Origin of the sequence: Enterococcus ureasiticus, assembly GCF_001730285.1 — a bacterium.
Classification (GTDB): domain Bacteria; phylum Bacillota; class Bacilli; order Lactobacillales; family Enterococcaceae; genus Enterococcus_L; species Enterococcus_L ureasiticus.
Window position 1 is genome coordinate 1 of record NZ_MIJZ01000013.1, and the last position, 57671, is coordinate 57671.

General features: G+C 36.1%; 44 protein-coding genes, 1 other RNA gene and 1 other annotated feature (1 of these 46 running past the window's edge). Of the genes, 7 read left to right on the forward strand and 38 right to left on the reverse strand.

Features of this window, described 5'->3' with window-relative positions:
• The 3 genes from BCR21_RS08470 to BCR21_RS08480 form a co-directional block, all read right to left on the reverse strand.
• A partial coding sequence (locus tag BCR21_RS08470) for a restriction endonuclease subunit S (protein ID WP_139125637.1) occupies window positions 1-683 on the reverse strand: 683 nt, incomplete at its 3' end.
• Complete coding sequence (locus BCR21_RS08475; protein WP_069646042.1) at window positions 680-2269, reverse strand: type I restriction-modification system subunit M; 1590 nt, start codon at window positions 2267-2269, stop codon at window positions 680-682. The genes BCR21_RS08475 and BCR21_RS08470, both read right to left, overlap by 4 nt.
• A gap of 49 nt (window positions 2270-2318) precedes the next feature.
• Window positions 2319-5303 carry a type I restriction endonuclease subunit R gene (locus BCR21_RS08480; RefSeq protein WP_069646043.1) on the reverse strand — a complete coding sequence of 995 codons (2985 nt, stop codon included), beginning with the start codon at window positions 5301-5303 and terminating at the stop codon, window positions 2319-2321.
• 581 nt (window positions 5304-5884) lie between these two features.
• On the opposite strand from BCR21_RS08480, the gene galE reads away from it, so the two are divergent.
• Window positions 5885-6880: a UDP-glucose 4-epimerase GalE gene (gene galE / locus BCR21_RS08485; protein WP_069646044.1), complete on the forward strand. Its 996-nt coding sequence runs from the start codon at window positions 5885-5887 to the stop codon at window positions 6878-6880.
• 83 nt (window positions 6881-6963) lie between these two features.
• Here the strand turns inward: galE and BCR21_RS08490 are convergent, their stop codons facing one another.
• The 13 genes from BCR21_RS08490 to BCR21_RS08550 all read right to left on the reverse strand — a co-directional run bounded on the left by BCR21_RS08490 (window position 6964) and on the right by BCR21_RS08550 (window position 25099).
• On the reverse strand, window positions 6964-7209 hold the full coding sequence (locus BCR21_RS08490; protein WP_069646045.1) for a helix-turn-helix transcriptional regulator: 246 nt from the start codon (window positions 7207-7209) through the stop codon (window positions 6964-6966).
• A 416-nt stretch (window positions 7210-7625) separates the two neighbouring features.
• Window positions 7626-7982, reverse strand: coding sequence for a DUF2200 domain-containing protein (locus BCR21_RS08495; protein WP_069646046.1), 357 nt, complete (start codon window positions 7980-7982; stop codon window positions 7626-7628).
• Window positions 7983-8138: 156 nt separating this feature from the next.
• Window positions 8139-9308, reverse strand: a complete 1170-nt coding sequence (locus BCR21_RS08500) for a M20 metallopeptidase family protein (RefSeq protein ID WP_069646047.1) — start codon at window positions 9306-9308, stop codon at window positions 8139-8141.
• A gap of 15 nt (window positions 9309-9323) precedes the next feature.
• The gene (locus BCR21_RS08505; RefSeq protein ID WP_069646048.1) at window positions 9324-10523 is read right to left on the reverse strand and encodes an MFS transporter; all 1200 of its coding nucleotides are present in this window, start codon (window positions 10521-10523) and stop codon (window positions 9324-9326) included.
• Between the two features lie 727 nt (window positions 10524-11250).
• Window positions 11251-12111, reverse strand: a complete 861-nt coding sequence (locus BCR21_RS08510; RefSeq protein ID WP_069646049.1) for a class C sortase — start codon at window positions 12109-12111, stop codon at window positions 11251-11253.
• 22 nt (window positions 12112-12133) lie between these two features.
• A complete protein-coding gene (locus tag BCR21_RS08515; protein ID WP_069646050.1) occupies window positions 12134-13999 on the reverse strand; it encodes a SpaH/EbpB family LPXTG-anchored major pilin in 1866 nt (621 codons plus the stop codon).
• On the reverse strand, window positions 13996-15534 hold the full coding sequence (locus BCR21_RS08520; RefSeq protein ID WP_069646051.1) for a SpaH/EbpB family LPXTG-anchored major pilin: 1539 nt from the start codon (window positions 15532-15534) through the stop codon (window positions 13996-13998). The genes BCR21_RS08515 and BCR21_RS08520 overlap by 4 nt, the downstream gene beginning before the upstream one ends.
• Window positions 15524-19291: a SpaA isopeptide-forming pilin-related protein gene (locus BCR21_RS08525; protein ID WP_069646052.1), complete on the reverse strand. Its 3768-nt coding sequence runs from the start codon at window positions 19289-19291 to the stop codon at window positions 15524-15526. Before BCR21_RS08525 ends, BCR21_RS08520 begins: the two co-directional genes overlap by 11 nt.
• A 574-nt stretch (window positions 19292-19865) precedes the next feature.
• On the reverse strand, window positions 19866-20912 hold the full coding sequence (locus tag BCR21_RS08530) for a hypothetical protein (protein ID WP_069646053.1): 1047 nt from the start codon (window positions 20910-20912) through the stop codon (window positions 19866-19868).
• A gap of 24 nt (window positions 20913-20936) precedes the next feature.
• Window positions 20937-21638, reverse strand: a complete 702-nt coding sequence (locus BCR21_RS08535) for a response regulator transcription factor (protein ID WP_069646054.1) — start codon at window positions 21636-21638, stop codon at window positions 20937-20939.
• 13 nt (window positions 21639-21651) lie between these two features.
• Window positions 21652-23112, reverse strand: coding sequence for a sensor histidine kinase (locus tag BCR21_RS08540; RefSeq protein WP_069646055.1), 1461 nt, complete (start codon window positions 23110-23112; stop codon window positions 21652-21654).
• Between the two features lie 81 nt (window positions 23113-23193).
• Window positions 23194-24150, reverse strand: a complete 957-nt coding sequence (locus BCR21_RS08545; protein ID WP_069646056.1) for a DUF4822 domain-containing protein — start codon at window positions 24148-24150, stop codon at window positions 23194-23196.
• A gap of 241 nt (window positions 24151-24391) precedes the next feature.
• Window positions 24392-25099 carry a DUF975 family protein gene (locus BCR21_RS08550; protein ID WP_069646057.1) on the reverse strand — a complete coding sequence of 236 codons (708 nt, stop codon included), beginning with the start codon at window positions 25097-25099 and terminating at the stop codon, window positions 24392-24394.
• 325 nt (window positions 25100-25424) lie between these two features.
• Here BCR21_RS08550 and BCR21_RS08555 point away from each other — a divergent pair, with 325 nt between their 5' ends.
• Window positions 25425-25904 (forward strand): DUF3955 domain-containing protein, encoded by a 480-nt coding sequence (locus tag BCR21_RS08555; protein WP_069646058.1) that lies wholly within the window; start codon window positions 25425-25427, stop codon window positions 25902-25904.
• Window positions 25905-26033: 129 nt separating this feature from the next.
• Here the strand turns inward: BCR21_RS08555 and BCR21_RS08560 are convergent, their stop codons facing one another.
• The 11 genes from BCR21_RS08560 to hisS form a co-directional block, all read right to left on the reverse strand.
• Entirely contained in the window at window positions 26034-27419 is a 1386-nt protein-coding gene (locus tag BCR21_RS08560) for an aldehyde dehydrogenase family protein (RefSeq protein ID WP_069646059.1), read from the reverse strand.
• Window positions 27420-27600: 181 nt separating this feature from the next.
• On the reverse strand, window positions 27601-30273 hold the full coding sequence (locus tag BCR21_RS08565) for an HAD-IC family P-type ATPase (protein ID WP_069646060.1): 2673 nt from the start codon (window positions 30271-30273) through the stop codon (window positions 27601-27603).
• Window positions 30274-30800: 527 nt separating this feature from the next.
• Complete coding sequence (gene eno / locus BCR21_RS08570; protein ID WP_010763068.1) at window positions 30801-32099, reverse strand: phosphopyruvate hydratase; 1299 nt, start codon at window positions 32097-32099, stop codon at window positions 30801-30803.
• Window positions 32100-32257: 158 nt separating this feature from the next.
• Entirely contained in the window at window positions 32258-33013 is a 756-nt protein-coding gene (gene tpiA / locus BCR21_RS08575) for a triose-phosphate isomerase (RefSeq protein WP_069646061.1), read from the reverse strand.
• A gap of 157 nt (window positions 33014-33170) precedes the next feature.
• On the reverse strand, window positions 33171-34361 hold the full coding sequence (locus tag BCR21_RS08580; RefSeq protein ID WP_069646062.1) for a phosphoglycerate kinase: 1191 nt from the start codon (window positions 34359-34361) through the stop codon (window positions 33171-33173).
• Window positions 34362-34490: 129 nt separating this feature from the next.
• Window positions 34491-35492, reverse strand: a complete 1002-nt coding sequence (gene gap / locus BCR21_RS08585) for a type I glyceraldehyde-3-phosphate dehydrogenase (RefSeq protein ID WP_069646063.1) — start codon at window positions 35490-35492, stop codon at window positions 34491-34493.
• Window positions 35493-35531: 39 nt separating this feature from the next.
• The gene (locus BCR21_RS08590; RefSeq protein ID WP_069646064.1) at window positions 35532-36569 is read right to left on the reverse strand and encodes a sugar-binding transcriptional regulator; all 1038 of its coding nucleotides are present in this window, start codon (window positions 36567-36569) and stop codon (window positions 35532-35534) included.
• A gap of 307 nt (window positions 36570-36876) precedes the next feature.
• Window positions 36877-37752 (reverse strand): YitT family protein, encoded by an 876-nt coding sequence (locus tag BCR21_RS08595; protein ID WP_069646065.1) that lies wholly within the window; start codon window positions 37750-37752, stop codon window positions 36877-36879.
• 512 nt (window positions 37753-38264) lie between these two features.
• A complete protein-coding gene (locus tag BCR21_RS08600; RefSeq protein WP_069646066.1) occupies window positions 38265-39056 on the reverse strand; it encodes an ankyrin repeat domain-containing protein in 792 nt (263 codons plus the stop codon).
• A 328-nt stretch (window positions 39057-39384) separates the two neighbouring features.
• Window positions 39385-41154, reverse strand: coding sequence for an aspartate--tRNA ligase (aspS, locus tag BCR21_RS08605; RefSeq protein ID WP_069646067.1), 1770 nt, complete (start codon window positions 41152-41154; stop codon window positions 39385-39387).
• Between the two features lie 33 nt (window positions 41155-41187).
• A complete protein-coding gene (gene hisS / locus BCR21_RS08610) occupies window positions 41188-42486 on the reverse strand; it encodes a histidine--tRNA ligase (RefSeq protein ID WP_069646068.1) in 1299 nt (432 codons plus the stop codon).
• Window positions 42487-42746: 260 nt separating this feature from the next.
• Window positions 42747-42954, reverse strand: a binding site (T-box leader).
• A 178-nt stretch (window positions 42955-43132) separates the two neighbouring features.
• Between hisS and BCR21_RS08615 the strand changes: the two genes are divergently transcribed.
• The gene (locus BCR21_RS08615) at window positions 43133-44065 is read left to right on the forward strand and encodes an aldo/keto reductase (RefSeq protein WP_069646069.1); all 933 of its coding nucleotides are present in this window, start codon (window positions 43133-43135) and stop codon (window positions 44063-44065) included.
• 202 nt (window positions 44066-44267) lie between these two features.
• Here BCR21_RS08615 and BCR21_RS08620 read toward each other — a convergent pair whose 3' ends face one another.
• The 9 genes from BCR21_RS08620 to BCR21_RS08660 all read right to left on the reverse strand — a co-directional run bounded on the left by BCR21_RS08620 (window position 44268) and on the right by BCR21_RS08660 (window position 52979).
• Complete coding sequence (locus BCR21_RS08620; protein ID WP_276204490.1) at window positions 44268-44576, reverse strand: ZinT/AdcA family metal-binding protein; 309 nt, start codon at window positions 44574-44576, stop codon at window positions 44268-44270.
• A gap of 132 nt (window positions 44577-44708) precedes the next feature.
• The gene (locus BCR21_RS08625) at window positions 44709-46469 is read right to left on the reverse strand and encodes a choline/carnitine O-acyltransferase (protein WP_069646071.1); all 1761 of its coding nucleotides are present in this window, start codon (window positions 46467-46469) and stop codon (window positions 44709-44711) included.
• Window positions 46470-46593: 124 nt separating this feature from the next.
• Entirely contained in the window at window positions 46594-47040 is a 447-nt protein-coding gene (gene dtd, locus BCR21_RS08630) for a D-aminoacyl-tRNA deacylase (protein ID WP_069646072.1), read from the reverse strand.
• A 12-nt stretch (window positions 47041-47052) separates the two neighbouring features.
• Window positions 47053-49266, reverse strand: a complete 2214-nt coding sequence (locus tag BCR21_RS08635) for a RelA/SpoT family protein (RefSeq protein ID WP_069646073.1) — start codon at window positions 49264-49266, stop codon at window positions 47053-47055.
• A 213-nt stretch (window positions 49267-49479) separates the two neighbouring features.
• Window positions 49480-50127, reverse strand: a complete 648-nt coding sequence (locus BCR21_RS08640) for a beta/alpha barrel domain-containing protein (RefSeq protein ID WP_069646074.1) — start codon at window positions 50125-50127, stop codon at window positions 49480-49482.
• A gap of 17 nt (window positions 50128-50144) precedes the next feature.
• Complete coding sequence (locus BCR21_RS08645; RefSeq protein WP_069646075.1) at window positions 50145-50894, reverse strand: 16S rRNA (uracil(1498)-N(3))-methyltransferase; 750 nt, start codon at window positions 50892-50894, stop codon at window positions 50145-50147.
• A 1-nt stretch (window position 50895) separates the two neighbouring features.
• On the reverse strand, window positions 50896-51843 hold the full coding sequence (prmA, locus tag BCR21_RS08650) for a 50S ribosomal protein L11 methyltransferase (RefSeq protein ID WP_069646076.1): 948 nt from the start codon (window positions 51841-51843) through the stop codon (window positions 50896-50898).
• Window positions 51844-51858: 15 nt separating this feature from the next.
• On the reverse strand, window positions 51859-52344 hold the full coding sequence (locus BCR21_RS08655; RefSeq protein WP_069646077.1) for a DUF3013 family protein: 486 nt from the start codon (window positions 52342-52344) through the stop codon (window positions 51859-51861).
• Window positions 52341-52979, reverse strand: a complete 639-nt coding sequence (locus BCR21_RS08660) for a DNA-3-methyladenine glycosylase (RefSeq protein ID WP_139125638.1) — start codon at window positions 52977-52979, stop codon at window positions 52341-52343. Before BCR21_RS08660 ends, BCR21_RS08655 begins: the two co-directional genes overlap by 4 nt.
• A gap of 358 nt (window positions 52980-53337) precedes the next feature.
• Here BCR21_RS08660 and BCR21_RS08665 point away from each other — a divergent pair, with 358 nt between their 5' ends.
• The 4 genes from BCR21_RS08665 (at window position 53338) to BCR21_RS08680 (ending at window position 55806) form a co-directional block, all read left to right on the forward strand.
• Window positions 53338-54624 carry a replication-associated recombination protein A gene (locus tag BCR21_RS08665; RefSeq protein ID WP_069646078.1) on the forward strand — a complete coding sequence of 429 codons (1287 nt, stop codon included), beginning with the start codon at window positions 53338-53340 and terminating at the stop codon, window positions 54622-54624.
• Between the two features lie 65 nt (window positions 54625-54689).
• Window positions 54690-54883: non-coding RNA, 6S RNA (gene ssrS, locus BCR21_RS08670), on the forward strand.
• A 69-nt stretch (window positions 54884-54952) separates the two neighbouring features.
• Complete coding sequence (locus BCR21_RS08675) at window positions 54953-55231, forward strand: hypothetical protein (protein WP_069646465.1); 279 nt, start codon at window positions 54953-54955, stop codon at window positions 55229-55231.
• A 98-nt stretch (window positions 55232-55329) separates the two neighbouring features.
• Window positions 55330-55806, forward strand: a complete 477-nt coding sequence (locus BCR21_RS08680) for a universal stress protein (protein ID WP_069646079.1) — start codon at window positions 55330-55332, stop codon at window positions 55804-55806.
• 54 nt (window positions 55807-55860) lie between these two features.
• Here the strand turns inward: BCR21_RS08680 and BCR21_RS08685 are convergent, their stop codons facing one another.
• Window positions 55861-57048: an acetate kinase gene (locus tag BCR21_RS08685; RefSeq protein ID WP_069646080.1), complete on the reverse strand. Its 1188-nt coding sequence runs from the start codon at window positions 57046-57048 to the stop codon at window positions 55861-55863.
• A 25-nt stretch (window positions 57049-57073) separates the two neighbouring features.
• Window positions 57074-57671: the 3' portion of a class I SAM-dependent methyltransferase gene (locus BCR21_RS08690; protein WP_069646466.1), read on the reverse strand. It continues 410 nt past the right edge of the window; the window shows 598 of its 1008 coding nt (coding positions 411-1008); its start codon lies off the right edge, out of view; its stop codon occupies window positions 57074-57076.

Consider the following 57671-nt stretch of genomic DNA (forward strand, 5'->3'; position numbering starts at 1 on the left):
ACAGGCACTTTATCACCATTTTTAGGAAATATCTGCTGTAAAAATCCTTTTTTCATCTGTTTTAGAGTATCTAACTTACGTTGATGAAGAGCGATAGCATCATCGATAGACTTAAAGAAGGCGCCAATTTTTTTCTGTTCTTCAATGCTTTTAGGAAAAGTTACAGTTGTTTTTTGCAGATTTCCTTTACTAATTGATGATACTTTTGTTCCTTGAATTAATCGTAAAAGCTGTCTATGATAAATATTAGAATTAATATAATATCCTAGAAAATATTTTGCTTTTTTTTCTTTTGGTCTAGCTACAATGGTATGTAGACCAGCAACAAGTTTATCACTACCAATACCATTGACTTCCACAGCTTTACCAACTGTTTCATCTTCAGCAGCATCAGCAAAAATCAAATCACCATTTTCAAGTAAGTTAGATCTATATTTATCTAATAATCCATTTGTGATATATGGAATCTTATCATGTTCGACTTCAAGAATAGAAGTATATCTAACTAAAATATCACCATAGTGAACACTCTTGATATCTCCTTCATCATAATTCAAATGTGCTCTAGATAAAGAATTCGTCGATACAGGAAAATCAAAAGATTCTCCCAACTTACGCTGTTCCCAAGCGTCAGAAAAGCCGTCAAATCGAACTACAGGAACGTTTCTTCCCACATATTTCATCGAAATACCGCCTTTGTAGCTTCGATTATGTCTTTTGTATCAGGAGTAATAGCTAATTCGTCCAATAATGATAGGAACTCACTTTCGGCCCTTTCAATTTCAGAATTCAATGTAACCATTTCTTTTCCTAATGCTATCATATCAATAGGTTCTTCTTCTTCAAAAGTATCCACATACCGAGGAATGTTTAAGTTATAGTCATTCTCTTTGATTTCATCTAAAGTTGCGATATGAGAGTATTTTTCTATTTCTTTACGATTCATCACAGTATCAACAATCTTCTCAACATCTTCTATACGTAATTGATTTTGTTTTTTCAATTTTTCAAATTCTTTACTTGCATCAACAAATAAAATATCTGATTCAACACGGTTTTTTCTTAAAATTAATACACAAACTGGAATAGATGTATTTAAGAATAGTTTGTCTGGGAAACCAATTACAGTTTCAATCTGATGTTTATCAATTAGTGCTTTACGAATACGACCTTCAGCAGCACCGCGGAATAATACACCATGCGGTAAAATAATCGCCATACGTCCACTATCCTCTAAGTGATACAAACAATGCAACAAGAACGCATAATCAGCTTTTGTTTTGGGTGCAACACCATACTCACGCCAACGCAAATCATCTTCACGATCTTTGCTATCCCAATGAGACGAATATGGTGGATTTGCCATTACAGCATCAAACATTCTTGGATTATCTTTCCCGTCTACAACACCATCTGGCCAGTCGCTTTCAAGCGTGTCTGCATGATTAATGTTAATGTCGTTATATTCGACACCATGCATCATCAAATTCATTCTTGCTAAACGATAAGGCGTTGCATCTTTTTCTTGACCAAAGTATTTAATCATTCCACGTTTATGCGAATTTTCCATATAACTTGCTGTTGTAAGTAACAGTGAACCCGATCCAACAGTCGGATCATAGAGCGTGAAAGTTTCTCTATCTTCTCGACTGAATGTTAAAATTCGAGCCATTACATCAGAAATTTCTTTTGGTGTATAGTATTGTCCCATATCAGATGCTAATACAGTGGCAAATTGTGCCACTAAATACTCATAAATATCTGAAACAGTGTCCTCGCTACCAGATAAATCAAATTCAGGAGCTGATAACAGCTCAATCATAGAAATCATCACACTGGCACGAGCTTGAGCATTAGCACCTAAATCAGCACTATCAAAACGCATGCCATCAAATATACCTTCAAAATCATTTTTCGCAGCTAATGCGATTTGTTGATTGAAATGACCGAATGTATCTGTCATCATCCCAATACTAAAACGATCTTCATCAATTGCTTTTTTCCAATTTGAAAAGAAATCATTTGGTTGAATTGCATAACCAAGATGCTTTTTCATATACTCCAAAGCCTTAGCAGAATCTTGAGAATAAACACTTCTCCATGTTTCGCCGCGTAATACACCTTCTAACCAATGTGTGGCCTTTTCAGATAAGTATTTATAAAATAATATTCCAAAGATGTAATCCTTATATGCAGTTAGCCCGATCTGTCCACGTGTTTGATTAAGCATCGCCCACATTTTTGTTTTTTGTTCTTTTGAGAGTGCCATTAAGATGATTCCTACTTTCTCTTATATTTTAAATAATCGTCTAATTTTTTTACAACGAGTTAAAAAATGACATTAATGCTTCCTCGAAGTCTGATGCCCCAAAGAACCCAATATTTTCTTCTTCTTCAATTTCATGCACAATACCTGCAAGTTTAGGATTATCAATAAGCGTGTGTCCAGGCAAAAATAAATCAAATGCTTCTACAATTCGGTTTCCATTAACATCTTGATTGGCTGCCCAACGACGAATCTTCAGTTCCCGACGTTCAGTACGATATTTCTTGCGTGTATTTTGAAGTGATTCAGTTGTAAAGTGTTCATTAATTTCACCAGTTTCGATATCATCCACAATCTCCTTGATTTCTTGGCGGCTTTCATCATCCATTGGTGTAATATGTTTATCGATTGCTTCTTTATTTGTTTCAGACTTATTATCCATAAACGTATTCAATAGTTCCACTAGCATGTCGTAATCAATTATTTCATGGTGGTAGAATTCAATTCCTATTTTGATTTCCGTAAGATCAGGACGTTCGCCCTCTGGCAATTTCTCCCTAGAATCATTTAACCGAGCTTGTAAAGCACCAAATTCTTCAATACTTGAAATGTCAAGTCGAACCATCTTTCCAGTTGGTTCACGATTTCCGTCCAACTCTTCAATCTCACTACCGAGTTCGTACCCCTGTTGTACCAAGCGTTGAATTTTATTTTGTGTAGCTAAACCAAGATTTACAAATTCTTTTAAATCATTTTGACCACGAGGAACTTGACTAAAATCAACGTCTGCAAGTTCTTTTAATCTTGAAATCGCTTCTTCTAAATCATTTATTTGTTGGCTTTGCGGTTTAGCTAAAATATCATCATCCTCTAGCTCTTTAGGAGGTTGCTTCTCTACATCTTCTTCCGCTTCTTGAAGGGTGTCATTTCCTCCTCGTGTATAGATACGTAATGCGTTTTCAACAAATTCTTGCATTTCGTCCCCTTGACGATAAAAACGTACTTTTCCGTGAGGTTTACTGTTGAGATTGAATGCTCGATTAGTCCTAGACATCGCCTGAATGAGCATTCCTTCTTTTAGCATTTTATCCATATAAATCATATTGATAAATTTTGAGTCGAAACCAGTTAACAATTGATCTGAAACAATCACTAAATCTAGCCTATCTTCATCTTTACCTTGGTTATATGGCTTCTTACGAGCCAGTCGTTTAGTGATATCTAACATATACGCTCGGGTTGGCGATTTTGCATCTAAAATACTTGGTACATTGAATTTTTCTGTATATTCCTTGATTGCTTTCTTTAGCGCTTCGTTTTGCTCTTTAGTACCAGATTCATTAGATTCATCATGAGAAAATGTCATTGCTATATTTAATTGTGGTGCTTTCTCTTTAAAAATATTATAGTAATGCACCACAGCCTGCTTGCCAGACACCGCTAACATTGCTTGAAAAGCATTCTCTTCACGCCTGCCTGCATTCAATGCACCACTTGAAGTTTTTTTCCAGTTATCAAGAATATCTTGTACTACTTCTTGACGATAAACATCACTTTGATAGACTTCTTTTTCATAGTCTTTTTCAGAGAAATTATCTTGAGGATGCTCAATAACCCAATGAGGTTTGAAATACGTTACATCAAATCCTAGGACATTTCCGTCGCCAATTGCATCTTTAATTGTATAAGTATGCAGACGCTTACCAAAAATATCGTGTGTAGATATATCACGAGTTGTTTTCACATCGTTGATTTCATCACTATAGAAATTAGGAGTTCCTGTAAAACCAAACCATGTCGTTTTTTTGAACGCTTTTTTGATTAACTGCACCGAGTCACCACTCGCACTTCGATGGGCTTCATCCATAATGATGACATTCCAGTCATCATTTTCTAACCCACGCTTAACAGCTTTTGTTAGTCCTTGAACAGAAATTAGTAATATTTGTGATGCACCTTTATGTTTTAATTCTTTCTTTAATTCCTGACCGTTAACTTTTTTAATACGCTTTTTAAAATGCATATAAGCGAAATCTTTAAAATTATCAAGAGTTTGATCAATCAAGTCCACACGATCTACGATGAATAGCACATTCCGAATTCTAGGGGCTGATGCTAACAACTGAGCAACTTTAAAAGATGTGACCGTCTTTCCTGATCCAGTTGTGTGCCAAATATAACCACCTTCCTTTTGAACAAGACCACTTGCTTCCATTTCTTTCATACGCTGGATAATTTCTCGAGTTGCTTGAATTTGGTAACTACGCATAACCATCAAATTGTCGTTTGATGCATCAGGAATCATATTAACCGTGATTAAGCGATGAAACGCAGGAATTCCCAATACTTGATGAGCAAACTCAAAGGCATCTGTGACGTCTTTATTATTTTCATCACGCCAACCAAACACAAAGGTTTTATTATAATGTTCAAATGAGTTTGGTCGAGCAAAATAATGAGCTGAATGTTGGCTCATTATAAATTGAACTTGTACAAATGCAAATAAACCTTCGTACAAACCATCACCATGGTAACCCTTCAACTGCTCAAAAGCACTCCATTGATTTTGTAAATGTTCATCTTTTTCCTCAATATGTCCAACTGGAATTCCGTTGATAAGCAGAGCTATATCAATAATTCGTTTCGTCGTCAAACCTTTGGGCAAATCGTCAAATCTTACTTGAGTGACAATTTCATAGCGAGATCGCCCACCTCCAACATCATCATAAAAGATTTCAACTTCTAGACTAGACCCATCATCACGAGTAATTGGGATAGAGCCCACTCCACCAGCACCTACTAATAAAATTTGAGCGTCATAAGGTGTACGTATGCGTTGTAACTCTTGAAGTATCAATCCAAATTCAATATCAGATAACGGTATTCCGTTTAGCTTATGGGCGTTCTTTTCATTTAAAATATCACGCCAATGTTGTTCGATTTTTTTTATACTGACGTTGGAGAAATCCTTGAGATAAGTCCACCCCACAGATTCAAGCTTTTTAATTAAAGCCTCTTCAAATTTTGCTTCTGCCAATTAAATACTTCCTTTCATTACTTTATCTAATATTTGCTGTAAATAACGCTTTTTGTCTTCTGTTAATAGTTTTAACTTACACTTTACTACGGCTTAAGCATACCATAAGTAACTAATCAACGACAACTTATTAACTAGACTAACCTTTAAGTAACGTGATTGTTTTCCGTATTGAAAAGATTCTAGTTTATATTGTAAGTATTCACAAAAAATAGCTGACAATACACCAATTGTTTTTGGGCTATAGATTATTTATATAAGCATTAAAAGGTAGATTAGCTTCCCAAAATTATTTATTTTTTTCGAATACTTTATCGATGATCTTTTTTTAGAACCATCTAAATTCTCATAATCTTCCTTAGAATTTTCAAGGCAGCACAACTTATACATCACCAAAAAACTAAAAAAGGTTTTTATTTAAACTTTTTTAGTACTTGTTTTTTCAAGATAGATCTTAATTTATTAATGATTTCATAACTACAAGTGCTGAATCTATGCATATAAATTTTGATAACTTATAATGAAAGCAGATACAACTATTTTTTTCAATAAAGGACTAGCTCTTAATTCAGGAGGTTACCATGAATATTTTAGTCGTCGGAGGAGCAGGCTACATCGGCTCACATATCGTCAAACAATTAATAGACTCAAACCACAAAGTCGTCGTTCTAGATAATCTACAAACAGGACACGCCAAAGCTGTAACCGAACCAGCAATTTTCATCAAAGGAAATGTAAAAGACAAACCCTTACTTAGAAATCTTTTCACCGAGACCTCCTTTGATGTTGTGTTTCATTTTGCCGCTAATTCGTCTGTAGAAGAATCCATGAAAGATCCTTTACTCTATTTCGATAATAATGTTTCAGGTCTGATAACTCTTTTAGAAGTCATGAATGAATTTGCTGTAAAAACGATCATCTTCTCTTCCACCGCCGCGGTTTACGGAGATACTTCAGAAAAGGTAATCACAGAAGATAATGAGACCATCCCTAAGAATCCTTACGGGGAAAGTAAACGGATGATGGAAAAGATCATTCAGTGGTGCCATACTGCCTATGATATCAATTATGTCGTATTGCGCTATTTCAATGTGGCTGGGGCTGATTTATCTGGGGCAATCGGTGAAGATCATCAACCCGAAACCCATTTGATTCCTATCGTCTTAGAAGTTCCTCTAAGCAAAAGAGACTTTATTACCATTTTTGGAAATGATTATGATACGAAAGATGGGACAACAGTCAGGGATTATGTTCATGTGGTGGATTTAGCTAATGCTCATTTATTGGCGATGAATTATTTACTAGAAGGAAAAGAAAGTACTATTTTCAATGTCGGCAGCTCGACGGGTTTTTCAACATTGGAAATTATTAATAAAGTCGAAGAGTATACGCAGAAAAAGATCCCTGTAAAATACGGCAATCGTAGAGAAGGTGATCCTCATTCTTTGATTGCTTCAAGTAAAAAAATCGAATCGGTTTTAGGTTGGAAACCTCAATACACTGATTTAAATTCAATCATTGATAGTGTCTGGAAATGGCATACGACTCATCCAACTGGATATGAAAATGACGTCTAACCCAAAAGAAAGCCTGCATGTAAGAGTTATTACACTCACATGTAGGCTAGTTCTTTTACTCTTCAACGTTTAGCTAACTCTTCTTATTCTAAAGAATCATCCGCCTTTTCCACTACTTCACCGACCTGCAAATCTTCCCCTTTTAAAATTTCATCAAGAGAAAAATCAAAAAAGAAACTTAGTTCAACCAGAGTATCAATATTGGGATAAGATTTTTCATTTTCCCAACGTGAGACAGTTTGTCTTGTTACATGAAATTTTGCAGCAACTTGTTGCTGAGTTAAATTCTTTTGCTCTCTGCGGATTTTCAACAATTTTCCAATTTCCATAAACTATCTCCCTACCTTCAAAACGTTTTTTATGCATAAAATTTTCTATAGCTCTACACACAAAAAACTACGTAACAAGTCCATTTAGCCCTAATTCTACCATTTGATTTGCCGAGACATTTACTTCATCAAAGAAGCTATTTACTCGACAATCGTAAAAAATGTGTTCCTTCATGTTTGTCCCTCCTGTCGTTGTTATTTTAAATATCACATATTAAGGCGAATTTAAAAAGCAATTTCAATGTTACGTCATCTTAGTTATTATCACTTTTTTTTATTTTTTTCATACCTTAAGCAATTTATATCAGAATTCTCAACACATTTAAATAGAGAAAAAGCCCTATCAAATATGATTGCTAGATGCTTTCTAGCTTAAAATGATAGGACCGTTTCTAAAAATTATTTATTTTTATTAGTTATTTTCTCAATATTTTCTCCATTGCTTTTCCCTTAGCTAATTCATCGACCAATTTATCCATGTATCTAATTTTCTGCATTAACTCATCTTCTATCTCTTCCACACGATAACCGCAGATCACACCTTTGATCATTGAAACATTGGGATTTATCTCTGGTGCTTCGTCAAAGAACGTTTGAAAATCGACTTCGGTCTCTATTTGTTTTTTTAGTGTTACCTCATCATAACCCGTTAGCCAAAAGATGATTTCATCGACTTCTGCTTTCGTTCTACCCTTTTTTTCTACCTTTTTAATATAGAGCGGGTAAACACTTGCAAAAGACATTGTAAAAATTCTAGGTTTTTTCGCTTCCATTTTAACCAATCCTTTTTTAGGTATTTTAACTACTTGGTCTTAGTATACCGCTCTTTTGGTGTAGATTACATTTTAATGTTTTGGTTTTGTTCATTTAAGAATTTCATTGAAATAAAAAGAACCTTAACGTAATTGTTAAAGTCCTTTCTCTAAAATTTATCCTTGTCCCAGAATATCCAAAATAATCTGGGCGTGCATCCCAGAACCTACTGGGAAACAGTCTTCCATTATTTTAAATTTTGGATGATGATTCATATATCCGCAATCTTCTGCTGCTGTTCCGCCACCTAAAATAAAGAAAGAGCCTGGCTTTACATCCGTATATGCTGAGAAATCTTCGCCACCCATCATTTTAGGGGCTTCAAACATTTTCTCTTTCCCTACAACTTTTTCAGCGGCTGCTATTACAAGGTCAGTTGCATCACTATCATTATTTACTTCGCTATACCCAAGTAAATAATCTAACTCATACGTCGCATCGTGCATCTTACAAACACCATCAATAATATCTTCAATCCGTTTTTTGATAAACACACGAACGTCTTTATTATTGGTGCGGACGGTTCCTTGAATTTTTGCTGTATCAGGAATAACATTCGCTGTTATACCAGCATTAAACTCACCAATGGAAATTACCGCATTATCAAAAGGACTGATGTTTCTTGAAACAATATTATTTAAATTGTTGATGATTTCTACACCGATCATGATTGGATCTACAGAAAGCTCTGGTGTTGATCCATGGGAGCCTTTTCCTTGGATTTTCAGTTTAAAGACATCAGAAGCTGCACTAGCTGGTCCTTTTCTTGTACCGATCATACCAACTGGAACATTTGGAGCGATATGTAAGCCAAAGATCATGTCGACATCATCCATGATACCCGCTTCAACTAATAATTTTGCACCACCTGGCGGTTCTTCTTCTGCTGGTTGGAAGATAAATTTCACAGTACCAGCAATTTCATCTTGCATCTCTGTCAAGACTTTAACTGCCCCTAAAAGCATTGCTGTATGTGTGTCATGTCCGCACGCATGCATCACACCAGGATTTTCTGATGGGAAATCCACGTCTGATTCTTCCATGATCGGTAGTGCATCAATGTCTGCTCGTAATGCAATTGTTTTACCAGGTTTACTGCCTTTTAAAATAGCAATTACACTGTTTTCTGTTAATGTACTGACTTCTAAATTAGGAAATCCAGTCAAGATATCTTTAATATATTTAGCTGTTTCTACTTCATGAAAAGATAGTTCCGGATGACGATGTAAGTGTCTTCTCCATTTAATCATATCTGTTTGAGGCATTTGTTCTTGAATGTTAGTCATGTTACATCTCTCCTTTTACTTTTGTTTAATAAACATAATCGTTACAGCTGTCAGTAAGCCCACTACTAAAAAGAAGATAAATGTTGAAATATATTGGCCGTTCGATACTTCAACAAGCTTTCCAATAACAGTCGGCGAAACAAACCCACCTAAAATTCCTCCAGTTGCTAGTGTTCCATAACTTGGTGCAAATTTTGCCCCATCAAAAATTCTTAGTGGAATACTCATCATCGTTACAAACGAAATAATCAAGAAGAGGTTTGCTAAGCCCATGACGATTGCTAATAAAACTATATTTTCAATATAATACGAGCCAAATGCTGAAATAGCACCTAAAACTACAGTAATAGCGACAATTGTTTTTTCCGCGTGCTGGAAGTATTTTCCAACGACATAACTACCGCCAATCGAACCAATCAACATGAACAAGCCGCCTACACTACTAACTATAGCAGCACCATTTAAATCCAGCCCTCGTTCTCCAGTCAAGAAGCTTGGTAACCAGTTGGACAAACCGTATAATAAGCTGTTGATAAAAAATGTACTCAGGAATAAAATCCATACTCGAATATCTGACCAAATCACAAAAATTGAAATTTTATCCGTCTTAGTTGCAATTGCTTGAGTTTTTTCTTTTTTCTTTTCATTTCTAGGAATCGCTAAAATTAAGACAATGGCAATTACAACTGCTAAAATAGTTAAAATAAGATAAGCATTTCGCCAGCCTGTTTTTGTAATAATAGGTGACAAGGCCAACGGACCAATAAAACTTGCTACTCCAGAAGAGGATAATAAAAGTCCTTGGGCAAATGTCCGTTTTTCTGGTGGAAAATTCATAGTAACTTCTTTGCTAGCTGAAGAAGCATAGCCTGAATGAGCTAATAATCCAGTTAAAAAACGAACCGATACAAACATGATCAATGATGCACCAAAACCAAATAGAAACGCAAATAATCCCATTCCTAAAACCGATCCAATCAAAACCATTCGTGATCCAACTTTATTGATTACTAGTCCCATGGGAATCTGCATAATTGCATAGCCAAGGAAAAAAGCACTCATGATCATTCCTTTTGCTGCTGGATCTAACCCGTATTCAGTGGAAATTGGAATCAGTGAATACCCTACTGAAAGCTTATCAATATAAACCATTGTATAGCCTAAAAATAATGCGATCAGCAACAACCCTGTTCTTTTTTGTTCCTTCTTCTCCATAAGTCCCTCCTTAAAATAATAAGCAGAATGAGCTCGATAACATTAAAAGCATACTAGACTCGCTCTGCTTCGTCTGAAAAATAGGAAAAATCGAAAGTCGCACTTTTTGCGACAATCCATTTTTATCTTTTTTCTAAGAAGCTAGCCCGCGTAGTTAGATAATATTAAAAATACATGAAACCCATTCCAGCAAAATTCCATTCATTTCTATAGTATAGTCTATTATTCACTTAAAAAGAAGAGTGAAATGAGAATATCATGAATAAACAATTAATTATAATGGAATCAAACAAAAGAAACAACTAATAATAGTAGCTTCCTCAATTATCTAAACTTCTACATTCATAAATATTTAATTGTATATTCTTTAACAATAAATTCCCCTAATTCGATTTCTTCTTTGAGTAATTTTATTAACTCTTTTGATGTGATAAATTTATCTTTTTTTCCTACTAGATAAACCTACAACTGGATTAAGCACAAAGCTATTCAAGCATTGCTCACTGTTTTTGAAGGAAAATCTGCTGAAGCAGTAAATGATCAAGCATCAATTACAGAGATGTACCTATAATTTTCAACTATGAACAAAAAGTGAGTGGACATAACTCTCCGAGTTATCCCCCACTCACCTTAATTTAAATAAATGGCAGAACTAGAAGCAGCTTCAAATTCCGCTTTTAAAAAAAATTATATTTCAGCATTACTTTTTCAAAAATATTGAAAAGTTTTAAGTCGAGAACTCTTCGTTTTTCTTCTGTGACTTTCGTTTTTTTCTGATAAATAGATAGATTATTAGAATAATTAAAATGAGTACACTTAGAAGGATATACCCTGACCTTATTTGATTTTTCGTAGATTTTTTTAGGTCATTTTCGATCTTCTCAGTATATGGTACTCGATGCCCCCGAACTAGTAACCTATGAGAATTTACCATAAATGGTGTACATGTCAATAATGTGACATAATCTTTTCCATCAACAACTCTAAGTAGCTCCGTATCATCTGGTTCCACTACACGTATCTGATCAATCTTGTACGCGTGCTTTTCTTTAGCTATCATAATAACAAACGTATCTTCTTTTTTTAGGTTAGGCAGATCCGTAAATAGTTTTGCCGAAATTAAGCCTCGATGCCCTGTAATCACAGAATGGGTGCCAGCACCACCTATAGGATACGAAGTTCCTTCCAAAAGACCTGCTCCTTTTTCTAATAAAAGATCGTTCGTTCCATTAAAAATTGGCAAACTTACATTGATTTTAGGAATATCAATAAAGGCAATTGTATGCTTCTCTAAATAGCTTTTCTCATTGACTTTTTTCTCGCTTTCTTTTTCGGAGAATGGGTCACTACCGATCTTTTGGCTGTTTGCTTCTTTTAATAGTTGTTCGTTTTTGGCTTGCCATTTTTGTTTTGCTTCAGCCAGCTCTTTTGCATTTTGCTGATTAGCTTGCTGTTGATAAAATGTAATTAGCTGGTTATCCAGATAATTGTTCAGCTCATTTGAAATAAAGGGATACAAGACAAGAGCGAGTCCACCTACAAAAAATACTGCGATGAAAACAGAAGAAATTCTGACTCGCTTGTTCACTGTCTTGTCCTCCTTAAAATTTTCATTTGTTTGGTGTCAAATCTTTTCTTTTTAAATACCAAACACCAGAACCCATCATCGCTGTAATCCCTAATCCAATGATAAGATATATTCCCATACCACCTGTAACAGGCAAGGTTCCTTTGTGTTTATTAATGACATTTGTTGATAAGATATTTTCACCATCATAATAGGAATTCGCGTTAACAGTAAATTTAACCCGTGTAGATAGCTTTACATATCCTGCCGGTGCAGTAACTTCTTCCAACCAATAGTCCCCTGATTTTAGCCCTAAGATATCAACTATTCCTGTAGCATCCGTCACAAATTCAGTTCGATCAGCAGTATTTGCAGTCCACTCTGATTTCGTTATTAGTCCGCCCTCTGCGACTTGTTTTAAATAGCTAGCTGTATCAGAATCAGCAGATCTAACAACAAATACTGTGCCAGCTAGTGGTTTATTATTTTGATCCGCATCAACTTTAATAAATCTTTTACCATAAGTTAATACCGGTTCCGCTGTGGCTGTGGCTGTTTCAAAATCAGTAGTAACCACAGCATTGTTTTTATACGCTGATTGAAGAGTAACATTTTTATTTAAGGTCATAAAATAAGTAAATACGATCTCATTTTTGCCTTTTAAAAGTTCTTGGAAGCCATCATTCAATTTCACTTCAAAGCCATTGGTTCCAGGGGTTAATGTATATGCACTACCTGTATATTGTGAGCCATCTACTTTTATTTCATATTCAGCATTTTCAAAACTTAACTGGCTGTCGTGAGTATCTTTAATCTTAAATTCTTTGTAACGATTAGTTCCATCGCTCAATTTATCTGCGATCCCCAATGGAACTGGAATCGTAATAGTATATAGAATTTTTTCCCCAATGTTAAAGTCATACCCACCAGCAGTATTTTTTCCTGTTGATTTATCAATACTGATTCCATCATTCAATACAGCTTTTTCGTCAGTAAATGAAACATTCCTGTTTTCTGCATCAATTGTAAACGGACGGTTAACTGTCTCACTGTTAATGATTCCATGATTTGTTGGAGCAACTGTTTCAGTAAAATAGTAGTTGCCAAATTCTAATCCTTCTGCTTGAAACTTACTATTTGTTATTACAAACTCTTTTGCTTGTGCAGCGTTTGTTGTCCAGTCTACAATGCCATTTGCTTTTAATTCTTTATAATATTCTGTCCCTGCTACTCCATAATTACTATTTCGATGAATCACAAATTTAGCGCCTTCTACAGATTTACCTGCAACCGTTGATTTTTTTTCTACTTCTAATTTCCCTCTTAACACAACGTTTTTCGGATAAAGATGAACCGTTGTTAATTCCACATCGCCATAAGTAAGACTTCCTGCTTCAGTTCCCACTATTTCATATACTGGAAATGCCACAACCAGGTTTGCAGCTGTATCAACGCCTGCTTTTGGTGTTTCAACGATCAAATATACAGCATTTTTCCCACCAACGACAGATTCTAAGTTAAAGGAAACCTCTCCAACTTTTCCATCAACTGTTGCTGTTGTTCCTGTGCTAACTGGTGTTTTTGTGCCCACTGTTGTGGTTGCCACTTGCGCTTGTGCTTCTTCGACTGTTTTACCTGACGCAACTAAGGCATAAAATTCTGTAGAGATATCGTAAACTTTAAATTCAATCCCATTTAGTCCTTCCACTGAATCAAGTGCTACCATTAATTTCCCCGTATTTTGAACAGGTGTCTGCGCTTGTGAAAATTTCTTTTTGTGTAAAATAACTGTTCTTGTGTCTGCTGCCTCAGCTTTTATGAATAATTGTTCCCCAAAACCAACTAAAAATAATGTTGCAAGAAACAGTGTAACTACAAATTGAATGTGCTTTAAATTCATCTGTTTCATTTCTTTCTCCTCCTTATTAAGTAAACGCTCGCTCCAATAATGATACACATACCAATAATTACCAAACTAGTTGAAACGATTTCTCCCATCTTAGGAAAATCAGTTCTTTTTGGTTTAACCGATGTTTTGGAATCATCACTACTTGTCGTTGTGACTTTTGCATTCATAATCTTTAATGGACTTACTTTTTGATTTCCTAATTGATAAGCTCCTTCTTCCATTTTGAAAGATACATCTTTATCTAACAATTTATAGCCTACTGGTGCTTTTATTTCTTCCAATAAATACGTTCCATAACCTAGCCCTTTAACCACGAAATGCCCTTCTTGATCTGAAGTAACTTCATAGCTACCAGTCTTATTCTTTTGCCAGCTGTATATGTCTTTATCTCTGACCAAGTATTCTCCTTTCATATTTTTGACTAGAAAAACGGCATTTTCGAGTCCTTTTTTTTGATCATCCATATCCGATTTGATAAAATTTTTTCCTGCTGTTGTAACTGGTAATGCTTCTGCTACAAGTTCTGGCAGTTCAATTGCATTTAATACCCTAAATTGATTGAATAACGTCGTTAATCGAACGACATTTTTATAATAAATATCTGGTTCTGATTGCCCGTTTAACACCATTTGATATTCTACTTTTACAGAAGCACCAGCATTTATATTATTTTCTCGTAGTTTGTCCCCTGTTATTTCTAAAGTCATTTTATTTGTGGTTTCGTCGACTGTAAAAGTGAACAATGATGTAAGGTTTACTCCATCAAGATATATTTGAATTGAATCCGATACATAATCTAGTGGCGCATCATAAATATCTGTCATTTTATAGCTAGCTAGGTAGAAGATATTTTCAGGAATTGTACTATCAATTACATAGTTTATTCGCTCACCATACGCAAAATTTTGTTTTTCTTCATTTAATTTCTTATTCAGTTTAATGTGCTCATTTAATCTACTTTTTGGATATAAATGTATAATCGACTGTTCATCACCACTGGACTCGTTCGGCAAGCCCACAACAACTGCCGTAAGTTTTGTAGTGTCTTCACTTAAAGGTGAAAAACGTTGATGAAATAAGTAAACCGCATATTTTTCTTGTCCATCTAATATCACTTTTTCAGCTAGAGAAAATGTAGCAATCCCTGCACCAAATGTAGGATCATCGGACGTTGTTTTTTCTGCTCGCTTATTTGATTCGTTCATTATTTCCTGTGCAGTTTCTTGCAGTAATGTTAAAATTTCTTCATTCGTTTTCCCTTCAGTCGCTAGTTGCCAATACTCTTTCGTTACGTCATAAACCGTAAATATTGCGCCATTGATTCCTGTAGAGTCCTTCAACAAAGGTGAATCTTCCTCTAATTTTTCTGAACTTTTAATAATTGGCAGCTCGTTTTTATTTTGATAAACGCGTTTGTGAATAACAAATGTTTGTTCATTTTCAGCAGCTTGAACGTGTTGTCTGAATCCCAAACTGACAATCAACAGCAAACAACTGACTAGCCCAAGAGCAAGAAATCGTATTCTAGCTTCCATGTCCGTTCTCCTCCTTCCTACCTCGTACTTGGTAGATAAAGATGCCTAAAGACATGGCTGCAATACCTGACGTAACTACTGCATAAATTCCTGAACCACCGGTACGCGGTAGTGGTCTTTTAGGATCATTTGTTACAGTATACTGAATGGTGTTGTTTTCTGTTCCACCTGTCAACGAGACAGCTAATTGACCATTTTGAGCAGTTAGTACGGTGCCGTTGTAATCAATCACAATATTTCCATCTGCTTTGACTTGAATTGTAAAGGTACCTGTAATCGGTAGATAACCTTTAGGTACAGCTGTTTCTTTAACCGTATAGTTTTTTGCCGGCTCAAGAGTTTGGGAGAAATTCACCTTTCCATCTGCAGCAGATAGTTGTTTTTCAAGTACCATTCCATTCTGATAAAGTGTGAATTCTGCTCCTTTAATTGCTTTTTGGGCATTATCAACTGCCACTTTATTTAATGATAACTTGAAGTTCTTTAGTCTGTTTGTGACGATTGCTCCCGTCGGTAATCCCTGTACAATAAATTCATTAGCCCCAGTTTTATCTTTTGTAACAACTAAATTCAAATCACCAATTAAACTATAGCCATTGACCGTGCTTATTTCCCTTAGCGTATAGCTCCCTGGATAAATATCGTCGAATAGTACCGTTCCATCAGTAGCAGAAGTTGCTTCTTTTACAAGTTGACTATTTTGTAATAAAGAAAATTTCACTTGACTTAATGGTTTTATTCCATCATTCCCAACTTTCTTAAATGTAAATTTTCCTTTTTGATAACGATTCACTAATGTAAGATCTTGACCTGTTAATTTAAACATTTCAGCATTGATGCCTGTCATATCATACGTTTTCCCTAGTGCAGTATCCGTTGTTTTTGTGACTACTACTTTGAATGCTGGAATTGGCTGGTAACCACTTGGTGTCGTCACTTCAGTAATCGAATGTGTACCAATTGGTATTCCTGTAAATGTGACCGTTCCAGCAACATCAGAAATTGCTTGGACTTTTTTACCGTTTGGAGCAGTTAGCTCAAAGGTAATGTTAGGTAATGGTGTTTGTCCATCATGTCCTACTTTTTTAAAAGAAACACTTGTCGTTAATAACGTATTTGTTGCAGTCAAATTCTGATCTGAGTACACCGGGGGACTATAGCCGTTCGGAACTGCATTTTCAATTACTTGATAGGTATATCGTTGACCAGTAGCATCAAATTTTTCAAGTCCAGAAAATGTTGTTTCTAGTTGATTTCCAGTTGCCGTTGGCTGTATCGTTAAATTTTTCCCATCAACATTTTGATAGGTTCCTGTCCCTGCGGCTCGCTGTAATTGCAAAGTAACAGGTGTCCGTAAGCTCCATGTATTGTCAGCATCTGACCAAATTTTTTTGACTTTAATACTGGTCAATCCTTTATAACGAACAGAAGGAATTGCAAAATGTAGTCGATTGGTTGTGTCATATGGTGGACCCGTCGAGGTCGTTCCATTCTCCAAATACGTAGCAGCATTTGCTTGTTGGAATAGCCCTGATTGATAGGGCTCATTTAATTGCACTTGATAGGAAAAGCGAAGTCCTTCGTTTTTCCCTAACATAATTCCTTGCCATTCCAATCCTCTATTTCCAGCTGACTTAGTCAACGTAACAAATTGTTTGGGATTGGTAGCTGTTGTTCCAGCCCAGGCAGTGTTTCCTGTTGCTGTTACCGAAAAGGAATCTATTTTCGGTTCTCCCACTAATGACACTGCATTTCCAAGCGGATCTACCACGTGAGCTGTTTGCACTGTTTTAACTATATTTGCAGCAATATTTGAAAAAATAGTGACTAATTGTCCCTGAGTGTCTGCGCTATAATAATTGTTGACATTTTTAGCTAAATTCTTCAAAGTGTTTCGGCCCATGACTGAAATTTCATCTGTACCACCAATTCCTAAACCGATACTATAAAGTGAAATATTGGCATATTTAGGATCTTGATTAAACAACCAATTTGCATGTCCCAGTGTATAAATCATACCCAGTTTTCCATTTCCATCACCTGAGTATCCTGTTCCTAACCATTGATACCCGCCCCAACGATAATCATACTGGGTTTTGCCATCAGCAGAAAGAGCTGGTAAGCCAGTGGTAGAGACAAAACGGTTTGGAAATTTTTCATTCGCAGCAATTGTGGTTCCGTCATAATTATATAAAGGTCCTGCACTAACACCTGGGGTCGTTCCGTTATTCGTCGCTAAATATTCTCCCCAAGCTGTATAAGCTCCTACTGGTGGACCTACTAAACGACTGCGAACCTCAACTGGTTTATAAAATTTTGTTGGTGCCCCATCACTTAAAAACACCATAATTTTCTTAGCAGCAGCTCTAGATCCTGTACCATATAATGCGGTTAGTCCATTAGTTAGACCTAAAGACGTTGGCGTATATCCAACTGGATTCCTTGTTAAAACTGTACTGTTATTGATCGTTGTAGCAGTCGCGGTCAATGCTTCTGTTTGAGAATATGGTGTTCCGCCATCACCGTCACCACTCGTTGAGCCATAATTAACTAGTCCGATTTTTATATCTAAACCAGCAGTCAATAAACTATTAGAAAAATTTCGGACAGATGTCCTTAACTGTGTATCCTTCGTCTCACTTCCGATTGATTCATCCATACTCCCAGACTTGTCTAAAACCAAGATAATATCGATAGGTACTGTGACTGTGTTCACATCTCCAATCACTTCTAAATAGATATTAAAAAGAGTTGGATCGGTAATAACATTATTCTGATCTCTAGCCGGTTCAGCCCATTTTTTTAAATAGGCTCCTGAATATCCGTGATAGCCAGTTGTAAAATCTAATGTTTTTCCAGTCATCGTAGGATGTTTTACAATCGTGGGGCGATCTCGGCCTGTAATTAAAGCTGTTGTATCAAGTTGGCTGTAGTTATAATTTCGAACTTCTGTCCCTTGATTTATCCCATTGTTATGCCCTTGATATTTCCCTAAAGTATCTGTTAAGTATGCAAACGGGTCTTCTAGGCTCACATTTGTGAAATAAGGTTCTATTTCTGCTAAAATTGATTGACCTTTTAAAGCGGGAAAGACATTCTCATCTATCGGCAGCGTAATTTCTGGTAAACGAAGTGATTGTTCTGTTATTTTGTTATATGTTTTAGACTCACTTTCTGATTCTTCTCCACTTATAATCGTTGCTTTTTCTTGGTCATTACTTGTCTCGTTCCCAACGTTTTCAAGAGGCTTAGGCGTAATCACAAAATGGCCTGCTGTTTCCCCGTCAATAACAACCTTTTCATCACCATTCTCATTAAAGGATGACAGCTTAAGTTCAATAGTCAACTTTCCATCTGCTCTTCTTTCGTTTTTTTCCGTAGTAAATTCAAAAACATAGCTTGCTTTTTCTTTTGATTTTTCAATTTCTTCAAATCTATTTTTTTTATTAACGAAAATAGCTTCCGGTGTTGCCAACATTATTGGAGCCTCCAAAGCAGTCCCTTCAGTATAGATTCCGATTGAAAGACTTCTATTTGACAAATTTGCTTCTTTTGTCACAAAAAGCTTCCATGAAATCGTTGCACCTGATTCTACATACTCAACTCTACTAAATAAGTCTTCCGAGTTAATTAATTCGACTTCTTCAAAAGAATCATTTTTTGAATCCGCTTGTGAAGTAACAGATAAAAACAATGGCATTAAACTTATAAAAGCAACTAAACATATAAAAATTACATAATTAAACTTTTTTATCATTTTTTTGCCACACTCCCCTCAGTTCAAATAAATAATAATTATATATATCACAATCGTACTTCATTTATTATTTTTATACAATTTTTTAAATCTAAAAAAAATCTTTACTAACACAAAAAAATATTGATTCTTTCTTTAAAACACAAATAATTATTTCTAGGTTTTAATAATAAAACAATTTTACGATAACATTTTTTACATTCTCAAAAACCACATTAGTGAATATATTCACTAATAACATTGAATTTAGTTTATATTATAGTAGATCTCTAAAAATCGATGTTTTTTAAGAAAACTAAATATTATTTAAAGATTGAAATAAATTATATCTTCTATTTAAATACTAATTGTTATATAACATTTTTTTCTATTTCATAAAAATTAATTTGGATTGATACTTTTAATGATTTCTAAAAAAATTACTCTATTTTTTTCAAAAAAATTTTATTTGTTGTATTAATTATTTCTAAGTGATTTCAATTTATCGACACGTAAAAAAGATAAAGAAATGATTTTTTCAATCAGTTCTTTATCTTTTTTACTGTTTCAATAGGTCTTTTTTGTGTACATATAGTTAAATATTGATATGCTTAGCTAATTTTTGATAAAATTCGAATGAAGGATGCTTTGCCAGTTCACTATTTTCAATCGCTACAGTCTGCTTATCAACAATTGCTTTGGTCAATGTATCTGAAAAATCCACAAAGTCATTATTGGTTTTTTCATTATAGGTTAAAGAATAATATTTTGATTGACGATAATATTGTTTTAACGAATCAGCAGTAATTTTTTCAGGTTGATCTGCAAAATATTCATCATAGCGGGCGCTAGAAATTTTCCCATCTGTCACGGTCAACTGCAATCGCCCAATCAAACCATCGCCAAAATCTTCTGCATAACCAATGTACCTTGTTTTAGACGGCTGCCTTATTTCATCTGATAGTTCTGCAGCAATCGTCATTAAGCCTTCTCTAGCAGTCGTTGAAGAACCTTTAACAGTTTCAAAATTACCCTCAATGCGATTCTCTTCACGCATTTGTTTTTCTACAAATGTGATCCCATTAACGACCGTCACCAAAGTCGTATCTGTTCTTGGATTTTGTGCTTGAAAAAATGCATAGTCAGATAAACGTTTATTAGCACCTGCATATTTTGATTCGTAATAATTCTCAGAACCATATTCATTAAATTCAACATTAATGATTTTACTTGTATCATCAGTGATGATCTCAACGATTCCTTTATTACCGACATCAAAATAACCTTCGTTTGTATAATAATTACCTTCGATCAAGCCAAGTGGCGGTTGGTTTGACCAGAACATTTTCTTTAGTTTTTCTTCATAGGTATACAATGGTTTTGGGTTAGAGCCAAACGTTGTCTGGGTCGCTCCTGTAACGACGTCATAGTTATAAGATGTATTCTCAAAGCGAACATCATTAATAGGCCTTTCTTCTGACGCTTCACTCGATTGGATAGCCTCTGATGACGAGGAATTAAAAATTGCTGCTCTAGAGGTCTCACTAGATTTTGCTGTATCTTTTCTTTGATCAGGTTGGCATGCGGACAGGCCAACACCAGCACTTAGAAATAACAGTGCAAGTAAATAACTTTTTTTCATAAACGCTCTCCTTTAGTTGGCTTTTTAGGCATTAAAGCGATACCCGCTCCCCCAAATTGTTTCGATTGGAATTTCGGAGAGTTTGCCTTTTTTTAGCTTCTCTCTGATTCGTCCTACATGTACGACGACGGTATAAATATCACTATCAAGCTCATCCATATCCCAGACTTGACGGAACAGTTGCTCTTTCATCCAAACTCGATTTGGGTGTTCCATAAAGAACAGTAATAAATCAAATTCTTTTGTAGTAAAAATAATTTCTTCCCCTAATACAAAAACCCGTCTAGCACTTTTATCGATCATGATCTGACCACTTTCTAAAATATCATTGGCCGGCTCAGATCTTGTTAATAACTGATAACGTTTGATATGCGCTTGTACCCGAGCGACTAACTCACTTGGACTAAATGGTTTCGTCATATAGTCATCTGCGCCTAAACCAAGTCCGCGCACCTTATCTATATCTTCTTTTTTAGCCGAAACGATCATCAACGGAATATTCTTCTTCTCTCTAATTCGGCGACAAATCTCAAAACCATCCATTGAGGGCAACATGATATCAACCACGATCAAATCAAATTCTTCATTTAATGCCCGATTCAAACCCAGTAGCCCGTCGCTAGCAATTTCTGCTTCCATATGATTGATCTCTAAGTAATCTTTTTGCAATTCGGCAATGCTAGCATCATCTTCAATTAGTAAAATTCGTGAGACTTCATTTGACATTTGGCGTTCCTCCTCAGGCTTTTTTTAATAGAATCGTAACGGTAGTTCCTTGGTGAAGTTCACTTTCGATCATAACTTGACCTTGATGCATATCGATAATTTGTTTAACGATTGCAAGGCCTAAGCCGCTGCCGCCTGTATTCGTTGGACGAGCTTCTTCTCCACGATAAAAGTGATCAAAAACATAAGGCAACTGTTCAGTTGAAATACCTTGTCCATTATCTGATACCTGAACCTCTACCATTTGTGACACATTTAAAACCTCAATTTGAATCGAAAGTACACGATCTTTGGCTTTGAATTTCAGACTATTTTCAATCAAGTTGATAAACACGCGATTTAATTGCATACGATCCGCTAACACATAACTAGTTGGCTCCTGATTGATTAATCGAAGTGACACTTGGTTATCCTGTAATTGAAATTCTTCAATAATATGCTTTAAAAAATCATTAATATTGATCCGCTCAAAATGAAAAGGGATCGCCTCTGCATCTAATTTAGAATAAAGAAATAATTCTTCAATCAATTCATTTAAAGAAATCGCTTTGGTGTGAATCGTTTGTAGATACCTATCTCGTTTTTCAGGAGAATCTGCTACACCATCTAATAAACCTTCCACATAGCCAATGATTGAGGTCATTGGTGTTTTCAAGTCGTGAGAAATACTAGCAACAAGCTCTTTACGATTGTTTTCGAGTTTGACTTGTTCTTCGGTTGATCGAATCAAGGCTTCCCGCATTTTTTCAAAATCATTTGTCAGTTGTTTTACTTCCATTGCAGTTTGCTTTGTTGGTTCATTGACCGACATTTCCAAATGACCATTACTGATTTCCGACATTCCAGCACCTAAATTTTTTAACGGACGAATAATCGTTTTCTTCAACAAATGATTGAAAAAAAGTAATCCGCCAATAGACACAAGTAAAATTGTCACAATGATCAGAACGCCCCATTTTGTCATAAATTCCAGAAAGTTATTTTCTTTCTTTAAAACTAATAAACTACCAGGCACTTGATCGTTAAAATAAAAATCAAATTTCATGTAGCGATACAAGCGTCCAGCATTATCGATCGTTCCTCTTGTTTCAATGTTGTTCGCATCAAATTTAGGAAAATGAACGACCAATGATTTTTCTACCAAATCTTGTGAATAATAAGCAATTGCTTCTTGTTTACGCACCACTACACCCAATGATTCCGCTTCAAATTGCTCAATGGTTTTCTTTAACTCTCCACTAGGTGCAAGTAGTTGCTCTGGATCAGATTTGGCTATCCCTCGTAGTTTGATATAAGCTAGCTCTTCTTCTGGGCTTAAGGAACGTTGTTGTGTAAATGTTTTATACAAAGTTACAGGACTAGATATTTTTCCCGTTGTTACATAAAAAACAATGGAGATGATTGAAAAAAGTGATAAACAGGCAATTGCAATCCCGCCAATATATGAAATGAGAAATCGTTTTTTTATTGTCATGTTCTTCTCCTTTACCTTATTTACACGCGAAAACAATTGGTCTGCTCAAATCAATCAACTGCACTTTTACTGGATGCTTTTTTAGAAGCTAAATTCTGGTTTGAATTCTCCAGTATAAGGTTGATGCTCAACGAATACGGTGACATCATTGCCAGCTTCATCTTTGCCCATTCGTTTATACGTAAATTTTTTGTTGTTAAGCTCCGTTAACTCAAGTGCTGTGCCATATTTATTTTGACCGATCGATACATGAGCTCGAATCTTGTTATGATTCAAGACATCGAAGTAACCGAAATCACCACGACTAACGCCAGTTTCTAAGTTGAAAAATTCGTATTTATTGGTATCAGCCGCAAATTTAGCTAAACTGATAAAATTTTGATTGAATTCTGTTATATCGTTGCCAGCTTCATCGACCACTTTTGTACCATTCCATAAAGTTTGGGCTAATAGTTCAGTTCCTGACTGTTTCGTGTCGATTGTTCCAGTTGTTGTATCTAATGGTTCTTCTTTTTCAGTAAACGTTAACGTCTCTTTATTATAAGGGATATGCTCAACAAATACATCTACTTCATTTCCTTCTTTGTCTTTACCTTTTCTTGTGTAAGTAAATTTTTTAGTTGTCAGCTCGGTAAGATCCACGACTGCTTGATAGTCCATTGTTTCTGAAATCAAAATTCTTTTTTTACCATCATTTGTGATAAAGAACGTGCCCAGATCTCCTCTACTTTCACCTGTTTGTGCATCAAAAAATTCATAACGTCCTGTTTCTGCATCATATTTTGCTAATCCGACAAAATTCTTATTTTCAGCAGTCAGATCATTATTCTCTTTATCATATACTTTTGTTCCTTGCCAGTTAGTTTGACCTAAAATTTTATTTAATATGTCACCGTTGCTTTCTTTCTTATTATCTTTGGATTGTTCTGTTTGTTGTTTACTTTCTTTTGTCTTTGGAGTTTCCTGTGTTCCTACACTGCATCCTGCTAGTAATAATAGTAAACTTGAAATTCCTACAATGATTTTTTTATTGTTCATAATTTTCCCCTCCTATGATTGGATAACACTTCTGCTTGCTCCCCTTATTATAAATAGAGGATGTAAACAGCTGCTAACGAGAAAATAAACAAATTATAAACAATTCTATAAAACAATTAAAAATGAACTTTTTAGGATACAAAAAAAGCTTGAAGCAAAAGTAAAGATCACTTTTTGCTCCAAACCTAGGTAAGAATAAACATTGAAAATAAATGTAACCCAAACGGGTACTATCAATTGTTTAAACCACTGTTGTTTTCGGTAAATTTTCATAAAAAGCTGCTTTAGTCGCAGTAATGTACGGCGTTAACCATAAATAACCAATCCCAAATGTTAGTATTGCTAAAAGATGCCAACCGATAAAGCTTAAGTCCAATACAAATAATTGACCTTTATAGCCTTTCATCAGATGTTTACTGCGAGTAATAGAATTCAGAAAGCCTGGACGTGTGCCCGTTTCTTCATAAGCATCATAATAAACAAAGTACGCTTGAGAATAAGAATACCCTTTGATAATTCCGGGAATTACTAATAATAGCAACCACAATGAAATAAACAGTGCCATTAATAAGTATATACAGATCACACCCAAAATAACTGGTCCGGCAAAGCCACGAAATGCATCTGAGAATGGACGGATTTCTTGTCGTTTTCCTCGTAAAAGATCAAGGAATGTCCAAGAGATACCGGCGCTAAACAATGCTCCAATGATTCCACCAATAAAGCTTCCACCGCCTCCACCAGAGTTGCCATCATAGCTTGCAGTGTTGTTTAATAAATCTGAGTTATTTTGAACGAATGTAATAGTGGGTATCAAAAATATAAAAAATAAAAGAAGTCCAATTGCTATGGAAATCAATGTTGGCACCAAACACATCAATACACTATCTTTCCAACGTCCACGTAATATCCCTTTAGCTTCACTTTTTAATTCAGCTCTTGTTTTCATGTAATTTCCTCCTTTCAAGTTACTACACATAGTATATCAAACAAATCATTTTTGAAAAAAACATATGCATTAAAATAGCTTTTTTAATTTTTGTATACGTATTTTTATGATTTATACAAAAAAATATAATATCTATTTTAAAATAATAGATGATATAATGTTTTTATAAAAAATAATTTATACTCGTCCATTACATGCAACACACAAAAATTTTTGATGCAAGCGACACTATCCCTTTATTTTGCTAGTCTGCAAGCAGTACTTGCTTGAATACAAGAAGCTATCATCTTATGATTAAAATACATTAACGAGAGGAAATTATACTATGGAATTTGGAGATAAAATTAAAGAGCTAAGAACCAGCCATCAACTGACCCAAGAAACAGTTGCAATCCGCTTAAATGTAACCAGACAAGCCGTATCTAACTGGGAGAATAATCGGAACCTTCCAGACCTTGAACTATTGATCCTCATTGCTAGTATTTTTCATATTTCGCTTGATGAATTGATTCTAGGAGGAAGTAATGTGAATAATATGACAGAAAAGTTAATAAAAGATAGCAGTAAAACTCGGCGAGCAAAACTAAATCTAATGACAACTTTAGTTGGAACCTTTCTACTATTCTTTGGATTTGCTTGTCTTTTTATAAAGGCAAATTCAGTAGAATATATTGATAAGTCAGGTTTTTTACGTGAGAATTTCTATTTACTACCTATCGGATTTCTTTTCATTTTAGCTGGAATGATCGTTTTTCTGGTAACTGGTTTTAACTTTCTCATCCATACTATCCGCAAAAAAAATTAATGAAACAAGCTGACCCTATCTAGATTCACTTAAATTAAGAGCGTGAAACAAACGGAACGATCCGTTTTGTTTCACGCTCTTAATCCGAATAAAGGGTGAGGAAAATACAGAGCCTTCAGATATAAACTTTTATAACAAGCGCTTTAACCATTCAAATTTCTCCTGAGTATAAGGTGGATAGATCAATTTTGCCATAGAATCTTTTCTACCATAGACAATCGCTTTCTTATGAGAAAAAGTTTCGATACTGTATTTTCCATGATAATTTCCCATACCTGAAAATCCTACTCCACCAAACGGCAAATCATCATTAGCAACATGAAGGATCGTTTGATTGATCCCTCCTCCGCCAAAGGAAATTTCGTTTAGAATCTTTTTTTGAACCTCTCTATCATCGGAAAACAAGTATAAGGCTAATGGTTTTTCGCCTTCTTTAACAAAAGTAATCGCTTCGTCTAGCTGTCGATACGTGCATATAGGTAATAATGGTCCAAATAATTCTTCCTTCATCAAGCTATTGTCTCGATTCAAGCGAATGTCGAAAAGACTTGGTGTAACGAATCTTGTTTTTTGGTCGTACTCCCCACCATAAATCAGATATTGCCGATTTTCATCAATCAACTGGATAAACTTATCAATGGCTGGGCCTTGAACAATCCGACCATAGTCGGGATTATCTTGAATGTTCTCACCATAGAATTCACTGATTTTTTCTTTTAATGCGGTAACTAACTGGTTTTTGACTTTTTCATCTACCAATACATAATCGGTTGCGATACATGTTTGACCAGTATTAAGAAGTTTGCTCCAAATAATTCGTTCAGCAGCTAATTCTATATCCGCCTGTTCCGTTACGATTGCAGGACTCTTACCGCCAAGTTCTAAGACAACGGGTGTCAAATATTGGGACGCTGCTTCCATCACAATTTTTCCAACTCTAGTACTGCCTGTAAAAAAGATAAAATCCATACGCTCTTTTAAAACTAACGCATTATCGATTGAACCAGGCGAAAGCGCTTTGACATACTCTTCATCAAAAGTTTCCCCAAGGATAGCGCCAATCACCGCCGCCACATTTGGCGTTTTTGATGACGCTTTAAGAATGACACAGTTCCCTGCCCCAAGAGCCCCGATCAATGGAACTAATGTTAAAAGCAATGGATAGTTAAAAGGCCCGATAATGTAGACTGTTCCAAAAGGTTCTAAAGTAACCGTATTTTTGTTTAGTAAAGATGAAATTGCTCTGGGTTTATTTTCTGTTTTAGTCCATTTATCAATGTGTTTAAGCATGTCTTTGATAGCGGATAGAACCAGCCCAAATTCAGTTGCATAAACTTCAGCTTTAGGCTTTTTAAGATCTTTCTCAAAAGCCCAGTAGAAATCTTCTTCATGTTTTTTTATATTATTTAATAGCTGTTCCAGTTGTGCTTTTCTAAAGGGAATAGATTTTGTTTGATTCGTGTTAAAAAAATCGTGTTGCTTTTTGAGAATATTTTGAAGATCTGTTTGATTCATGTCTAGCCCTCCTAGTTTTCTTTTTAGTATAGCACCGTTTTTTTCTTTTGGATAATAGAAGCTTCGCTTCATACTGTTTAAATGTATAGGATCATTAATTGAGATAATAAATTTGTTAAAGATACATAAAAAGACATACTAAGTTTTATCCTTAAACTCAGTATGTCTTTTATTCTATTTACTAAATCCGCTTATTCTTTTTTTGGTACTTTATTCTAATTGCTTTGTCTATTTCTGTAATAGATAAAATAATGATCCCTGAAACAATTGAAATTCCCCAACCTAAAAGTGAGATATCTGCAGTATAAAACACGACATGCATAAATGGAACATAGGTTAGAATCAACTGCAATATAAGCATTCCCCCTATTATTAAGAATGCTTTTGGGTTGGTAAATAGAGACTTGGAAATAACTGGCTGACTTGTACGAATATTAAATAAATAGAAAATCTTACTCAAGACAACAATATTAATCATCGTAGTACTTGCTACAGCTTGACTTAACCCTTGTGAAATTAGCCATTCATATGAGATAAGGCTGATGGCCGCCATTAACACAGATACATAAGCCATTTGCCAAACATCGTGTTTATTTAAGAAGCCTTTTCCATTTTTTCTTGGTTTACGCTTCATGATTCCCTCTTCTGCCGGCTCAAAAATAAACGCAAACTGAATAGTGATAGCCGAAACCATATTAATCCATAGCAACTGAGTAGGCTGTAAAGGCATTTCTTTTTGCATCACTATTGTAAATGCGATAATCAGCCCTTCAGCGAATGAGGTTGGTAATAAAAAAAGAATACTTTTCTTAATGTTATCATAAATTCTTCGCCCTTCACGAATCGCGACTGACATTGTTCCAAAATTATCATCTGTTAAAATCATATCTGCAGAATCCTTTGCGACGTCTGTTCCTTGTCTCCCCATTGCGACACCAATATCCGCTCTTTTTAATGCTGGAGCATCATTCACGCCATCACCAGTCATGGCCGTTACCTTACCACATTCTTGTAAAGCTTCTACAATATCTATTTTATTTTTTGGTGTTGTACGCGCAAAAACTTGGTTGAATAAAACAGCTTGTTTAAATGCTTCTTTAGACATATTTTCAAGCTCTAAACCTGTTACGACATGTATTTCAGGAGCTAAACCAAGTTTTTTCCCAATCGCTGTTGCAGTTAAAGGATGATCACCTGTGATCATCTTTACTTGTACGCCAGCCGTATTCATTTCCTTCAATGCAGCTATTACCTCTTCACGCGGTGGATCAATAATACCAGCGATACCAACAAGCTCAATCCCTTCAGCAAGAAGCTCATGAGTAATCTCTTGTATATCAGAAGTAACTTGTTTATATCCCACAGCAACTACTCGTTTTCCCTCTGCTGAAAGTTCACATACTTGCCTATTCCAGTAGTTAGAATCAAACGAAGGCATTTGTTTTTCAGCCATCTTAAATAGTTTATCGGGAGATCCTTTAATAAAAATAAATTGATTTCCCCTTTTATTTTTGACTAATTTTGCCATATAATGATAATCAGAATCAAATGGCAGCATATCAATTTCAGTATATTCAGGTGTTTTAGGGTAATCAAATACTTTATAATAAAGTGTAAGAAATGAAGCATCTGTAGGCTCACCATTAATCGTCCATTCGTCATCCTCTTCTACTAATACAGTATCATTGGCTTCAAAACCAATTTCCAAAAATAACTTCAAATGAGTATTTTCTTGAACCGGTTTTTGATTCTCTTGTATCTGACCAATTGGTTGGTACCCATCTCCTGTTACTTCATATTTTTTATCACGAAATACAATATCTTTTACGGTCATCTCATTTTTTGTTAACGTACCCGTCTTATCTGTGGCCACAACATCTACAGAACCTAATGTTTCGACCGCAGGTAATGTTTTGACAATCGTATTTTTATTTTTTGCCATATCGCTAACACCCATTGCTAAAACAACAGAAGTAGTTGCTGGTAGTCCTTCTGGAATAGAACCGACAATCATTGTCACAACAGCTAAAGATAACACAGATAATGAATAGGTTCCTAAAAATAAACTGATAACAAATAAAATAATAGCCATAGCTATAATTATATAGGTAATCCATTTACCTAAACTATCAATTTCGTTCATTAGTGGTGTTTTTCTTATTTCAGTACTATTTACTTCTGTTGATATTTTACCAATTTCCGTATCAGTACCTATCGCTATCACGATACCAGTTCCACTGCCTGATGTAACAGATGTAGACGCAAAGCCTAAATTAATTTGATCAGCTAAAGAGGTACTCGATTCAGACAAGCTATCGATCACTTTTGCTACAGAATCAGGTTCTCCTGTTAATGCTGATTCTTGAATTCTCAGGTTATCAGATTCAACAATTCTCAAATCAGCTGGGACATTATCTCCAGCTTCTAAAAATACTACATCTCCTATCGTAACTTGTTCTGATGGAATATCTTGCCTAATCCCATCTCTATATACTGTAGCTTCAGAAGAAAGCATCTCTTTAATTCTTTCCAACGCATCTGAGGCATTTGCTTCTTGATAGTAACCGATCAATGCATTCACAATTACAACAATAGATATTATTATTGCATCTGAAGTGTGCCCCATAACTAATGTTAACAAAGCTGAAAAGAGTAGAATGTAAATAATGATGTTATTGAATTGACGCAATAATAATGACCATTTTGATACTTTCTTCACTTCTAATTTGTTTAAACCATATTTTTTTAATCGATTATTTGCTTGTACGCTATCTAATCCCATATTAATATCGTGTATATCATATTTTTTCTTTACTTCGTCTATTGTTAATTGAAAATCTTTTTTATTTTCCATATATTATCATCCTTATTAATTAATTTTTTTGTTGCATATAACAAATAAGCCCCTCATATTAATAGTTCAAAAACTACCAATGACGTGCTTGATACATGCTATTCAATTAAAAAATAGGATAAAGAAACTAAAATTTTCTGCTCACCATCTGCCGAGTCATTGCTCATTTAGATACCACCACCCTTTCGTAATTGTCTTTTATTTTATCAGACTACTTCTTAGATTGTCAATACAACTTTATGACGAACTGTTCTGCTAAACTAATAATAAATTATACTATTTTGAAAATAGTTCATATCTAAACGATTGTTTTACCTATATAAAAATGTTTTATCACTTAAAAGACAAAAATTTTTGGTTTTAACTTTTCTTCCTCATTTACATTTTTATTTTCTTTCTACACATTAATTTATTTTTATATGTAAAAAAAGAGCTTTGCGAATAAATCGCAAGCTCTTTTACGTATGAGTATAAGGAGAAATGACCCAAAGATCAATTGTCCCTTTTTGCTTTATAATCAACTAAAATTATTTGTTTTTTAAGTTGTAGAAAGATTTCAAACCTTTGTATTCAGCAACTTCGCCTAATTGGTCTTCAATTCTTAATAATTGGTTGTATTTAGCAATACGGTCTGTACGGCTTAATGAACCAGTTTTGATTTGACCAGCGTTTGTTGCTACAGCGATATCAGAGATTGTTGAATCTTCTGTTTCACCTGAACGGTGAGATACAACTGCTGTATAGCCAGCTTCTTTAGCCATTTCGATTGCTTCGAATGTTTCTGTTAAAGTACCGATTTGGTTAACTTTGATAAGGATTGAGTTAGCGATTCCTTTTTCAATACCTTCAGCTAATTTAGTTGTGTTTGTAACGAATAGATCGTCACCAACTAATTGCACTTTGTCGCCTAAAGCAACTGTTAATTTTTTGAAACCATCCCAGTCATTTTCATCTAATCCATCTTCGATTGAGATGATTGGGTATTTCGCGCATAATTCTTCGTAGAATGCGATCATTTCTTCAGTTGTTTTTTCGCCTTCGCCTGAATCAGCTAAAACGTAAACACCTTTTTCTTTGTCGTAGAATTCAGAAGAAGCAGCATCCATAGCAAGAACAATATCTTTACCAGGTACATAGCCAGCTTTTTCGATTGCTTCGATGATTACTTCAAAACCTTCTTCGTTTGAACCAAGGTTAGGAGCAAATCCACCTTCGTCACCTACAGAAGTAGCTAATCCACGAGCTTTTAAGATTCCAGCTAATGCGTGGAATACTTCAGCACCATAGCGTAAAGCTTCTTTGAATGTAGGAGCGCCTACAGGCATGATCATGAATTCTTGGAAGTCGATACTGTTATCAGCATGAGATCCGCCATTGATGATGTTCATCATTGGTGTTGGCAATACTTTAGTATTGAATCCGCCTAAGTAGTGGTATAAAGGTACTTCTAGGTAATCAGCAGCAGCACGAGCTACAGCGATTGAAACACCAAGAATAGCGTTTGCGCCTAATTTACCTTTGTTAGGAGTTCCATCTAAATCGATCATTGCTTTATCAATTGCCATTTGGTCACGTACATCGTAGCCAATGATTGCTTCAGCGATGATGTTATTAACGTTGTCAACTGCTTTAACAACCCCTTTACCTAAGTAACGAGATTTGTCGCCATCACGTAATTCAACTGCTTCGTATTCACCAGTTGAAGCTCCAGATGGAACCATTCCGCGACCAAAAGCACCGCTTTCAGTGTATACTTCTACTTCGATTGTTGGGTTACCGCGTGAATCTAAGACTTCGCGTGCGTAAACATCAGTAATAATTGACATGTTTTGTCTCTCCTTTGAGTTTGTTTTATACTAAGGGGATTCGATTCCCTTAATTATGATTGTAGTGAATAAACGAGCGCTATGCAAACATTTTTTGCATAATTCATAGATTATTCAATGATTTTTCGGTTTATTGCGTATATTGTTATAAGCCGTGATTATTTGACAGCGTCTAACAAAGCTAAGAATGAGTCAGCTTCAAGACTCGCTCCGCCGACTAAAGCACCGTCAACGTTTTCTTTAGCCATATATTCAGCAATGTTTTCAGGTTTCACAGAACCGCCGTATTGGATACGTACAGCTTCTGATACTTCTTTACCGTATAATTTTTCAACTGTTGAACGTACAACACCACAGATTTCATCTGCAATATTTGCATCAGCAGATTTACCAGTTCCGATTGCCCAGATTGGTTCATAAGCAATAACCATTGACGATACTTGCTCATTAGATAAACCAACTAAACCGTTTGTGATTTGACTTTCGATCCACTCAGCAGTTTTACCAGCTTCGTATGTTTCTAAAGATTCACCACAACAGAAGATTGGTGTCATGTTGTTTGCAAAGATTGCTTTGGCTTTTTTGTTGATGTCTTCATCTGTTTCACGGAAGTACTCACGACGTTCAGAGTGACCAATGATTACATATTGAATGCCTAAATCTGCAATAGCAGCTGGTGAGTTTTCACCAGTGAATGCACCTGAGTTTTCCCAGTAGCAATTTTGTGCAGATAATTGAACATCAGAATCTTTAAGACTCCAAGCAAGTGGTGCTAAAAATAGTGCAGGAGATCCAATTACTGAATCAACAACATCTTTTGATGGAACAGCATTTTTTACTGCTTCAGCAAAGCTTTGCGCTTCTGCTAAAGTTTTGTTCATTTTCCAGTTACCAGCGATAATTGGTTTACGCATGGAAAAGCACATCCTTTTCTTATTATGGTATGGATTGATTAAACGGTGATCAAAAGGCAAACTTTCGGTAATTTTCCTCACCAGATGAACTTTGATACTTGAAGTCCCTCAGGTTCAGTCACATTACTAAAGTTTAAATGCCTTTTTCACAACCTCTTTATTTATCGTTAATTGCTGCTAAACCAGGTAATTCTTTACCTTCTAATAATTCTAAGCTTGCGCCCCCACCAGTTGAGATGTGAGTGAATTTGTCAGCAAAGCCTAATTGGATTGCAGCTGCAGCAGAGTCTCCTCCGCCAATGATTGTTGTAGCATCTGCTAAGTTAGCAATTGCTTCACAAACACCGATTGTTCCTTTAGCAAAGTTACTCATTTCAAATACGCCCATTGGTCCGTTCCAAACAACTGTTTTTGCACCTTCTAATGCTTGCGCAAATAAAGCAATTGTTTCAGGTCCAATGTCAAGACCCATTTGTCCATCAGGAACATCACCAGTATGTTCTTCGGTTGGTACATCGTTTGAAAATTCTGCAGCAGTGATTGAATCGATTGGCAAGATTAATTTATCGCCTGCTTTTTCGATTAATTCTTTTGCTAATGCAACTTTATCTTCTTCAACTAAAGAGTTACCGATGTTCATGCCTTTAGCTTTGTAAAATGTATAAGTCATTCCGCCACCGATAAGAATTTTATCTGCTTTAGAAATCAAGTTTTCGATAACACCGATTTTGTCAGAAACTTTTGCGCCACCTAAGATAGCAACAAAAGGACGTTTAGGTGCAGTCACTGCTTCACCAACGAATTTGATTTCTTTTTCCATTAAGAATCCAGCAACAGTTGGAATACCAGTTGAAGCAATTCCAACGTTAGAAGCGTGCGCACGGTGAGCCGTACCAAATGCGTCATTAACAAATACATCGCCTAAAGAAGCCCAGTATTTACCTAATTCAGCGTCATTTCCGCTTTCTTTTTTACCGTCGATATCTTCAAAACGAGTGTTTTCAAAGACTAAAACGTCGCCGTCTTTCATGTTGTTGACAGCTGTTTCTAATTCAGTTCCACGAGTTTCAGGAACGAATGTTACTGGTTTGCCTAATAATTCGCCTAGACGCTCAGCCACTGGTTTTAGAGATTTGCCTGCTTTATCTTCTTCTGTTTTCACACGACCTAAGTGAGAAAATAGAATCGCTTTTCCACCATTTTCGATTACGTATTTGATTGTTGGAAGTGCCGCTACGATACGGTTATCGTTCGTGATCACACCATCTTTCAAAGGCACGTTAAAGTCAACACGGACAAGTACTTTTTTATCTTTTAAATCTACATCTTTGATTGTCTTTTTAGCCATTATGGAGTACTCCTATCTATAAAAAGTTTTTAGGTATTGTTAAACAAAATAATAAAAGCGGAGAAGCGCGTTGCTTCCCCGCTTATTATTTCACAGTTGTTCAAATTTCACTAATAATAAGAGTTACTCTTATAAGTTAGCGAAGTACTCTAAAGTACGAACTAATTGTGCAGTATAAGACATTTCGTTGTCATACCAAGCAACAGTTTTCACTAATTGTTGGTCGCCAACAGTCATTACTTTTGTTTGAGTAGCATCGAATAATGAACCGAAAGTCATACCTACGATATCAGAAGAAACGATTTCGTCTGTGTTGTATCCGTAAGATTCGTTAGCAGCTTTCGCCATAACTTCGTTTACTTCTTCAACAGTTACTTTTTTGTCAAGAACTGTTACTAATTCAGTTAATGAACCAGTTGCTACAGGAACACGTTGAGCAGCTCCGTCTAATTTACCGTTTAATTCAGGGATAACTAGACCGATTGCTTTAGCAGCACCAGTTGTATTAGGTACGATATTTTCTGCTGCAGCGCGTGCACGACGGAAGTCTCCACCTGGGTGAGGTCCATCAAGAGTCATTTGGTCACCTGTGTAAGCGTGGATTGTAGTCATAAGACCTTCAACCACACCAAAGTTATCTTGTAAAGCTTTAGCCATAGGAGCTAAACAGTTAGTCGTACATGAAGCACCTGAGATAACTGTTTCTTTACCTGTTAAGATATCGTGGTTAGTGTTATAAACGATTGTTGGTACGTCATTTCCGCCTGGAGCAGAGATAACAACACGTTTAGCACCAGCTTTTAAGTGTAATTCAGCTTTTTCTTTTGAAGTGAAGAATCCAGTACATTCAAGAACGATATCTACGCCTAAGTCGCCCCATGGTAATTCTTCTGGGTTGCGGTTAGCAAGAACTTTAACTTCTTTACCGTTTACGTTGAAAGATCCATCATGAACTTCAACAGTTCCGTTGAAACGTCCTTGAGTTGTGTCATATTTTAACAAGTGAGCCAACATTTTAGCATCTGTTAAATCATTGATTGCTACTACTTCGATTCCTGCTACATCTTGGATACGACGGAATGCTAAGCGTCCGATACGTCCAAATCCATTAATACCTACTTTAACTGTCATTAAAGATTTCCTCCTTATGAAAATCAAAAATTTTTTATTTTAAAGGGTTACCCCTTTTAAAATCTCATTTGCGGCAGCTTCATCTGTGATGAGCCACGTTTGTTTTGGTGCATTTTTCATGTAAGCGCGGATTGCTTTGGCTTTTGATTTTCCGCCTGCAATTGCAACGACATTCGAAATTTTTTGTACATCCTTTAACTGAAGTCCGATTCGAGGGATTTTGTAAACGACTTCGCCCTCTTCATCAAAGAAATATCCGAAAGATTCAGCTACAGCATTATTTTGCTTTAACATGACCATCTCATCATCTGACATTTTACGACGTGCTGCCATATGCAAAGCGCGTCCAATACTGTGAACAACACAATTGCTTTGTTCGATCAGTGTCAGTACTTCTTGGATCGATGGTTCTTGCAGCAGCGAGTTATACGTTTCTAAGCTTAATTGCTCTGGAACATATAATGCTCTATGGTGGCCGCCAGTTTTACTTGCCATTACGGCACTTACTGAATTGGCTTGAACCGTCATTGCTTCACCGATTCCACCTCTAGCTGGAACAAACAAATTATGTCGTTTTTCCGTTTCTAGGGTCCCCATATGTTCTGCGGTCAAGGCCATTGTCGTGCCACCCATAACTGCAACAATATTATCACCATCAGGTAAGAGTAAATCCAGGGAATCGGTCAAAATATCGCCGAACTCATAAAGTACTTTTTCCTGATTGTCACTGTTGCCTGCTACAACGATACAACGCTTGATCCCAAAATATTGGCTGATTTCTTTTTCGACTTGATGCATACCAAGTAATTGATTCATTACTGATTCTAATCCTTGATAAACTTCTAAGCCTTTTTCAGTTAATGTCATTCCGCTTTTAGAAGTCTCTATCAGTTGTAAGTTTTTCAGAAAATCAGTCTCAGTTCTTAAGACCCTTTCTGTAATTCCCATACTATCAGATAAACTTCTACGTCCAATAGGCTGCATCCAGTAAATATTACGAAGAATATGAAACCTTTCCTGCATTACATCGAGCAAATCTGGAGCAACTGCTTCAATCATTTTTAATTCATCTAGCATGATGCGCTCCTTCGTTGGTCTAAAAACGTCCGAGTAAGACTTAAAACGACCTATGAACTTTAAAAAAATAGGATTGACGTTCTTCTTTCGCATTGTTAAATTCTATTAACAGTCTTAAAAGCGCCCCTCAATCTTACAAATCTAGTTTAACAGTTTTCACTCTTCTTTTCAAGAAAAAGAGATTATTTTTTTGGAATTAGCTATCTTCTCTTTGAAATAAATTATTCACTCTGCCTCTTTAGAGTAAAAAATTAAAGCAAACAAAAAATCCAGAATGATACCTGGATTTCTTAGCTTCCTATATGTTTTATAAATCCTCTTCATAAAAACGCCCAAGAATTTTGACGTTATCTGAAATGCTCACAAAAGCTGACGGATCAGATTCTTTCATGGCCGCTTCTAACGAAGGTAGTTCAAAGCGCGTTACTACCGTTAATAAAAGTGTCTGTTTATCATGTCTATAAGCACCTTCTGCTTCATGAATGATCGTAATCCCTCGTCTCATTTTCTGTTGGATTCCATCAATAACCGCATCTGGATTTTTGGTAATGATCATGACTTGCATCTTCTTTTGCTTCGTATAGACTGTATCCGTCACTTTTCCGCTCACAAAAATAGATAGCGCACTGTAAAACATATACTGCCAACCAAATAAATAGCCTGCTACAAAAATAATTAGTCCATTAAAATACATTGAAATCGAACCCACAGAACGACCTGTTTTCTTACGGATCGTAATACTAAAAATATCCAGTCCTCCAGATGAAAGGCCATTCTTCAACGCAAAGCCAATACCAGAGCCCATTACTGCACCACCGAAAATCGCACAAATGATCGGATCGTTAGAAAGACTTGTTTGCGGAACGATTTGCATAAAAATCGACGTCAACGTAACAGTCAAAAAGGTAAAAATCGTGAATTTTTTCCCGATTTTGCGCCAAGCTACGAAAAATAATGGAATATTTAATGCATATAACGTAATGGAAACAGGCACTTTAAATCCTACAACATTTGTTGACAAGGTTGTTAAAATTTGAGCCAGTCCAGTAATCCCACTGGAATAAATGTTTCCCGGTTGATAAAAAAAGTTCATCGCAACAGATGCCAAGATCGCATAAACGATCGACACTGAAAGTTTTGTCGTGTAATCATGGACAGGTAAACTTTCAAAGAATTTTTTCATGTGGAAGCAGCCTCACTTTAATTGATTGATTTGTTTCTCATTATACGTGCTTTGCGGTAAGAAAAAAAGCACAATCTTTTAAATAGAAGAAAAGTATTGCTAATTTTTCATTTTTATTTTGGTGTTTCATAATTTTGCAACGTGTTGAACATACAAAGAGAACGCTTACAACTAATTTTTTCAGCTATGATCAAGTTATACAAAATTTACTTAACTGAGGAATGATCATGCATCTTACAGAATTATATCCATTTCCTGAAACATTTTTGCATGGACGTTATTTTTTTGGCTATATTGTCAATTTAAAATTTTTCTAAATATAATTCGTTGATTTCCTTACCTTGGTCAACGACAGCAACCGTTGCAACGGCTTTAAAAGGTGGATTTAATTACTTATTCATCGTCAACTTACTCGCTTAATATCCATTCTTTGAATGACTGATAAAAAAGAATGTTTATTGGAACAAGAAAACGTAAAAACAGCAGAGGTTTAATCCCCTACTGTTTGGCAACTATTTATAAGAATTCAGTATGTTCAACAGTTCAGAATAACCTAAACTTCTAGCGTAATCTTCCGCCGTTCGCCCAGTGTTATCTTTCAAATTTTTATCCGCGCCACCGTCTAATAAAACTTTGACGATTTGCTGATAGATCGAAGAACCATCTTTTAACGCAACGGCTTCGATCAACGCTGTATAACCATAATTATTTTGATGATCGATAGCTGCTCGTCCATCTTTTAATAACAGTTTCACATTTTCCAGATGTCCTTTTTCAGCTGCAGGAATCAGTGCATTTCCACCGAAACGGTTTACTTTTTGTTGATCTGGCACCTGTTTTTCTAGCATATAAGTCAGGATTTCAGTTTTCCCTTGAGCTCCAGCGTACAGGTATGGACTATCAGAAATTTGATCTTGTAAATTGATGTCAGCCCCTGCATCGATCAACATTTTTGCGATGTCGATAAAGTTTTGATGAGTTGCAATCAAAAGGGGTGTTTCACCTTGAGCATTAACTTCATCGATCGTATAGTTTTTATCTTTCAAAATTTCTTGGACCTTTGCAGAATCGTTATCACTGACTGCTTGAATCAATGAACCCGCTGAAAATGTTTGATTAGATGATTTTGGTACATTTGATTCCTTTAATTCGCTTGATTCTTTTGCGCTACTTTTATCAGTTGTCATGACCGTACTCTCCTTCATCGATTGTTTGGTATCAGCTTTTTTAGATTGGCAAGCCGAAAAAATAAGTAAAAGTGAAAATAGTAACGTTGTCTTTAACAAAAAATTTTTTTTAACCATACCTATCCTCCTTTAGCACTCTCTAAATTCAGTATAAAACATAAATATAAACAAATTATAAACGTTCTAGCTAAATAGACGGAACATCAATCATAGGTTGTTATACAAAAAGCCACTAAATATTAAGTCAAAGCAACAGTCGGAGCCTTGGAAGATAAATCACATCATAACACAACAGCTGTTTTTCGATAGTATAAGTAATACTGATCGTAGAAAGTTTACCTAAGGTATTATCATGTGTATTCCTAATATTAATAATCTGAAAGAAAAAATACAAAAGCACCCAAAATGATATTTCTCATTTTAGGTGCTTAAATTTTTCTACTATTTACTCATCGATTGCTGTTACATCAATGTTCAATTCAAATAATTGTAATGGTGAAACTACACTTGGTGCACTCGTCATTGGATCAGCAGCTTTTCCGTTTTTAGGGAAGGCGATCACTTCACGAATATTATTTTCACCAGCCAACAACATCACTAATCGGTCTAACCCTAAAGCAATTCCGCCGTGTGGAGGGAAACCATAATCTAAGGCATCTAACAAGAAACCAAATTGCTCTTGCGCTGATTCTTTAGTGAAGCCTAGCGTTTCAAACATTTTTTCTTGCAACTCACGTTTATGGATACGCAGTGAACCGCCACCTAATTCGTATCCATTTAAGACGATATCGTACGCTTCAGCGTAAACTTTCGCTGGATTTGTTGAAAGCAATTCAATGTCAGATTCTTTTGGTTGTGTGAATGGATGATGGGCAGAAACATAACGACCTGCTTCTTCATCATACTCGAACAATGGCCAGTCAACGACCCACAGGAAGTTAAATTTAGACTCGTCAATCAAGCCTAATTCTTTCCCTAAACGAGAACGAATTGCGCCTAATGCTGCTGCAACCACTTCTGGTTTATCTGCACCAAACATTAAAATATCCCCAACCTCAGCATTTGTTGCGGTAATCAAATCATCCGCTACATCTGTTAAGAATTTTGCAATAGGTCCTTTTAGCCCATCTTCTTCTACTTTTAACCAAGCAAGTCCTTTAGCACCAAATTGGCTCACATAAGTACCTAAGTTATCCATATCTTTTCTTGAATATTTATCTGCTGCCCCTTTGGCATTTAACGCTTTGACTTGTCCGCCATTTTCTAAAGCCATTTGGAAGACTTTAAAATCAACGTCTTTGACCACATCTGCGATATCGATCAATTCCATATCGAAACGTGTGTCTGGTTTGTCACTTCCATAACGCGCCATTGCTTCATCATAGCTAATACGAGGGAACGGTAATGTAACTTCGATTCCTTTAGTTTCAAGCATCACTTTTGCTAACATTTCTTCAGTCATTGTTTGGATTTCTTCTGGAGACAAGAAGGTTGTTTCAATATCCACTTGGGTAAATTCTGGTTGACGGTCACCACGTAAATCTTCATCACGGAAACAACGAACGATTTGGTAATAACGATCGAAGCCAGCATTCATCAATAACTGTTTGAAAATTTGCGGTGATTGCGGTAATGCATAGAAATGTCCTGCATGTACACGTGAAGGAACCAAATAATCACGAGCGCCTTCTGGTGTTGATTTACCAAAATAAGGTGTTTCAATATCAATAAAATCAGTATCGTCTAAATAATGACGGATTGATTTTGTTACTTCATGACGTAATTTTAGATTGGCTGTCATATGTGGACGACGTAAATCTAAATAACGATACTTCATACGGATTTCATCACCGACATTGTTTTCATCTTCGATTAAAAATGGTGGTGTTTTAGCCGTATTTAAAATCGTGATATCTGTTGCCATCACTTCAAATTCGCCAGTCTTCATTTTAGGATTGATTGCTGCTGAATCACGGTACGTTAATTCTCCAGTGATTTCAATTACATATTCGCTACGGCATTTATCTGCAATTTCCCATGCTTCTTTTGAATGTGCTGGATTGAAAACAACTTGTGCGATTCCTTCGCGATCACGAAGATCGATAAAAATAACTCCGCCTAAATCACGACGCTTTTGTACCCAACCTTTTAATGTAATTACCTGTCCTACTAAATCTGCTGAGACTTCTCCGCAGTATACTGTTCTTTTTGTCATTACTCATTGCTCCTCTTCATTTTTTACTGTTTATTAATCAAACATCACTGTCATCATTTCATCATAGACTTCATCGAATCTTTCGTAAATATCTGATAGTGGAAATGCTTTTTCATTACGATTGGCCATGGCTTTTACATTTACAACGCCTTCTGACAATTCAGTTTCACCCAAAGTCAATGCAAGTTTGGCATTTAATTTAGCAGCTGTTTTAAATTGTGCTTTCGCTTTACGGTCCATAAAATCACGATCGGCTGAAAAACCAAAGTTACGAATTGCTTGCACGAGTTTTAGCGTTTCAATATTTGTTTGATCCCCGATTCCGACAACATAAGCGTCGATTTCATTGATTACTGGAACCACAACACCTTCTGCTTCCATCGTGATCAGCACACGTTCAATTCCCATTGCGAAACCAAAACCAGGTGTCGCTGGTCCGCCTAATTCTTCAACTAGTCCATCATAACGTCCGCCTGCACAAATCGTTGCTTGTGCGCCCATCCCTGGTGCGTCACTCATCACTTCAAAAATCGTATTCGTATAATAATCTAATCCACGAACCATATTGCTATCGACTTCAAAGGGAATATTTAATTCGTTCAACATTGTTTGAACTGTTTCAAAATGTTCTTTTGATGACTCACTTAGATAATCCAAAATCGATGGTGCCTCTGCGACGATTGCTTGGTCTTTTTTATCTTTACTATCTAACACACGTAATGGATTTTCATGTAAACGACGTTTTGAATCTTCGCTTAGTTCAGCCGCTCTTGGTTCTAAATAATCGATCAAAGCTTGACGATAAGCCGCTCTTGTTGCTTTGTCACCTAATGAATTGATCACCAGACGAATTTTTTGAATACCTAATTGTTTGAAAAAGTCTAAGGCCATCGCCATACTTTCAACATCCACTGCTGGATTCACACTACCAAATGCTTCTGCTCCAATTTGGTGGAATTGTCTTAAACGTCCTGCTTGTGGACGCTCGTAGCGAAACATTGGTCCCATGTAGTATGTTTTATAAGGTTTTGCAAATTCTGGTCCAAATAATTTATTTTCTACAAATGAACGGACAATTGGTGCTGTTCCTTCGGGGCGCAAGGTCACATGACGATCCCCTTTATCATAAAAATCATACATTTCTTTTGAAACGATATCGGTCGTATCACCTACACTGCGGGAAATTACTTCATAATGTTCAAAAATAGGTGTACGGATTTCTTCATATTGGTAATCACGAAAAATCAAACGGGCTGTTTCTTCAACAAACTGCCATTTTTCGGAAGTACCTGGTAATAAGTCATTAGTTCCTTTTGGTTTTTGATAACTCATTGTTTTCATCTCCTATTTATTGTTTGTTATTTGTAAGGTGTTTTGGTAAAGAGTGATTGAGATTGAAACAACTATGGAGCTCTTTGTAAGATTGGGTTTTACTTTCCATTCATTGATTATTGCTCTTTGTTTGAGATTATAGCGTTTGGTGATTCCTAGTACTGTAACTTCTCTCTCTTTGATCGCCAAGTATTGTTCATCAGCTACTCTGGCGCAGCCAGTCGTAGCTGATGAACAACAAAAACTCGCCCTTGTATAAATACAAGGGCGAGTGAATAGACACACGCGGTACCACCTAAGTTTGAAAGATTAATCTTTCCTCTAACGATTAACGCTCGCAACGGAACGGCTTTTTATCCGCTCATCTCCAGAATGTCTTTCAATTTCTCTAATGAAGTTGCTTTCAGCCTTGGCAACTTTCTCTTATACAATCAGTTTGAAATTTACTCGTTCTTTCATTGACTTTTTTGATATTATATATAAATTACTAAAATTTCAGTGTAAAGTCAAGAGGGATTCTATTAATTCCACAGCTATCAGCAAAAAAGAATTCTGGTTTTGCTTTTCTATTTGCAGATAAGACAAAATACTTCACGGATTCACCTCTATCAACTACACTAAAAGAAGAAAGTTAGGAGGAATTATCATGACACAAAACGTACAAATTGGTAATACAGAAGTCTATTCAACGCCCTTAGGTTTAGGTACAAACGCTGTCGGTGGTCATAATCTTTTTCCAAACTTAAACGATGACACCGGAAAGGAAATCGTCCGAACTGCTTTAACGAATGGCATCACTTTATTAGATACCGCTTTTGCTTATGGGATGGGTCGTTCAGAAGAATTGATCGGTGAGGTTTTAAAAGAGTTTGACCGAAGTAAAGTAGTTATCGCCACAAAAGCTGCTCATGATCCTGCTAAAGACGGCGCATTCAATAATACACCAGAATTTTTGACACGCTCTGTTGACGAAGCACTAGAGCGGCTGCAAACAGACTATATTGATATTTTTTACATTCATTTTCCAGATGAAACAACTCCTAAAAATGAAGCAGTAGCTGCTTTACAAAAATTGAAAGATGCAGGGAAAATCAGAGCGATTGGCGTTTCTAATTTTAGTTTAGAACAAATTAAAGAAGCAAATCAAGAAGGTTTTGTAGATATTGTGGAAGATGAATACAGTTTGATCCATCGTGATGCAGAACACGAGTTACTGCCGTATTTAAAAGAAAATACAATTTCTTTTGTTCCTTATTTCCCACTGGCATCCGGCTTATTAACTGGAAAATATGAACGTAACGTAACGTTTCCACCTGAAGATTTACGTAGTAAAAAACCAGATTTTCAGGGTGATCGATTTAACGCAATTATCGACAAAGTCAGCCAGCTTAAACTAATTGCTGCAGATTATAATACGAGTGTTGCAGGTGTCGTACTTGCCTGGTATATCAAAAATCCTTTTGTTGATGTTGTGATCCCAGGTGCGAAAAAACCAGAACAAGTTCTCAACAATGCAAAAGCGTTGGATGTACATTTAACTGAAGAAGATTATCAACGAATCGACAAATTATTTAGTTGATTAAAATAGGGTTATAACAAAAGTCGTTTTGACTCAAACAATTGGACTAAAAGAGGCTGAAACATAACACTACGAGTCACATCTCAGCCTCAAGGAATTCGAATAAACGGTGGGAGCAGAAGCAACTCCTTCAGCTTATTTCTCAGAGTTAAACACTTCTGTCCCAATCTCTTTTTGCCGAAGAGTCTGCTTTTTTCTATGCTTAATGATGATAGAGCACATCATGAACAATATCAGAACCAGATAGATCACTCTTGTAGTATGTGGGCCAATTATCTAATCCTTTCAGTAATGTTTCTTGACTTTCATCTCCAAAATACAAATGACAGTGCTCAGCCTTAGTTGGTTTGATGTTACGATCACTAAATTGGATGTGCCTTGGTGCAGCGATATTTTCATCGATCGCACTAAATAAATAACGTACCCCTTTTTTACTAGAATCATAGGTCAAAAATTTTATCTTTCTTTTCTTCCACTTTATGTTCAAGAACTTCATCTTTATCACAAACAAAACGAAATCGTTACGATTTAATCAAAGAATTCTATACTACCTCTCAGAAAAAAACAACAAAAAAACTGAAAATAATGCTCAGACAGCAAAACAGTCCGACTCATTATTTTCAGTTTTTTATCTTTCTAATTTCTAAATACCTAAAAGTTCTGTTAAAGAAATCAGCGCCTCAGAGACCGCACCGATCATTTGTATTGCGTCAATTTCATGATCTTTTTTTGACGATAGAGTCAAAATTACTTTTTCATCAAGAATGCCATAATAAAGACCAAAACCTTTTTTATTAACTGGACCAAAGCTAAATGACTCTAATATATCATAAGGAATTCCGGTGGTTGAAATAAAGTCTTCCCCTAATAGTTTAAGTGCTCCTGCTGAGAAGAACGTCAGACCTTCTTCAGGGTTAAGTGCCATTTTTTGAAGGCCAAACAAATGACGTTCTAAACCTTTTCCCTTTTGACATTGCATGATTCGATTGGAGTGAGCTGTAGCTGCTTCATTGAATAATTCTACTAATTTTTCCTTAGAAATTGATTCTGTTTCATCGTAGAAGGCTTCCGCAAATAGCTTTTTCTCTTGACTGATCGAGCGGGCAGATTCTGTTCGACCTTCATAATACATACGCATAGCAACAGGTTCGTAAACGGATCTTAGCGTTCCAAAAACTTCTTGTTGCGCCATTGCTAACGCAATGTGGAAGAAGGCATCGGGGCTTACGCTCGCTTTTTTCATCCGTTCTTTCCCAATTTCTGGGAGAACTTGGTGTTTGACGATATATGAACGATTCTCTATTTCGACAAGCTTTTGCGCATTTTCTAAAGTACTGATCATTTCGTTAGTTAATACCCATTCAAATTTTTGAACCAAATCAGAAGAAGATTTTTCAGTCCATCCCTGCTTCAACTCATTAAATGATTCAAAAATTTTGGTAAGTAAATTCAACGTTGGTACACCATCGATCGCCGTATGCTCCATGTTAAAACCGATATGACCATTTTTTGTAATAACAGCTTGCGTGGTTTTGCTTAAAAATTGATGATCTGTATTCAGTAGAACTTCCGTGATTCGTTCCTCTTTTGACTCATCTTTTCCATCCGAAAAACTCAACATAAATAATGAATTTTCAATTTGTTGCAGATTGTCGCTGTTCAGCTCCTCTGTTTTAAGCTGTTGATAAATCAAAGCTGACTGCTCTCTCTCAACTCCAGTTAAATATGGAATCAAGTTTTCTCCGTGTTTAGGAACAGTCTCTAGCGATAAAATATAATTTAAACTTTCCATTACTTGTTCTAAAGAATTGATTTCACCTAGCTCATTCGTCACATCTAAACGGAAATAGGTACCGTTTACAAAAATGATGATATAATTTCCAGCAGTTTGTATTTCTCCTCTGTAAAAAGAATCTTGGTCTTTTCCAGGTATTCTGCAGCTTTTGAAAAAATTTAAATAAAAGGACATATCGACGTTTTGATGTTTTTTTGTGTATTCGATTGGATAGCTTCCATCAGCTAAACTAAGATAAATAGCAGTCATTTGATGGATAAGTTGAGCGGCACGTGCTTCTTTTGATTTGATATGATCATAGTAGCTTTCGTCAATGATCAAGGCAAAATTTGACTCACTTTGTAAATGTCCTCGGTTCTCTAAGTAGCTTTCTTCCCAAAGTGGTGCTAGCCAACTGCCAGCTGTATTTTCAGCATGATCAACTAGATCTTTTTGCAGTAATACACCATCAGAGACACTGAACGTTATTGCTCTTTTTTGAAAGTCTTTTAATTCTTCTAATGTCACCAAAGGTCTCAACCAATCACTTAATGCAACAAGAGTTTCATGTAGTTCTGGTACAGGTAATTTTTTTAATGTTGGTAATAACTCTTCCTTATATTTTTCCATCTTACACCTCAACAATCACTTTATATTTTATTATACCAAGCATTTACTATTTGTATGACTTTTTTCAGTAACTTATTAAAAAAAGCATCATCCCTGCCGCTTTCATTGCAGGAATGATGCTTTTTTATTTATCTTTTGTATCGATAATGATCGTTACCGGCCCATCATTGATCAACGACACGGCCATATCAGCACCAAATTCTCCTGTTTCTACAGGAATATCTAGTTCTTTAAGCTGCTGATTGAATAACTCATACAAAGGAATCGCGGCTTCAGGTCGAGCGGCTTCTATAAAACTAGGGCGGTTGCCCTTTTTAGTATCTGCGTACAACGTAAATTGAGAAACACTCAAAATGCTGCCTTGTATCTCTTGAATACTTAAATTCATTTTACCAGCATCATCCTCAAACACACGAAGCTTGCTGATTTTTCGAACTAAATAAGCCACATCTTCTATACTGTCTGATTCATGAATGCCAAGTAAAATCATGAAACCTTGATCAATCTTCCCTACACTTTTTTGATTGATCATAACTTCAGCTCGCGTAACTCGCTGGATGACTGCTCTCATAAGTTATACCTCCTAGCCATTGGTTCGACGGACATTATAAACATCCGGTATATTTTTGATTTTATCTACAATCGTTTTTAAATGGGCTAGATTTTGGATTTTTACGGTCACATGGATCATCGCCATTTTGTTTTTCGTTGGTTTTGCTTCCACGCTGACTAAATTTTTCGTTATTGAACTAATGGCTTGAAGGACATCATTCAATAATCCACTGCGATTATAGCCATAAACCTCTAAATCAGCATCGTATTCTTTATTTGAATTATCGGTATCTTCCCATTCGACTTCAATCAAACGTTGGGCAAGTTCTTCTTGGTGCTGTACATTTGGACAATCTGCCCTATGAATTGAAACGCCTCGTCCTTTTGTGATATAACCGACGATTTCATCTCCTGGTACAGGATTACAGCAGCGGCTGATACGGACAAGTAGGTTTTCAACTCCTTGAATCACGATTCCGCCTTCATGACGAACTTTCATTTTATCAGATTCTTTTTTGACAGGTTGTGTCATTAATTCCTCTGCTTCTTGTTTTTGGCGTTCCACTTCTTGTTCTTTGCGTTCCTTCTCAGTTAAACGATTGAAGACTACTTGAGCACTGATTTCACCATAACCAACGGCTGCATAAAGATCGTCTTCTGTTTGAAAATTAAAACGATCCAGTGCTTCCGCCATTTTTGCCTTACTTAAAAATTCTTTTGGTGCAAAACCATGTTCAACTAAGTATTTGCTGATGGCATCATGCCCTTTGATAATATTGACTTCACGATCTTGGATTTTAAAGAATCGTTTGATTTTATTTCGTGCCTTACTAGTCGCAACCATTTTTAGCCAGTCTCGACTTGGTCCAAAGGAATTTGGAGAGGTCAAGACTTCAATGATATCCCCATTTTTCAGTGTATAATCTAGCTGAACCATTTTACCGTTGACTTTCGCCCCCGTTGTTTTATTGCCGATTTCAGTATGCACACTATAAGCAAAATCGAGCGGGCCAGAACCTTTAGGTAGTTCTGTTACTTCGCCAGTTGGGGTGAAAACGTAAACCTTGTCGCTGAAAATATCCCCTTTGACGCTTTCCATAAATTCAGAAGCATCATAGCTTTCATCTTGCAGTTCAAGAATTTCACGGAACCAACTTAATTGTTTTGTATCATTATCTTCATCGACTTTTTCAGTCTTGCCTTCTTTATAAGCCCAGTGAGCAGCAACCCCGAATTCAGCAATTTGATGCATTTCATGAGTTCTGATCTGCACTTCAACTGGATTTCCTTTTGGCCCGATGACTGTTGTATGGATAGATTGATACATATTCGCTTTTGGCATCGCAATATAATCTTTAAAACGGCCTGGCATCGGTGTCCATTTTGTATGAATTGCACCAAGAACAGCATAGCAATCTTTGATTGAATCAACAATCACACGAATCGCAAGTAAATCGTAAATTTCATTAAATTGTTTTTTCTGATCTTTCATTTTGCGATAGATCGAATAGATGTGTTTTGGACGTCCATAGATTTCGGCATAGATATCTAAATCTTCTGTCGCTAAACGGATGTCTTCCACAGCTTCTTCAACATAGGCTTCACGTTCATCTCTTTTACTTTGCATTAGATTCACGATTCGATAATATTGGTTTGGATTGATATAGCGTAATGCCGTATCTTCTAGCTCCCATTTAATTCTGCTGATCCCCAAGCGATGCGCAAGCGGTGCATAGATTTCAATCGTTTCTTGCGCGATTCGTCGCTGTTTATCTTCACGTAAATGCTTTAACGTACGCATATTATGCAGACGGTCAGCTAATTTCACCATGATCACACGCAAATCTTGTGCCATTGCCAGTAACATTTTTCGGTGATTTTCGGCTAGTTGTTCTTCATGAGATTTATATTTTATTTTTCCAAGCTTAGTTACACCGTCCACTAACATCGCAACGTCTGCACCAAATTCATTTGCTAAATCTTCAAGTGTTACATCCGTATCTTCTACTACATCATGTAGGAAACCAGTTGCAACTGTATGTGGGTCCATCCGTAATTCCGCTAAAATACCAGCCACTTGGATTGGATGGATAAAATAAGGTTCACCTGACTGTCTGACTTGACCCTCATGAGCTTTTTCAGCATAATCACATGCTTTTTGCACAAAAGCAACATGTTGAGGTTCCATATATTTTGACACCAGCTTTATGACTCCTGGTCCTGTCATAATTTCCTCTTTTGGCATGGTTCTCACACTCCTTTATCTGCGTCAGTTTAAAAAGCAATATGTTGTTTTGACACATTATCTAGTAACGCTCTTTTTACTAACGATTCAGCACTCTCTCTATTTATGTAAATGATTAATCTTTTAAAAAAAGAAAAGTACCACTTGAAACAGTAGCACTTCCAACATCTTTTATTATACTAACATTTTTCTGGATTTTCAATTCCTCAAGTCTTAATTCCATTTTGAAATCAAAGGTAAAATCTCACGACCGTTGCTAATTCCGATATAAGACGCCCCGGCTTGAAAAAGAAGCTCGATTTCAAGTAAGGTTGGCGCTTTAACATTTATTTGAAACGTCATTCGTTTTTTTCTACCTGTTCTGAAAATGCTCATATCATAAATAGCCTGTTCCATTGTCAAATTCATACCTAAAGAAACAGCACTAACATTCAGCTCTACAAGTTCCATCATTAATACCTGTTTTTGATTATCCGTTAAATGACTGCTGTCTAAAAAGAACCCTAGAGCATTTCGCCCAAACGACAGCTGTTCTAAAGCTTGATAACTTTGATTTCCATAAATCTCCAACTGTTCCGGTGCCATAGTCACAAAAACATCCGATGCACCCTCTCTGTACAACTGTCCTGTTTCAAACGCTTTTTTTGCTAATGTTCCACGACCTAGTGGAAAATCAACGAAACTGCCTACTTGAATCGTCGTTCCTGTTAATAATTGTTTTGCCCTTGCAACATTATAAGGTAAAACAAAAACTGAACGAACAGGAAATTCTTTTAAAAAAAGAATTTCTTCTGTGAACTGTTGATCTGTAAACGATGGATCCATTAACATAATTGAAAGTCGTTGCAACTCTAACTCCATAAATAGCCCCCTATACCTTACACTAATTCAAATTGATAACTAATAGCGCTTAAAACATACATTGGCGCCGTTTCTGCACGTAAAATCCGTGGACCTAAGCCACAAATAATACCGCCATATTCTTGAAATGTTTCAATTTCAGCTGGTGAAAAACCACCCTCTGGCCCAAAAATTATCAGGATAGATTCTCCAACTTTTAATTCAGAAAGTGCTGTTGCAAAGCGACTGCGTTCCCCAACTTTTGCAGACTCTTCGTAAGCGATCAACACTTTATCATAACTAGAAAAAACATCGATCAGTTCTTGTTCTTTCTCTAATAATACAATGTCTGGTGCAAACTGACGATGAGATTGTTCCGCCGCTTCTGTTGCAATTTTTTTCAAGCGGTCCCTTTTTTTTGCCAATTTTTTATGATCCCACTTCACAACAGAAGCTTTAGCTGGAAACCCAATAAATTTATGGCTGCCAAGCTCCGTTCCTTTTTGGACTACCCATTCTAGTTTATCCCCTTTAGGATGACCACAAGCAATGGTCACATTGACTGGCAATTCTTTTTCAGCTTGTTCTTTACTGACTTCTTTTAAATAAACGGCATCTTCTGTAATCTCGGTGATTTCAGCAATGATCGCCAAACGATCGCTAAACGCCAAGAAAACTTGCTGTTCCGTTTCCATCCGCATCACTCGAACGATGTGATGATAATTTTCCCCTGTGATCACATAGTGCTCTTTGGCTTCATAAGGTTCAGTTAGAAAGTAACGCTGCATCTTACTCTTCCTCTGTTTTCTTTAAAATAATCGCATACCAATCTCCTTGTTGGAAAATCTGATCCACAAGAAAACCTGCTTCTGTCATTTTTTCTACGATCATTGCCTTTTTCTCATGAATGATCCCAGAAACAATCAGCGTTCCATCATTTTTCAATAAACGCCATGCATCTTCGATCATCAATGTTATGATGTCGGCTAAAATATTGGCTACGATCACATCTGCTTCGATGGTTACATCTTTCAACAGGTCATTAGCTGAAACATGAACGTCACTTGCGATCGGATTCATATCCATATTTTCTTTTGCCGCAGTCACAGCAACTTCATCTAAATCATAGGCATAAACTTCTTTTGCCCCTAAATATTTACTTGCAATACTCAACACACCAGAACCAGTTCCAACATCAAGAAGCGTTTCGCCCCCTCGCAACACGGTTTCCAAAGCTTGTAACGTTAAACGAGTTGTTGGATGTGTCCCTGTTCCAAAAGCCATTCCTGGATCCAAGGTAATTATTTTTTCAAACTCATCTTGTGCCTCATATTTTTCCCAGCTTGGAACGATCGTTAGAAAACGAGTCACGCGAACTGGATGATAATACTTTTTCCAAGCTGTTGCCCAATCACTTTCAGCTACTTCGCTAACACTCACTTCATTTTTACCGATTGCAAGCCCAAATTCTGGCAAACGAGTGATACTTTCTTTAATAAAAGGAAGTATTTCTGGTAAAAAAGTCGTTTCAGGGAAATAGGCCATGACCAAAGCACCTTCTTTGATATGTGTGAATTGTTCCTTATCAAGTAGTTCTCCATAAAGATCACTTTGGAAATTTTCGACATCTAAAGAATCTTCAATGGCAACACCACTGGCTCCTGCTTCCATCATAATATTTGAAATTGCTTCAACCGCTTCACTGGCTGTTTCAACTTTTACTTCTGTCCACTTCATACGATCACCTCTTTTTTAATAGCTTGGATAAGCGATATATTTATCGCCATCTGCTTTTTGATAATTTTGAACTGATTCTTCAAAGGCTTCTTGCGACCATTTCAGCTCGAATACTTCTTGTTCTTCGTCTGTTAAAAAGTCTAACAAGTCGCTTTGACCTTCTGTTAATACTTCGTTCAAATAGGCGACAAAACCATCTAATATGGATTGTTTGATCCCTTTTTTTCCTTCATAAGGAATACAAGCTAAATACTCGTCTTCATCTATAGAAGTTTTTTCAGGGTTATAAAATAAAATACCATCTTCAAATTCAATAATCTCTTCTTCTGAAACAGTCCCTTGCGCATCATCGATTTGTTCATGAGCTGTATTTTCAGCAAATAATCGGAAAACCACTTCGATTGAATGATTTTTCGCATTCCAATCAAGTGCTACATCATATTCTGTGATATTTTTTGTGAGTTGTTGATCTAGATAAGTTAACATCGTTGCTTTTTTCATTTATTTTCTTCCTTCCAGCCAAAGGCCTTTTGATCGATATCACTTCTTTTTTGTTTAGAAATATAAGGATTTCCTGCAACCACATACCTTAATGGCAAATCTGTCCAGATTCCTTTATTGGGAATTCCAATTCTAGGAAGTGAAATGATTTTTTGGGGTGTTTTTCTTTTTTCTGGAACGATCCGTAATGAACTGTCAAAAATCGATTGACCATATAATTCTCTGTCAATGCCTAAAGCTGCGACTAGCTTACCTGGACCATTTGACAACTCGATTCCTTTACGCCCCTTACGATTTTTTTCCATTTTTTCGATTCCATCAACGGGTTCAATGGCACGAATCATTACTCCTTGTGGGTTCCCTTTTTCTTGTGTTACCATATTTAAAATCAAATGCGTATGCATTGCATATAAATAAATCGTTCCCGGTTTTTCATACATAGCTTTTAGTCGTGGCGTATTCCGTAATCCAAAACTGTGAGCTGCCTCATCTTTTGGACCTAAGTAAGCCTCTGTATCAACGATATAGCCTGCAAGTGTACCCGTTTCAGTCTCATGTTCTAAGTACATCCCTAATAAAAACTGAGCGATTTCTTCAGTTGATTTTTTATTAAAAAAATTTATCGTGTCATTCATTATTTTTCACCACTTCCTATCATACACGAATCTAGGCCTATTATCCATTGAAATAACAAACGATTAGTAAGATAAATACCTGATTTTCCCTTTCACCATTTCTCAAAACTCGGCCGAATACAAACGTACGTTCTTTATGGTATAATAAGTAAATAAAGAATTTATTGTCTAGCTTCATGGGCTGAAATCTCAGATATTTGAGTAACCCACTACGCTTTTATTTATCTAGCTTCGCAGACTAACCTTTCGGAAAAAAGATAAAATACGATTGCGGCAAAAAACGCCGCCCTCGGATTTTCCTATTTTTCTGTCATGGTTGAACGAGTCTGCTACGCTTTTAAAATAAGGAGGTTCAACGATGCAAAAACCACTAGCTTACCGCATGCGACCACGTAATTTAGATGAAGTCGTTGGTCAACAACAACTTGTTGGTCCTGGAAAAATCATTCGTCGTATGGTGGAAGCACGTATGCTGTCTTCTATGATTTTATACGGCCCTCCGGGTACGGGTAAAACCAGTATTGCCAGTGCGATCGCAGGTTCTACAAGCTATGCTTTTCGCTTATTGAATGCAGCAACCGACACTAAAAAAGATCTTCAGATCGTCGCAGAAGAAGCAAAAATGAGCGGTACTGTAATCTTGTTGCTGGATGAGGTCCATCGTTTAGATAAAACAAAACAAGATTTTTTATTGCCCCATCTTGAGAGCGGTAGAATCATTATGATCGGAGCAACAACTGAGAATCCTTATATTACAATCAATCCAGCCATTCGAAGCCGGACACAAATTTTTGAAGTCAAACCTCTAACTGAATTAGATATTCAAAAAGCTGTCAAAGAAGCATTGTCTGATTCAGAGCGTGGTCTAGGAGAATTCCCAGTGGTTTTAGAAGAAAAAGCACTACAGCATTTATCCCGAGCAACCAATGGTGACTTGCGCAGTGCACTAAATGGACTGGAACTGGCTGTCAAATCCACACCTGAAAATGATGACAAAAAAATTGTGATCACCCTTTCCATTATTGAAGAATGTGTGCAACGCAAAGCCTTGACTCACGATAAAAATGGTGATGCTCATTACGATGTGATCTCTGCATTTCAAAAATCGATTCGCGGCAGTGACGTTGATGCCGCCCTTCATTATCTTGGCAGATTAGTTGAAGCTGGTGATCTACCAATTATTTGTCGCCGTTTAATGGTGATTGCATATGAAGATATCGGTTTAGGGAATCCACCTGCTGCAGCCCGTACCATCACTGCTGTTCAAGCTGCAGAAAAGCTTGGTTTTCCAGAAGCACGCATCCCTCTCGCTAGTGTTGTGATTGATTTATGCTTATCGCCAAAATCTAATTCTGCCATCAGCGCAATTGATGCTGCTTTAGCTGACATACGAGAAGGAAAAGCAGGAGATGTTCCTGATCATTTACGTGATAGTCATTATTCTGGTGCAAAAGAATTGAATCGAGGAATTGGTTACCAATATCCCCATAACTTTGAAAATGCTTGGGTCGATCAGCAATATCTTCCAGATAAAATAAAAAATGCCCATTATTATGAACCAATTGATACTGGAAAGTATGAACAAGCACTGCACCAACAGTATCAACGGATCCAGGACTGGAAAAAAGGAAAGAAAACTAAATAATAATCCGCTTTCAAATTGAAGCACCCTCGTTGCTGTTTGCTCCATGTTGTGCTATTATAAAGATGGTAAATCTGTGATGTACGCGTTGTCTTTTTTGTGTGTTGACCGAACATTTTATTGATATCTAGGGATCCTTCTGGTACCTAAGCTGGTAACAAGCCTTATCATTTGGTAGTTCGAAGCTGTCAGTCGTGGAACCCACCTGCTTTGTTTGCGGGTTCAATACTATAGGACGAATAACGGCATCGACGGATTTTACCATTTTTATTTAGATTACCAAACAATTTGCGGAGTGCAAATTGTTTTTTATTTGATGGAGGTTCAAGGCATGATTCGCATACTTATTTTTGTATCTGTAGCATTATTAGTTATTATTGGAATTTATTTATTAAAAAAGGCAACTGTTTTTTTGCCAATAATGCACAACGGTGAACCTGATGAAAATAAGCAGTTTTTACATCAGTTCGGTGTTTTTTATCTGATTTTAGCTGCTATCGGTATTTTAGTTGGAATCTTTAATTTAAAGTTTTTCTCGTTGTTCTATATTTTTAGCTTGCTTGTGATTTCAGCAGTATTCAGTGTTATGTTTGCCAAGAAGATTCTATAACAGTATCTTCTTTTTTATTTTCCTTTTTTACAGTTTTGTTCTACAATTAAAGTATTAAGAACTATCTATTTTCAACTATTTGAAAAGGAGTGGTCACAATGTTACAAAATTATCGTAAAATCATGGTTGCCGTTGATGGATCAAATGAAGCAGAATTAGCTTTTCAAAAAGCAATGAATGTCGCTATGAGAAATGATGCAGAGTTACTATTAGCTCACGTTATTGATACACGGGCATTTCAATCCGTTTCTTCTTTTGATGGTGTCTTAGCTGAACAAGCTACTGAAATGGCAAAACAAACACTTGAAGGTTACAAAAAACAAGCAAAAGAACATGGCTGTGAAAAAGTATCTAGTATCATTGAATATGGTTCTCCAAAACCCTTGATTGCAAAACAACTGCCTCAAGATCATGAAGTTGACTTGATCATGCTCGGTGCAACTGGTCTGAATGCCGTTGAACGATTGTTTATTGGCTCTGTTTCTGAATATGTTATCCGTAATGCCGCTTGTGATGTACTCGTGGTAAGAACCGATTTAGACAATAAAATTCCGGTTCAAAAAGACGAAGAATAGTTTATTCAATAAAAAAGCAACCCGCTAAAAAATCGGGTTGCTTTTTTTTGATTATTATTTTCTTAGACGCTCAACATCACGTGCAATCATTAATTCTTCATCAGTTGGAATCAATAATACTTTAACTTTAGAATCCTCTGTAGAAATCACTGATTCTTTTCCACGAACATTGTTTTTCTCATCATCTAATTCACAACCAAACCAAGTCATGCCTTTGATTACTTCACTACGAACATGTGAATCATTTTCACCGATTCCAGCAGTAAAGACAATTGCATCTACACCGTTTAAAACAGTTACATAACTACCGATGTATTTGCGGATACGATCTGTAAAGATATCATAAGCCACTTGAACAGCTTCTTTATCCATGTTTGCTTCTAAATCACGCATATCACTAGAAATGCCAGTCAAACCAAGTAAACCTGATTTTTTATTTAAGATGTCGATCATGTCTTTGATATCAGTCAATTCAAGTTTTTCCATTAGGTAAGCTAGTAAAGATGGATCGATATCTCCAGAACGAGTTCCCATTGTTACACCTGCAAGTGGTGTGAAGCCCATTGATGTATCAACAGATTTACCACCATCAACGGCAGTGATTGATGCACCGTTACCTAAGTGACAAGTAATGATTTTTAACTCTTCGATTGGACGACCAAGCATTTCTGCTGCACGTTCTGCAACAAATTTGTGGCTTGTTCCGTGTGCACCGTATTTACGAGCTGCATATTTGTCATAGTATTCAGTTGGAATACTGTATAAGAAATTGTGTTTTGGCATTGTTGTATGGAAAGATGTATCAAATACAGCAACACTGATAATATCAGGTAAGATTTTTTTGAACGCTTTGATTCCCATTGCATTTGCTGGATTGTGTAATGGTGCAAGTTCTGCTAATTTTTCAATTTTTGCTAAAACTTCATCGTCAATAACAACAGAATCTTTAAAGTCTTCTCCACCTGCAACAACACGATGGCCAACACCAGTAATTTCATCAAAAGAAGCCAAGATGTTTAATTCAGTTAATTTATCCAATAACATTTTTACTGCAACATCGTGATCATTGATGTCGATGATTTCTTCATATTTTTCGTCATTACCATATTTGATCGTAAAGATAGAATCATTCAAACCAATTCGTTCAACGATTCCTTTAGCGACTACTTCTTCAGTTGGCATTTGGTATAACTGCCATTTTAAACTTGAACTTCCAGCATTGATTGCAATTGTTTTAGACATAATATTCTCCTCTTTATCAGTTGTTTTATTTTAAATTTGAAGACTTCCAAGCCTCAAATTGTTGAAAAAATTGAGTTACTTTCGCAGGATCTTTCAATGAACCTAATTTTGCAACGAGCACTTCTTTTGCCTGCTCGCTATGGTCACCTTTATTTTGTACAAACAAAATACTTTTTCTTGATTGAACTGATTTAAAAAGTTCATCTGGTAACTGAATCATTCCCTGTAGATAAACATTTTTTTGCAGCCAATTTTTGAAGAACGAACTCTGTTCTGTCTCTAAAATATTGGTTGGTATCAAAAACAATCCATATCCGTCAGGTTTAACAAATTTCATTGCTTGTTCCATCAATAAGTGATGGGCATAACTATGCCCTTCTTCTGCTGCTGAGTCAAAGTCTTTTGCCTTTTCATCATTTGGATAATAACCGATGGGCAAATCACTGACAGCTACATCGACAGGATCAACAAGTAAGTCTTGTAATCCATCTTGATGGAATAATTGTATCGTTGCCTTTGTCCACTCATTATTGGTTGCTGAAACAGAAAGTAAGGTATCGTCGATATCCACACCAAAGCCTTGAACGGTGTACTTTGCTAAGTTCAGGTTAAGAATGATTGTC

Excerpts from the sequence above, each read along its gene's own strand:
- BCR21_RS08475 (WP_069646042.1), bottom strand. The coding sequence starts at position 2,269 with ATGGCACTCTCAAAAGAACAAAAAACAAAAATGTGGGCGATGCTTAAT.
- galE (WP_069646044.1), top strand. The coding sequence starts at position 5,885 with ATGAATATTTTAGTCGTCGGAGGAGCAGGCTACATCGGCTCACATATC.
- BCR21_RS08490 (WP_069646045.1), bottom strand. The coding sequence starts at position 7,209 with ATGGAAATTGGAAAATTGTTGAAAATCCGCAGAGAGCAAAAGAATTTA.
- BCR21_RS08495 (WP_069646046.1), bottom strand. The coding sequence starts at position 7,982 with ATGGAAGCGAAAAAACCTAGAATTTTTACAATGTCTTTTGCAAGTGTT.
- BCR21_RS08500 (WP_069646047.1), bottom strand. The coding sequence starts at position 9,308 with ATGACTAACATTCAAGAACAAATGCCTCAAACAGATATGATTAAATGG.
- BCR21_RS08505 (WP_069646048.1), bottom strand. The coding sequence starts at position 10,523 with ATGGAGAAGAAGGAACAAAAAAGAACAGGGTTGTTGCTGATCGCATTA.
- BCR21_RS08515 (WP_069646050.1), bottom strand. The coding sequence starts at position 13,999 with ATGAAACAGATGAATTTAAAGCACATTCAATTTGTAGTTACACTGTTT.
- BCR21_RS08520 (WP_069646051.1), bottom strand. The coding sequence starts at position 15,534 with ATGGAAGCTAGAATACGATTTCTTGCTCTTGGGCTAGTCAGTTGTTTG.
- BCR21_RS08525 (WP_069646052.1), bottom strand. The coding sequence starts at position 19,291 with ATGATAAAAAAGTTTAATTATGTAATTTTTATATGTTTAGTTGCTTTT.
- BCR21_RS08530 (WP_069646053.1), bottom strand. The coding sequence starts at position 20,912 with ATGAAAAAAAGTTATTTACTTGCACTGTTATTTCTAAGTGCTGGTGTT.
- BCR21_RS08535 (WP_069646054.1), bottom strand. The coding sequence starts at position 21,638 with ATGTCAAATGAAGTCTCACGAATTTTACTAATTGAAGATGATGCTAGC.
- BCR21_RS08540 (WP_069646055.1), bottom strand. The coding sequence starts at position 23,112 with ATGACAATAAAAAAACGATTTCTCATTTCATATATTGGCGGGATTGCA.
- BCR21_RS08545 (WP_069646056.1), bottom strand. The coding sequence starts at position 24,150 with ATGAACAATAAAAAAATCATTGTAGGAATTTCAAGTTTACTATTATTA.
- BCR21_RS08550 (WP_069646057.1), bottom strand. The coding sequence starts at position 25,099 with ATGAAAACAAGAGCTGAATTAAAAAGTGAAGCTAAAGGGATATTACGT.
- BCR21_RS08555 (WP_069646058.1), top strand. The coding sequence starts at position 25,425 with ATGGAATTTGGAGATAAAATTAAAGAGCTAAGAACCAGCCATCAACTG.
- BCR21_RS08560 (WP_069646059.1), bottom strand. The coding sequence starts at position 27,419 with ATGAATCAAACAGATCTTCAAAATATTCTCAAAAAGCAACACGATTTT.
- BCR21_RS08565 (WP_069646060.1), bottom strand. The coding sequence starts at position 30,273 with ATGGAAAATAAAAAAGATTTTCAATTAACAATAGACGAAGTAAAGAAA.
- eno (WP_010763068.1), bottom strand. The coding sequence starts at position 32,099 with ATGTCAATTATTACTGATGTTTACGCACGCGAAGTCTTAGATTCACGC.
- tpiA (WP_069646061.1), bottom strand. The coding sequence starts at position 33,013 with ATGCGTAAACCAATTATCGCTGGTAACTGGAAAATGAACAAAACTTTA.
- BCR21_RS08580 (WP_069646062.1), bottom strand. The coding sequence starts at position 34,361 with ATGGCTAAAAAGACAATCAAAGATGTAGATTTAAAAGATAAAAAAGTA.
- gap (WP_069646063.1), bottom strand. The coding sequence starts at position 35,492 with ATGACAGTTAAAGTAGGTATTAATGGATTTGGACGTATCGGACGCTTA.
- BCR21_RS08590 (WP_069646064.1), bottom strand. The coding sequence starts at position 36,569 with ATGCTAGATGAATTAAAAATGATTGAAGCAGTTGCTCCAGATTTGCTC.
- BCR21_RS08595 (WP_069646065.1), bottom strand. The coding sequence starts at position 37,752 with ATGAAAAAATTCTTTGAAAGTTTACCTGTCCATGATTACACGACAAAA.
- BCR21_RS08600 (WP_069646066.1), bottom strand. The coding sequence starts at position 39,056 with ATGGTTAAAAAAAATTTTTTGTTAAAGACAACGTTACTATTTTCACTT.
- aspS (WP_069646067.1), bottom strand. The coding sequence starts at position 41,154 with ATGACAAAAAGAACAGTATACTGCGGAGAAGTCTCAGCAGATTTAGTA.
- hisS (WP_069646068.1), bottom strand. The coding sequence starts at position 42,486 with ATGAGTTATCAAAAACCAAAAGGAACTAATGACTTATTACCAGGTACT.
- BCR21_RS08615 (WP_069646069.1), top strand. The coding sequence starts at position 43,133 with ATGACACAAAACGTACAAATTGGTAATACAGAAGTCTATTCAACGCCC.
- BCR21_RS08625 (WP_069646071.1), bottom strand. The coding sequence starts at position 46,469 with ATGGAAAAATATAAGGAAGAGTTATTACCAACATTAAAAAAATTACCT.
- dtd (WP_069646072.1), bottom strand. The coding sequence starts at position 47,040 with ATGAGAGCAGTCATCCAGCGAGTTACGCGAGCTGAAGTTATGATCAAT.
- BCR21_RS08635 (WP_069646073.1), bottom strand. The coding sequence starts at position 49,266 with ATGCCAAAAGAGGAAATTATGACAGGACCAGGAGTCATAAAGCTGGTG.
- BCR21_RS08640 (WP_069646074.1), bottom strand. The coding sequence starts at position 50,127 with ATGGAGTTAGAGTTGCAACGACTTTCAATTATGTTAATGGATCCATCG.
- BCR21_RS08645 (WP_069646075.1), bottom strand. The coding sequence starts at position 50,894 with ATGCAGCGTTACTTTCTAACTGAACCTTATGAAGCCAAAGAGCACTAT.
- prmA (WP_069646076.1), bottom strand. The coding sequence starts at position 51,843 with ATGAAGTGGACAGAAGTAAAAGTTGAAACAGCCAGTGAAGCGGTTGAA.
- BCR21_RS08655 (WP_069646077.1), bottom strand. The coding sequence starts at position 52,344 with ATGAAAAAAGCAACGATGTTAACTTATCTAGATCAACAACTCACAAAA.
- BCR21_RS08660 (WP_139125638.1), bottom strand. The coding sequence starts at position 52,979 with ATGAATGACACGATAAATTTTTTTAATAAAAAATCAACTGAAGAAATC.
- BCR21_RS08665 (WP_069646078.1), top strand. The coding sequence starts at position 53,338 with ATGCAAAAACCACTAGCTTACCGCATGCGACCACGTAATTTAGATGAA.
- BCR21_RS08675 (WP_069646465.1), top strand. The coding sequence starts at position 54,953 with ATGATTCGCATACTTATTTTTGTATCTGTAGCATTATTAGTTATTATT.
- BCR21_RS08680 (WP_069646079.1), top strand. The coding sequence starts at position 55,330 with ATGTTACAAAATTATCGTAAAATCATGGTTGCCGTTGATGGATCAAAT.
- BCR21_RS08685 (WP_069646080.1), bottom strand. The coding sequence starts at position 57,048 with ATGTCTAAAACAATTGCAATCAATGCTGGAAGTTCAAGTTTAAAATGG.